This window comes from Micromonospora sp. NPDC047812 (assembly GCF_040704175.1).
Classification (GTDB): domain Bacteria; phylum Actinomycetota; class Actinomycetes; order Mycobacteriales; family Micromonosporaceae; genus Micromonospora.
In genome coordinates, this window is the sequence record NZ_JBEYRY010000001.1 from 229,134 (window position 1) to 286,224 (window position 57,091).

General features: G+C 74.8%; 53 protein-coding genes, 1 pseudogene and 1 riboswitch (1 of these 55 running past the window's edge). Of the genes and pseudogenes, 38 read left to right on the top strand and 16 right to left on the bottom strand.

The window, feature by feature from the left end; genetic code table 11:
• The 6 genes from AB0883_RS01020 to AB0883_RS01045 all read left to right on the top strand — a co-directional run.
• Positions 1-244, top strand: partial view of a DUF456 domain-containing protein gene (locus AB0883_RS01020; protein WP_366638425.1) — the 3' portion only. The gene continues 257 nt to the left of window position 1, outside the view; the window shows 244 of its 501 coding nt (coding positions 258-501); the start codon falls outside the window, past its left edge; its stop codon occupies positions 242-244.
• Between the two features lie 699 nt (positions 245-943).
• A complete protein-coding gene (locus tag AB0883_RS01025; RefSeq protein WP_366638427.1) occupies positions 944-2,305 on the top strand; it encodes a glutamine synthetase family protein in 1,362 nt (453 codons plus the stop codon).
• Between the two features lie 118 nt (positions 2,306-2,423).
• Complete coding sequence (locus AB0883_RS01030) at positions 2,424-3,785, top strand: aldehyde dehydrogenase family protein (RefSeq protein ID WP_366638429.1); 1,362 nt, start codon at positions 2,424-2,426, stop codon at positions 3,783-3,785.
• A gap of 4 nt (positions 3,786-3,789) precedes the next feature.
• Positions 3,790-4,557: a 3-oxoacyl-ACP reductase gene (locus AB0883_RS01035; protein WP_366638431.1), complete on the top strand. Its 768-nt coding sequence runs from the start codon at positions 3,790-3,792 to the stop codon at positions 4,555-4,557.
• Positions 4,554-5,267 (top strand): gamma-glutamyl-gamma-aminobutyrate hydrolase family protein, encoded by a 714-nt coding sequence (locus tag AB0883_RS01040; RefSeq protein ID WP_366638433.1) that lies wholly within the window; start codon positions 4,554-4,556, stop codon positions 5,265-5,267. The genes AB0883_RS01035 and AB0883_RS01040 overlap by 4 nt, the downstream gene beginning before the upstream one ends.
• A 318-nt stretch (positions 5,268-5,585) precedes the next feature.
• A complete protein-coding gene (locus AB0883_RS01045; protein ID WP_366638435.1) occupies positions 5,586-9,254 on the top strand; it encodes a SpoIIE family protein phosphatase in 3,669 nt (1,222 codons plus the stop codon).
• Positions 9,255-9,321: 67 nt separating this feature from the next.
• Here AB0883_RS01045 and AB0883_RS01050 read toward each other — a convergent pair whose 3' ends face one another.
• Complete coding sequence (locus tag AB0883_RS01050; protein ID WP_366638436.1) at positions 9,322-9,639, bottom strand: STAS domain-containing protein; 318 nt, start codon at positions 9,637-9,639, stop codon at positions 9,322-9,324.
• Between the two features lie 95 nt (positions 9,640-9,734).
• Between AB0883_RS01050 and map the strand changes: the two genes are divergently transcribed.
• Both map and AB0883_RS01060 read left to right on the top strand, forming a co-directional pair.
• Positions 9,735-10,592 (top strand): type I methionyl aminopeptidase, encoded by an 858-nt coding sequence (gene map / locus AB0883_RS01055; protein WP_121396056.1) that lies wholly within the window; start codon positions 9,735-9,737, stop codon positions 10,590-10,592.
• Entirely contained in the window at positions 10,589-11,305 is a 717-nt protein-coding gene (locus AB0883_RS01060; protein ID WP_366638438.1) for a VIT1/CCC1 transporter family protein, read from the top strand. The genes map and AB0883_RS01060 overlap by 4 nt, the downstream gene beginning before the upstream one ends.
• A 13-nt stretch (positions 11,306-11,318) precedes the next feature.
• On the opposite strand, the gene AB0883_RS01065 is transcribed toward AB0883_RS01060, so the two are convergent.
• From AB0883_RS01065 to AB0883_RS01095, 7 genes are all read right to left on the bottom strand, one after another.
• Positions 11,319-12,044, bottom strand: a complete 726-nt coding sequence (locus AB0883_RS01065) for a nucleotidyltransferase domain-containing protein (protein ID WP_366638440.1) — start codon at positions 12,042-12,044, stop codon at positions 11,319-11,321.
• 9 nt (positions 12,045-12,053) lie between these two features.
• On the bottom strand, positions 12,054-12,554 hold the full coding sequence (locus tag AB0883_RS01070; protein WP_366638442.1) for a nitroreductase/quinone reductase family protein: 501 nt from the start codon (positions 12,552-12,554) through the stop codon (positions 12,054-12,056).
• A 28-nt stretch (positions 12,555-12,582) separates the two neighbouring features.
• The gene (locus tag AB0883_RS01075; RefSeq protein WP_366638444.1) at positions 12,583-15,288 is read right to left on the bottom strand and encodes an FtsX-like permease family protein; all 2,706 of its coding nucleotides are present in this window, start codon (positions 15,286-15,288) and stop codon (positions 12,583-12,585) included.
• On the bottom strand, positions 15,285-16,043 hold the full coding sequence (locus AB0883_RS01080; protein ID WP_366638446.1) for an ABC transporter ATP-binding protein: 759 nt from the start codon (positions 16,041-16,043) through the stop codon (positions 15,285-15,287). The genes AB0883_RS01075 and AB0883_RS01080 overlap by 4 nt, the downstream gene beginning before the upstream one ends.
• Complete coding sequence (locus AB0883_RS01085) at positions 16,040-16,627, bottom strand: PadR family transcriptional regulator (RefSeq protein ID WP_366638448.1); 588 nt, start codon at positions 16,625-16,627, stop codon at positions 16,040-16,042. Before AB0883_RS01085 ends, AB0883_RS01080 begins: the two co-directional genes overlap by 4 nt.
• Before the next feature lie 66 nt (positions 16,628-16,693).
• Entirely contained in the window at positions 16,694-17,140 is a 447-nt protein-coding gene (locus AB0883_RS01090; protein ID WP_366638450.1) for a ferritin-like domain-containing protein, read from the bottom strand.
• On the bottom strand, positions 17,137-17,586 hold the full coding sequence (locus tag AB0883_RS01095) for a hypothetical protein (protein ID WP_366640205.1): 450 nt from the start codon (positions 17,584-17,586) through the stop codon (positions 17,137-17,139). Before AB0883_RS01095 ends, AB0883_RS01090 begins: the two co-directional genes overlap by 4 nt.
• 229 nt (positions 17,587-17,815) lie before the next feature.
• Between AB0883_RS01095 and rimP the strand changes: the two genes are divergently transcribed.
• From rimP to AB0883_RS01190, 19 genes are all read left to right on the top strand, one after another.
• On the top strand, positions 17,816-18,517 hold the full coding sequence (gene rimP, locus AB0883_RS01100; protein WP_366638452.1) for a ribosome maturation factor RimP: 702 nt from the start codon (positions 17,816-17,818) through the stop codon (positions 18,515-18,517).
• A complete protein-coding gene (nusA, locus tag AB0883_RS01105) occupies positions 18,514-19,557 on the top strand; it encodes a transcription termination factor NusA (protein WP_366638453.1) in 1,044 nt (347 codons plus the stop codon). Before rimP ends, nusA begins: the two co-directional genes overlap by 4 nt.
• Positions 19,558-19,573: 16 nt before the next feature.
• Complete coding sequence (locus AB0883_RS01110; protein WP_121396046.1) at positions 19,574-19,906, top strand: YlxR family protein; 333 nt, start codon at positions 19,574-19,576, stop codon at positions 19,904-19,906.
• 93 nt (positions 19,907-19,999) lie between these two features.
• Entirely contained in the window at positions 20,000-23,011 is a 3,012-nt protein-coding gene (gene infB / locus AB0883_RS01115) for a translation initiation factor IF-2 (protein ID WP_366638456.1), read from the top strand.
• A gap of 87 nt (positions 23,012-23,098) precedes the next feature.
• Positions 23,099-23,392, top strand: coding sequence for a DUF503 domain-containing protein (locus AB0883_RS01120; RefSeq protein WP_101414636.1), 294 nt, complete (start codon positions 23,099-23,101; stop codon positions 23,390-23,392).
• Positions 23,393-23,548: 156 nt separating this feature from the next.
• Positions 23,549-24,049, top strand: coding sequence for a 30S ribosome-binding factor RbfA (rbfA, locus tag AB0883_RS01125; protein ID WP_366638458.1), 501 nt, complete (start codon positions 23,549-23,551; stop codon positions 24,047-24,049).
• A gap of 101 nt (positions 24,050-24,150) precedes the next feature.
• A complete protein-coding gene (locus AB0883_RS01130) occupies positions 24,151-25,128 on the top strand; it encodes a bifunctional oligoribonuclease/PAP phosphatase NrnA (protein ID WP_366640206.1) in 978 nt (325 codons plus the stop codon).
• Between the two features lie 88 nt (positions 25,129-25,216).
• Entirely contained in the window at positions 25,217-25,624 is a 408-nt protein-coding gene (locus tag AB0883_RS01135) for a hypothetical protein (RefSeq protein ID WP_366638460.1), read from the top strand.
• Positions 25,624-25,833: a DUF6186 family protein gene (locus AB0883_RS01140; RefSeq protein WP_366640208.1), complete on the top strand. Its 210-nt coding sequence runs from the start codon at positions 25,624-25,626 to the stop codon at positions 25,831-25,833. The genes AB0883_RS01135 and AB0883_RS01140 overlap by 1 nt, the downstream gene beginning before the upstream one ends.
• A gap of 541 nt (positions 25,834-26,374) precedes the next feature.
• Positions 26,375-26,887 (top strand): adenylate kinase, encoded by a 513-nt coding sequence (locus AB0883_RS01145; RefSeq protein ID WP_366638462.1) that lies wholly within the window; start codon positions 26,375-26,377, stop codon positions 26,885-26,887.
• Between the two features lie 385 nt (positions 26,888-27,272).
• On the top strand, positions 27,273-28,229 hold the full coding sequence (locus AB0883_RS01150) for a DMT family transporter (RefSeq protein WP_366638463.1): 957 nt from the start codon (positions 27,273-27,275) through the stop codon (positions 28,227-28,229).
• Between the two features lie 46 nt (positions 28,230-28,275).
• A complete protein-coding gene (locus AB0883_RS01155) occupies positions 28,276-29,601 on the top strand; it encodes an MATE family efflux transporter (protein WP_366638465.1) in 1,326 nt (441 codons plus the stop codon).
• A 230-nt stretch (positions 29,602-29,831) separates the two neighbouring features.
• A complete protein-coding gene (gene truB, locus AB0883_RS01160) occupies positions 29,832-30,716 on the top strand; it encodes a tRNA pseudouridine(55) synthase TruB (RefSeq protein ID WP_366638467.1) in 885 nt (294 codons plus the stop codon).
• A gap of 57 nt (positions 30,717-30,773) precedes the next feature.
• On the top strand, positions 30,774-31,703 hold the full coding sequence (locus AB0883_RS01165) for a bifunctional riboflavin kinase/FAD synthetase (protein WP_366638469.1): 930 nt from the start codon (positions 30,774-30,776) through the stop codon (positions 31,701-31,703).
• 181 nt (positions 31,704-31,884) lie between these two features.
• Positions 31,885-32,154 carry a 30S ribosomal protein S15 gene (rpsO, locus tag AB0883_RS01170; protein ID WP_121396038.1) on the top strand — a complete coding sequence of 90 codons (270 nt, stop codon included), beginning with the start codon at positions 31,885-31,887 and terminating at the stop codon, positions 32,152-32,154.
• A 227-nt stretch (positions 32,155-32,381) separates the two neighbouring features.
• Positions 32,382-34,766, top strand: a complete 2,385-nt coding sequence (locus tag AB0883_RS01175) for a polyribonucleotide nucleotidyltransferase (RefSeq protein ID WP_366638470.1) — start codon at positions 32,382-32,384, stop codon at positions 34,764-34,766.
• A gap of 48 nt (positions 34,767-34,814) precedes the next feature.
• Positions 34,815-36,239: a pitrilysin family protein gene (locus AB0883_RS01180; RefSeq protein WP_366638471.1), complete on the top strand. Its 1,425-nt coding sequence runs from the start codon at positions 34,815-34,817 to the stop codon at positions 36,237-36,239.
• Positions 36,240-36,371: 132 nt separating this feature from the next.
• A complete protein-coding gene (dapB, locus tag AB0883_RS01185; RefSeq protein WP_121396036.1) occupies positions 36,372-37,145 on the top strand; it encodes a 4-hydroxy-tetrahydrodipicolinate reductase in 774 nt (257 codons plus the stop codon).
• 48 nt (positions 37,146-37,193) lie between these two features.
• Entirely contained in the window at positions 37,194-37,688 is a 495-nt protein-coding gene (locus AB0883_RS01190; RefSeq protein ID WP_366638473.1) for a GNAT family N-acetyltransferase, read from the top strand.
• Between the two features lie 5 nt (positions 37,689-37,693).
• On the opposite strand, the gene AB0883_RS01195 is transcribed toward AB0883_RS01190, so the two are convergent.
• Entirely contained in the window at positions 37,694-38,074 is a 381-nt protein-coding gene (locus tag AB0883_RS01195) for a VOC family protein (RefSeq protein WP_366638475.1), read from the bottom strand.
• A gap of 340 nt (positions 38,075-38,414) precedes the next feature.
• Positions 38,415-38,978, bottom strand: a pseudogene (locus tag AB0883_RS01200) (GNAT family N-acetyltransferase); the annotation flags it as partial.
• A 35-nt stretch (positions 38,979-39,013) separates the two neighbouring features.
• Between AB0883_RS01200 and AB0883_RS01205 the strand changes: the two are divergent.
• The gene (locus tag AB0883_RS01205; protein ID WP_366638477.1) at positions 39,014-40,321 is read left to right on the top strand and encodes a glycosyltransferase 87 family protein; all 1,308 of its coding nucleotides are present in this window, start codon (positions 39,014-39,016) and stop codon (positions 40,319-40,321) included.
• Here AB0883_RS01205 and AB0883_RS01210 read toward each other — a convergent pair.
• Entirely contained in the window at positions 40,220-40,771 is a 552-nt protein-coding gene (locus AB0883_RS01210) for a GNAT family N-acetyltransferase (RefSeq protein WP_366638478.1), read from the bottom strand. The genes AB0883_RS01205 and AB0883_RS01210 overlap by 102 nt on opposite strands.
• Before the next feature lie 78 nt (positions 40,772-40,849).
• On the opposite strand from AB0883_RS01210, the gene AB0883_RS01215 reads away from it, so the two are divergent.
• The 5 genes from AB0883_RS01215 to AB0883_RS01235 all read left to right on the top strand — a co-directional run bounded on the left by AB0883_RS01215 (position 40,850) and on the right by AB0883_RS01235 (position 46,432).
• On the top strand, positions 40,850-42,079 hold the full coding sequence (locus AB0883_RS01215) for a crosslink repair DNA glycosylase YcaQ family protein (protein WP_366638480.1): 1,230 nt from the start codon (positions 40,850-40,852) through the stop codon (positions 42,077-42,079).
• Complete coding sequence (locus AB0883_RS01220) at positions 42,076-42,729, top strand: DUF2752 domain-containing protein (protein ID WP_366638481.1); 654 nt, start codon at positions 42,076-42,078, stop codon at positions 42,727-42,729. The genes AB0883_RS01215 and AB0883_RS01220 overlap by 4 nt, the downstream gene beginning before the upstream one ends.
• A 245-nt stretch (positions 42,730-42,974) precedes the next feature.
• Entirely contained in the window at positions 42,975-43,718 is a 744-nt protein-coding gene (thyX, locus tag AB0883_RS01225) for an FAD-dependent thymidylate synthase (RefSeq protein WP_366640210.1), read from the top strand.
• Positions 43,719-43,764: 46 nt separating this feature from the next.
• Positions 43,765-44,691, top strand: a complete 927-nt coding sequence (gene dapA / locus AB0883_RS01230) for a 4-hydroxy-tetrahydrodipicolinate synthase (protein ID WP_366638483.1) — start codon at positions 43,765-43,767, stop codon at positions 44,689-44,691.
• Between the two features lie 52 nt (positions 44,692-44,743).
• Positions 44,744-46,432, top strand: coding sequence for a ribonuclease J (locus AB0883_RS01235; protein WP_132232860.1), 1,689 nt, complete (start codon positions 44,744-44,746; stop codon positions 46,430-46,432).
• Positions 46,433-46,519: 87 nt separating this feature from the next.
• Here AB0883_RS01235 and AB0883_RS01240 read toward each other — a convergent pair whose 3' ends face one another.
• The 3 genes from AB0883_RS01240 to AB0883_RS01250 all read right to left on the bottom strand — a co-directional run bounded on the left by AB0883_RS01240 (position 46,520) and on the right by AB0883_RS01250 (position 49,555).
• Positions 46,520-47,353: an isocitrate lyase/phosphoenolpyruvate mutase family protein gene (locus tag AB0883_RS01240; RefSeq protein ID WP_366638484.1), complete on the bottom strand. Its 834-nt coding sequence runs from the start codon at positions 47,351-47,353 to the stop codon at positions 46,520-46,522.
• 76 nt (positions 47,354-47,429) lie between these two features.
• Complete coding sequence (locus AB0883_RS01245) at positions 47,430-49,079, bottom strand: YbjN domain-containing protein (protein WP_366638486.1); 1,650 nt, start codon at positions 49,077-49,079, stop codon at positions 47,430-47,432.
• Entirely contained in the window at positions 49,076-49,555 is a 480-nt protein-coding gene (locus AB0883_RS01250) for a YbjN domain-containing protein (RefSeq protein ID WP_366638487.1), read from the bottom strand. Before AB0883_RS01250 ends, AB0883_RS01245 begins: the two co-directional genes overlap by 4 nt.
• Before the next feature lie 113 nt (positions 49,556-49,668).
• Between AB0883_RS01250 and AB0883_RS01255 the strand changes: the two genes are divergently transcribed.
• A complete protein-coding gene (locus AB0883_RS01255; RefSeq protein ID WP_366638489.1) occupies positions 49,669-52,116 on the top strand; it encodes a DNA translocase FtsK 4TM domain-containing protein in 2,448 nt (815 codons plus the stop codon).
• A gap of 141 nt (positions 52,117-52,257) precedes the next feature.
• Here the strand turns inward: AB0883_RS01255 and AB0883_RS01260 are convergent, their stop codons facing one another.
• On the bottom strand, positions 52,258-52,503 hold the full coding sequence (locus AB0883_RS01260) for a hypothetical protein (protein WP_121396024.1): 246 nt from the start codon (positions 52,501-52,503) through the stop codon (positions 52,258-52,260).
• A gap of 91 nt (positions 52,504-52,594) precedes the next feature.
• On the bottom strand, positions 52,595-52,909 hold the full coding sequence (locus AB0883_RS01265; RefSeq protein WP_121396023.1) for an SMR family transporter: 315 nt from the start codon (positions 52,907-52,909) through the stop codon (positions 52,595-52,597).
• A 64-nt stretch (positions 52,910-52,973) separates the two neighbouring features.
• Positions 52,974-53,038, bottom strand: a riboswitch (guanidine-III (ykkC-III) riboswitch).
• 93 nt (positions 53,039-53,131) lie between these two features.
• Here AB0883_RS01265 and AB0883_RS01270 point away from each other — a divergent pair.
• The 4 genes from AB0883_RS01270 (at position 53,132) to AB0883_RS01285 (ending at position 56,989) form a co-directional block, all read left to right on the top strand.
• The gene (locus AB0883_RS01270) at positions 53,132-54,055 is read left to right on the top strand and encodes an ornithine cyclodeaminase family protein (protein ID WP_366638491.1); all 924 of its coding nucleotides are present in this window, start codon (positions 53,132-53,134) and stop codon (positions 54,053-54,055) included.
• Between the two features lie 85 nt (positions 54,056-54,140).
• Positions 54,141-55,640 carry a 30S ribosomal protein S12 methylthiotransferase RimO gene (rimO, locus tag AB0883_RS01275; protein ID WP_366638493.1) on the top strand — a complete coding sequence of 500 codons (1,500 nt, stop codon included), beginning with the start codon at positions 54,141-54,143 and terminating at the stop codon, positions 55,638-55,640.
• 77 nt (positions 55,641-55,717) lie between these two features.
• The gene (pgsA, locus tag AB0883_RS01280; protein WP_366638494.1) at positions 55,718-56,311 is read left to right on the top strand and encodes a CDP-diacylglycerol--glycerol-3-phosphate 3-phosphatidyltransferase; all 594 of its coding nucleotides are present in this window, start codon (positions 55,718-55,720) and stop codon (positions 56,309-56,311) included.
• A 90-nt stretch (positions 56,312-56,401) separates the two neighbouring features.
• Positions 56,402-56,989 (top strand): CinA family protein, encoded by a 588-nt coding sequence (locus AB0883_RS01285; protein ID WP_366638496.1) that lies wholly within the window; start codon positions 56,402-56,404, stop codon positions 56,987-56,989.
• Positions 56,990-57,091: the final 102 nt, after the last annotated feature.

Consider the following 57,091-nt stretch of genomic DNA (forward strand, 5'->3'; position numbering starts at 1 on the left):
CTCGTCGCTGCTCGCCGGTGGCCTGCTGGGGCTGGTCGGCTTCTTCGTGATCCCGGTGATCGGGCTGCTGCTCGGCTTCGTCGGCGGGGTGTGGGCGGCCGAACGGCTGCGGCTGGGCGACTCCCGGCTGGCCTGGCCGGCGACGAAGCAGGCGGTCGCGGCGGCCGGCCTGTCCATGCTGGTCGAGTTCCTCGCCGGTCTGCTCGTCGCCGCGCTCTGGGTCGCCGGCCTGCTGCTCACCTGAGACGGCGCTGCCGGGCTGGGGCGGTGCGCTCGGGGCAGCGCGGGCCGGGGCGGCGCGGGCCGGGGCGGCGTGGCGTCGGGGCGGTGCGGGGCGCGGTGGTGCCGGTCGGTGCGGTGGGAGCGGCGGCGCAGGGCGTGCGTCGGGTACGGCAGCGCCGTACAGGTGAGAGAGAGGTGACGTGCCCCGCGCCGCCGCGTGCCGGGCGGTCCGAGCGCCCGGCGGTGGCCCGTCGCGATCGGGCCTGGTCACGGGCTCAAGCATGCGGCGCACGCGCAGGCACGGCAACGCAATTTGCCCGCTCGCCCGCTCGCCCGCTCGCTCGCCCGCTCGCCCGCCCGCTCGCCCGCCCGCTCGCCCGCCCGCTCGCCCGCCTGCTCGCCCGCCCGCCGGGTCGCCGGGCGGGCCGGTCGCGGGGCTGTGGCACCCGCCGACCGTCTGTCGAGCTGCCCCGTCGGGTGGGGCGCTCGGCTCGGCCCCGTGCGCGCTCCCCGCCGTGCCTGCTCGGTCCGGATCGGCCCGGTGTGCGGTTCCCGCCTCGGTCCGGTCCGGCTCGCACGGGTGGGCGCCGGTCTCACGGACGGGGCAGCTCGACAGGGCCTGTCCGCGACACCCGGCGCCCGGGGGCGGTTGCCGGGATGCCGGGCAGGGCATTGACGGTCAACCGGTTAGCCAGTAGACCTTGGTGATGGAGGCCCGCCGATGAGGAAAGCTCCGCTCACGTTGGAACAGTTGCGGGTCGCCGTCGCCGAGGGCGAGATCGACACCGTGGTGCTGGCCCTGGTCGACATGCAGGGCCGGTTGCAGGGCAAGCGGTTCCACGCGCCCTACTTCCTCGACGAGGTGGTCGCGCACGGCAGCGAGGGCTGCAACTACCTGCTGGCCGTCGACGTCGACATGAACACGGTCGACGGGTACGCGATGTCGAGCTGGGAACGCGGCTACGGCGACTTCGCCATGGTGCCGGACCTCGACACGCTGCGCCGGGTGCCCTGGCAGCCGGGCAGCGCGCTGCTCCTGGCCGACCTGGCCTGGCTGGACGGGGCCCCGGTGGTGGCCTCGCCCCGGCAGATCCTGCGCCGGCAGCTCGACCGGCTGGCCGCGCACGGGCTGACCGCGTACGCCGGCACCGAACTGGAGTTCGTGCTGTTCCGCGACTCGTACGAGGACGCCTGGCGGCGCGGTTACCGGGACCTGACCCCGGCCAACCAGTACAACGTGGACTACTCCCTGCTCGGCACCGCCCGGGTGGAGCCGCTGCTGCGCCGCATCCGGCGGGAGATGGCCGGCGCGGGGCTCACCCCGGAGAGCGCGAAGGGGGAGTGCAACCTCGGTCAGCACGAGATCGCCTTCCGCTACGACGAGGCGGTGGCCTGCGCCGACCACCACGTGATCTACAAGAACGGGGCGAAGGAGATCGCCGCCCAGGAGGGCGTGTCGATCACGTTCATGGCCAAGCCGAACGCGCGGGAGGGCAACTCCTGCCACATCCACTTCTCGCTGCGCGACGCCGACGGCCGCTCGGCGATGCTCGGCGACGGGCCGGCACACCTGTCGACGACCGGGCAGCGGGTGCTGGCCGGCCTGCTGGCCACGATGCGCGAGTTCAGCCTCCTGTTCGCCCCGAACATCAACTCGTACAAGCGCTACCAGCCCGGGTCGTTCGCACCCACCGCGCTGCGCTGGGGCACGGACAACCGCACCTGCGCGCTGCGGCTGGTCGGGCACGGGCAGGGCATGCGGGTGGAGAACCGGGTGCCGGGGGCGGACGTGAATCCGTACCTGGCGATCGCGGCACTCGTCGCGGGCGCGGTGCACGGCATCGAGCGGGAGCTGGAACTGGGCGAGGAGTGCACGGGCAACGCGTACGACGATCCGGCCGCCGAACGGGTCCCCGGCACGCTCCGCGACGCCCTGGCCCTCTGGGAGGGCTCGACGGTGGCCGCAGAGGCGTTCGGCGACGAGGTGACGGCCCACTACGCCAACCAGGCACGGATCGAGCTGACGGCCTTCGACGCCGCCGTGACGGACTGGGAACTGATCCGTGGCTTCGAACGCCTCTGACCCCCCGTCGATCATGGAGTTGTGGTGGGCGTTCGGCGGCGATCCGTGGCTTTCGTGAGACACCACGACTGCATGATCGACGCCGCGGGCGCCGCGGGGCGGCAGGGAGAGGGGAGGGGTGGGCTTGAGTGAGGTGGTGGATCCGGCTACCGGGGAGGTCGTGGGGTTCGTGCCCGCCACGTCGACCGGGGAGGTCGATGCGGCGATAGCGCGGGCGGACGCGGCCTTCCGGCGCTGGCGGGGGGTGGCGCCGGGGGAGCGGGCGCGGGTGCTGCGGCGGTTCGCGGCGGTGGTCGACGCACACCTGGAGGAGCTGGCGCGGCTGGAGGTGCGCAACTCCGGGCACACCATCGGCAACGCGCGGTGGGAGGCGGGCAACGTCCGCGACGTCCTCGACTACTACGCGGGCGCACCGGAGCGGCTGACCGGGCGGCAGATCCCGGTGCCGGGCGGCCTCGACGTGACGTTCCACGAGCCGCTCGGTGTGGTCGGGGTGATCGTGCCGTGGAACTTCCCGATGCCCATCGCCGCCTGGGGGTTCGCGCCGGCGCTCGCCGCCGGCAACACCGTGGTGCTCAAGCCCGCCGAGCTGACCCCGCTGACCGCGCTGCGCCTGGCCGAGCTGGCGCGCGAGGCGGGTGTGCCCGACGACGTGTTCACCGTGCTGCCGGGCGCCGGGTCCGTGGTGGGGGAGCGCTTCGTCACCCACCCCGCCGTCCGCAAGGTCTGCTTCACCGGCTCCACGGAGGTGGGCACCCGGATCATGGCCGGCTGCGCCGCGCAGGTGAAGCGGCTGACCCTGGAGCTGGGCGGCAAGAGCGCCAACCTCGTCTTCGCCGACGCCGACCTGGAGCGGGCGGCGGCCACCGCCCCGTACGCCGTCTTCGACAACGCCGGCCAGGACTGCTGCGCCCGGTCGCGGATCCTGGTGCAGCGGCCGGCGTACGACCGGTTCCTGGAGCTGCTCGAACCGGCGGTGCGCGCGCTGCGGGTGGAGGACCCGGCCCGGGAGACCGCCGAGATGGGCCCGCTGATCTCCGCCGCCCAGCGGGACCGGGTGGCCGGGTACGTCGACGGGTCGAACGTGGCCTTCACCGGCTCCCGCCCCGACGGCCCCGGCTTCTGGTACGCCCCGACGGTGCTGCTCGCCGACTCGCCCGCGGACCGGCACTGGCGCGAGGAGATCTTCGGCCCGGTCGTCTCGGTGCTGCCGTTCGACGACGAGGCCGACGCGATCCGGCTGGCCAACGACACCGAGTACGGCCTGTCCGGCTCGGTCTGGACGCGGGACGTGGGCCGGGCGGTGCGGGTGGCGCGGGCGGTGGAGGCGGGCAACCTCAGCGTCAACTCGCACTCCTCGGTGCGGTACTGGACGCCGTTCGGCGGGATGAAGCGCTCCGGGCTGGGCCGCGAGCTGGGCCCGGACGCGCTGCACGCCTTCACGGACGTCAAGAACGTGTTCATCGCGACGGAGGAGTGATCAGGTGCGGGGTCGTCTTGAGGGCCGGGTGGCCGTGGTCACCGGAGCGGGCAGCGGGATCGGGCTGGCCACCGTGCGGCGGTTCGCCGCCGAGGGGGCCCGGGTGGTCTGCGTGGACGTCGACCAGGAGGCGGGCGGGCGGGCCGCCGAGGAGGTCGGCGGCGAGTTCGTCGCCACGGACGTCGCCGACGAGGCGGCCGTACGGGACCTCTTCGACGGGGTGGCCGAGCGGCACGGGCGCATCGACGTGGCGTTCAACAACGCCGGCATCTCCCCGCCGGAGGACGACTCCATCCTGACCACCGGGCTGGACGCCTGGGAGCGCGTGCTGCGGGTCAACACCACGAGCGTCTACCTCTGCTGCAAGCACGTCATCCCGCACATGCGCCGGCAGGGCCGGGGTTCGATCATCAACACCGCGTCGTTCGTGGCCCTGATGGGGGCGGCCACCTCGCAGATCGCGTACACGGCGAGCAAGGGCGGGGTGCTGGCGATGACCCGGGAGCTGGGCGTGCAGTTCGCCCGGGAGGGCATCCGGGTCAACGCGCTCTGCCCCGGCCCGGTCGCCACCCCGTTGCTGCTGGAACTCTTCGCCGCCGACCCGGAGCGGGCCGCCCGCCGGCTGGTGCACGTGCCGATGGGGCGGTTCGGCAAGCCGGAGGAGATCGCCGCGGCGGTGGCATTCCTGGCCAGCGACGACTCGTCCTTCATGACCGCCGCGCAGTTCGTCGTGGACGGCGGCATCACCGGCGCGTACGTCACCCCGCTGTGAGCCGGCCACTGATCGGGGTCACCGCGTACGTCGAGCCGGTCGGCTGGGGGGTGTGGCGGGACGTGCCGGCGGTGCTGGTGCCCGAGGCGTACGTCCGGGCGGTCACCGCTGCCGGGGGTCGGGCGGTGGTGCTGCCCCCCGACGACCGTGACGCGGACGTGCTGGGGGTGCTCGACGGGCTGGTCCTGGCCGGCGGCGCGGACGTCGACCCGGCCCGGTACGGACAGCCTCCGGCGCCCCGCACCGAGAGTCGTCCGGAGCGCGACGCGGGCGAGTTGGCCCTGCTCACCGCCGCCCTCGACACGGACCTGCCGGTGCTCGGGGTCTGCCGGGGGATGCAGCTGCTCGCCGTGGCGGCCGGCGGGTCGCTGCACCAGCACCTGCCGGACCTGGTGGGGCACGACCTGCACCGCCCCGCCCCCGGCGTGTACGGCGGGCACGGCGTGCGGTTCGCCCCGGGCAGCCTGGCCGCGACGGTGATGGCCGGGGTGGGGCGGGTCAACTCCTACCACCACCAGGCGGTGGCCGACCCGGGCCGGCTGACGGCGACGGGCTGGTCCGACGACGGGGTGGTCGAGGCGGTCGAGGATCCGCACCGGCCCTTCCTGCTCGGCGTGCAGTGGCACCCGGAGAACGAGCCCGACCCGCGACCGGTCGCCGCACTGGTCCGGGCGGCCCGGGAAGGCCGGGCCGCCCCGGCGCGTCGGTGACACCCCTCCCCTGCCCCGCTCCGGCGGGCGGGGAGGTGTCGCAGATCACAGTCGCCCGGCGGGTGGCGCCTGACCGGGCGCCGCGTCGTCCCGTGCACGGGACTGAAATGCCGCGCTGGTCCGGATTCGGGTGACCGGCCGTCCCGTGTGGATCCCGCCTCGCGACGCCACTGCCGGGGAGCGGCGGCCGGGTGTGGCGGACATGAACAGCGCACGGCGGGCGGTATGCGTTACGTTGCTCGTCCGTCGGGGTACCAAGCGGGGCACGGCCGGTCGGATCACCGGGCCGAGGCGGTGATGGCCGGAGCGGGAGGAACTATGAGCTCGGCCCAGGGGGGCATGGACGAGGGTTGCCCGTCCGAGGGAGGGCAGAGCGTCGAGTTCCCCCCGATGCTGGCTGCCGCCTTCGCCGGCGGCGGCGAGATGGGCGAGCTGATGGGCCGCCTCGACTGGTCCGCCCATCCGCTCGGCACCCCCGACCGCTGGCCGGCGACGCTCTGCTCGGCGATCGGCCTGATGCTCGCCTCCAGCTCGCAGATTGTCATGTTCTGGGGCGAGGACGAACTCGCCTTCTACAACGACGCCTACCGCCCCACGATCGGTGACAAGCACCCGGACGTGCTGGGCCGACCGGCCCGCGAGCACTGGGCGGAGACCTGGAGCGTGCTCGGGCCGCTGCTGGAGGGCGTCCGGCGGGACAGCCGGTCGTACCACGCGCAGGACCACCCCTTCCCGCTCGACAGGCGCGGTTTCCTGGAGGAGACGTACTTCGACGTCTCCTACGACCCGATCCTGGGCGCCGACGGCGCCGTCGACGGTGTCTTCTGCATCGTCAACGAGACCACCGGCCGGGTGGTCGGGGAGCGCCGGCTGCGGCTGCTGGCCGAGCTGGGCACCGAGCTGGCCGAGGTGGACAGCAGGTCCGAGCTGGGTCGGACCGCCGCGGCGGTGCTCGACCGGCACCGGTCGGACGTGCCGTTCTCGCTGGTGTACCTGCGCGACGAGGCCGGTGACCTGGCCCTGACCGGGTGCGGCGGCGTCGGCCCCCGGGCGGTCCCCACGCCTCCGTCGGCGCGGCTCGCCGAGGTCACGGCCGCCGGCACCGCCGCCACCGTCGCCGTGACGGACCTGCTCACCGAGGCGCCGGCCGACGCGACCGGCGAGGCGCTGGTGCTGCCGGTCACCGCCGGGAACGAGACCGTGGGCACGCTGGCCGTCGGCGTCGCCCGCCGGCTGCCGCTCACCGACGAGTACCGCGACTTCTTCGACCTGGTCGCCGCGCAGATCTCCCGGGCCGTCGGGCGGCAGCAGGCGTACGAGCAGGAACGCACCCGCGCCGCCGAGCTGGCCGCCCTGGACCGGGCCAAGACCAACTTCTTCGCCAACGTCAGCCACGAGTTCCGCACCCCGCTGACCCTGGTGCTCGGCCCGCTGGAGGACCTGCTGGCCGACCCGGCGCTGCCCGAGGCGTACACCGACCGGCTCGTCACCATGCACCGCAACGCGCTGCGGCTGCTCAAGCTGGTCAACACGGTGCTCGACTTCTCCCGGCTGGAGTCCGGACGGCTGGCCGCCCGCTACCAGCCCACCGACCTCGCCGACTACACCGCCCGACTGGCCAGCACGTTCCGGTCGGCCACCCAGCGGACCGGGCTGCGCCTGGTCGTGGACTGCCCGCCGCTGCCGGCGCCGGTCTTCGTGGACCGGGACATGTGGGAGAAGGTCGTCCTCAACCTGGTCTCGAACGCGGTGAAGTTCACCTTCGACGGCGAGATCCGGGTGCGGATCCGGGCGGTCGACGGGGTCGCCCGGCTGGAGGTCACCGACACCGGCGTCGGCATCGTGCCGGAGGAGCTGCCGCAGATCTTCGAGCGCTTCCACCGGGTCCCCGGGGCGCGTTCGCGCAGCCACGAGGGGACCGGGATCGGCCTGGCGCTGGTCCGCGAGCTGGTCGAGATGCACGGCGGCGAGGTGGCCGTGCGCAGCCGCGTCGACGAGGGCAGCACGTTCACGGTGACCGTCCCGTTCGGCGCCGGGCACCTGCCGGCCGAGCGGGTCGTCGACGCCGGCCCCCCGGCGCAGGTCGAGCTGGCGCAGGCCGACCTCTACGTCGCGGAGGCGGCGCTCTGGACCGGCGCCGCCGGGCCGGCCGACGGTGCCGGCTCGACGCGGGGGAGCGGCGCCGCCGGCCGGATCCTGGTCGCCGACGACAACGCCGACCTGCGCGAGCACGTCACCCGGCTGCTCGCCCCGTCCTGGGAGGTGGTCGCGGTCACCGATGGCGTGGAGGCGCTGCGGCACGCCGTCGACGGCTCGTTCGACCTGGTGCTGACCGACGTGATGATGCCCCGGCTCGACGGGTTCGGGCTGGTCGCCGCGTTGCGCGCGGATCCGCGTACCCGGCACGTGCCGATCGTGCTGCTCTCCGCCCGGGCCGGCTCCGCCGAGGAGGTCGCCGGGCTCGCGGTCGGCGCCGACGACTACCTCACGAAGCCCTTCTCCGGCCAGGAGCTGACCGCCCGGGTACGGGCCAACGTCGAGCTGGGCCAGCTCCGCGGGCAGATCATCCGTGGGCTGCGGGCCCTGGCCGACGCGGCGGTCGCGGTCAACACCGCCCGCTCCACGGCCGAGGTGCTCCAGGTCGCCGCGCGGCACGCCCTGAGCCTCGCCGAGGCCGCCCGGGTGGTGGTCTCGGCCACCGGGATGCGCTTCGAGGCCGACGGCGGCGGGCTGGCCTCGATCGAGCCGTCCTTCGTGCTGCCGCTGACCGGCACCACCGGCGAACGGCTCGGCGAGCTGCGGGTCTGGCGCCCGGACGGTGACGGGACCCACACCGACGAGGCCGCGCTCACCCAGCTCGCCCGGCTGGTCGGCGTGCGGTTGGAGAACGCCCAGCTCTACGAGGCCGAGCACCGCATCGCCACCACGCTCCAGCACAGCCTGCTGCCCCGGTCGCTGCCGCAGCTGCCGGGCGCCCTGGTGGCCAGCCGCTACCTGCCGGGCAGCGCCGACGTGGAGGTCGGCGGGGACTGGTACGACGTCGTCGCGCTCGGCGACGACGAGCTGGTGCTGGCGATCGGCGATGTCGTCGGCAAGGGTGTGCGGGCGGCCGCCGCGATGGGCCAGCTCCGCAACGCGCTGCGGGCGTACGTCCTGGAGGGCTTCGATCCCGGCGAGTCGCTGACCCGGCTCAACCGGCTCGTCGGCACCAACGAGGGGCGCTCCTTCGCGACGGTGTTCTGCCTGTGGTTCAGCCCCCGTACCGGCCGGACGCGGTACGCCAGCGCCGGTCACCCGTCCCCCCTGCTGATCCGAGGAGACGACGTGGCGTTCCTGCACGACCGGGCGCTCGGACCGCCGATCGGGGCGATGCCCGACACCGCCTACCGGACGGTCGAGGGGGAGCTGGCCGCCGGGAGCCGGCTGCTGCTCTACACCGACGGGCTGATCGAGGACCGGCAGCTCGGCATCGACGCCGCGCTGGCCACGCTGCGGCAGGACGCGGCCACCCCCGGCGAGCACGTGACCGACCTGATCGACGCCGTGGTGGAGCGGGTCGCCGGGCGGCCGTTGCGCGACGACGTCGCGGTGCTCGCCCTGGAGGCGGCGGAACTCAACCGGTTCGCGCTGCGGCTGCCGGCCGATCCCACCCGGCTCAGCGTGCTGCGCAAGCGGCTGGAGGACTTCCTCGTCGCGCACGAGGTCAGCGAGACGGACCTGTTCGACCTGACGGTCGCCGTCTCCGAGGCCGCCGCCAACGCCATCGAGCACCCGGTCGAGCCGGTCGAGCCGACGATCAGCGTCGAGGTGACCATCTCCGACCGCACGGTGGTCGCCACGGTGCGCGACAGCGGCCGGTGGCGGGAGTCGACCGGGTCGGGCTTCCGGGGGCGGGGGCTGGCGCTGATCGAGGCGCTCGGGGAGCTGGCGGTGAACCGTACCGCCGAGGGGACCGAGGTGACGCTGCGCCGGCGACTGGCGGACTGAGCGCGCGGCCGGGCGGTGCTCCGGCGGCGCCACCCGCGGTGCGGCGGCGGGCCCGGGGCGGGAGGGCTCAGGCCGGGCGGAGCCAGGCCTGGTCGCCCAGGCCGGAGATGTCCAGCACCCGGTGGACCTGCCGCGACGGGAGCACGGTGAGCGCGCCGGGAAGGTGCTGGGCCAGCCGGACCACGGCGTGGATCGCCGCCGAGTCGAAGAAGGTGACCGCCCGGAGATCGAGCGTCACCCGCTCGGCCGACTCCCGCAGCGCGGTCTGGAACATGACGTCGGCGGTGGCCATGTCGACCTCGCCCGTGACCAGGACGCGGAGGTGGTCGCCGTCGACCTCCGCCTGGGCGGAGAAGACGGGAGACGTGTCACCCCCTTGATCCACGGAGCCACAATTGCACAGCGGACCGGGCACGGCAACAACCGCTCCGGGCGGGCGGTGGCGGGGGTCACCACTCCGCGCGGCGATAAACTCGCGTCATGACCGTCCGTGCGCCGCTGACCCCCGGCACGCTCACCCCGTTGCGGCCCGTGCCCGCCCACATCGTCCGCCCGGAGTACGTGGGCAAGAAGCGTCCCCAGGAGTGGCGCGGTTCGCACGTGCAGACGCCGGAGACCATTGAGAAGATGCGGGTCGCCGGTCGGCTCGCGGCGCAGGCCACCCAGCTCGCCGGCGAGCACTGCAAGCCCGGCGTGACCACCGACGAGATCGACCGGGTCGTGCACGAGTTCCTCTGCGACCACGGCGCGTACCCGTCGACGCTGGGCTACCGGGGCTTCCCGAAGTCGTGCTGCACCAGCCTCAACGAGGTGATCTGCCACGGCATCCCCGACTCCACCGTGCTCGCCGACGGCGACATCATCAACGTCGACGTGACCGCGTACCTCGACGGGGTGCACGGCGACACGGACGCCACCTTCTGCGTGGGCGAGGTCAGCGAGGAGGCCCGGCTGCTGGTGGAGCGGACCCACGAGGCGATGATGCGCGGCATCCGCGCCGTCGCCCCGGGCCGCCAGATCAACGTGATCGGTCGGGTCATCGAGTCGTACGCGAAACGCTTCGGCTACGGCGTCGTCCGCGACTTCACCGGCCACGGGATCGGCGAGGCGTTCCACAGCGGACTCTACGTGCCGCACTACGACAGCCCCCGCCCCACGGACGTGATGGAGCCGGGGATGACCTTCACCATCGAGCCGATGATCACCCTCGGCACCCACGAGTACGACATGTGGGACGACGGCTGGACCGTGGTGACGAAGGACCGCAGGTGGACGGCCCAGTTCGAGCACACCATCGTGGTGACCGAGGACGGGCACGAGATCCTCACGCTGCCGTGACGGACACCCCGGCGGCGCTGCGTGAGGCGCACCACGCGGACGTCTCCGGCGGCTGGCTGCGCCCCGCCGTCTTCGGTGCGATGGACGGGCTGGTCACCAACATCGCCCTGATCGCCGGGGTGGCGGGCGGCGGGGTCTCGCCCCGCAGCGTCGTGCTCACCGGCGTGGCCGGCCTGGTGGCCGGCGCCATCTCGATGGGATTGGGGGAGTACACCAGCGTCCGTTCGGCGAACGAACAGGTCGCCGCCGAGGTCGCCAAGGAGCGTCGCGAGCTGGAGCGGCACCCCGAGGCCGAGGCGCGCGAGCTGGCCGAGGCGTGGGTCGCCCGGGGACTGCCGCGCGACCTGGCCATGGAGGTCGCCCAGGCCGTCCGGCGCAACCCGCAGGAGGCGCTGCGGGTGCACGTACGGGAGGAGCTCGGCGTCGACCCCGACGAGCAGCCCAGCCCCTGGGCGGCCGCGATCTCGTCGTTCCTGTTCTTCTCGGTCGGGGCGCTGGTGCCGCTGCTGACGTACCTGTTCGGCGCGACGAGCCTGTGGCTGGCGCTCGCGGTCGGCGGGCTCGGGCTCTTCGTGGCCGGGGCGGTGGTGGCCCGGTTCACCGCCCGGTCCTGGTGGTCCGGCGGCCTGCGTCAGCTCCTGCTCGGCGCGGCGGCGGCCGGTGCCACGTACCTCGTGGGCACCCTCATCGGCGTGCAGGGCGGGCTCGGCTGAGCGCGGGGCCCGCTCAGCCGTCGAGCAGGTCGTCGACCGTGCCGTCGACGGGGCGGCCCCGGGCCGCCAGCTCGTCCGCCTGGCGGGCCAGGACGACGCCCACCTCGGTCATGTCCGCGCCCGCGAGTCCCGTCCGGCGCACCGCGTCGCCCGGGTCGCGGAAGTAGGTGCGGCTGAGCAGGCCGGCGACCGTGGCCGCCGCCAGCCGCGCCTCGCCGAGCATCAGCAGCGCCTGGTCGGTCTCGTACCACTCGGCCAGCCGGGCGGCCCGGGCGTGCGCCGCGCCGCCCCGGTACCAGGCCCGGCGGGCCGCCGTGCTGAACTCGGCCGGCCGGGACCGGGCCAGCCGGCCCAGGTGCTCGTCGCGCAGCGTGCGCAGCCAGCCGGTGGGGTCGTACAGCGCCCGGGTGCTGACGTAGCGGTCGGCGGTCAACGGCCAGAGCGGGGAGATCACCCGGGCCTGGCGCAGGTAGTCGTCCGCGCCGGCCACGGTCAGGTCGACCAGCACGCCGTCGACCCGCCGGGTCGCCGGGGACGGTCCGCCGCCGGGCCGGTACGTCACCACCAGCAGCCCGACCTCGCCGTCCCCGCCGCCGTCGTCGTCGCCGTGGGCTAGCGGCCCGTGCACCGCGACCGCCAGCACGTCGGCCGGGAACCGTCGGCGCACGGCGTCGGCGACCCGCTCGGCCACCGCCCACCGTGGATCGTCGGAGTGGGGTTCGCCGTCGGCGCCGGTCACCGCACCAGCCTATTCGCGCCCGGTCGGCCCGCCCGGCACGCCGCGCCCGGTGGGGACCAGCCGGAAGACGAGGATCTCCCGGCCGCCGGCCCGCTGGGCGTACGCCCGGTAGGCGGGCCACTCGGTGACCAGCAGCGCCCAGAGGCGGTCCCGTTCGGCGCCGGTGGCGACCTGGGCGCGCACCGGCACGCGGCGGCCCTTGACGGCCACCTCGGCGGCGGGATCGGCGCGCAGGTTCATCGCCCAGCCGGGCTGGTGGGTCTGGCCGAAGTTGGAGCCGACCACCACGTACGCGTCGCCGTCGGGCACGTAGAGCAGCGGATTGCTGCGCGGCTTGCCGGAGCGGCGGCCGGTGGTCGTGATGACCAGCGACGGGATGAGCCCGAGCGCGACCACCCGCCCCCGGGTGAGCCGCCCCACCATCCGGTCGGCGGGGACGAGCAGGCGGACGGCGGCGCCGAACCAGCGGTGGTGACCGACACGGCGGGTCAGGGCTCCCAGTACGGGCACGGCGACCAGTGTGCCCGCTCCCGGCCCGTCAGTCGAGACGTCGCTCGACCGGCAGCCGGGAGCGGGTGAAGAGGCCCGCGCCGAGCATCGCGACCAGCGGCACCACCACCAGGACGCCGAGCGTGGTCCAGGGAACGACCACCGGGTACGGCTCCGCGACCGGCCACAGGCCGGCGTACCGGCGGTTGAGGGCGGTCAGGATGATCGACGCGGAGCCGAGGCCGGCGACGATGCCGAGCGCGGAGCCCAGCACGGCGATGACCCCGGACTGGCAGAGCGACAGCAGCCGGCGCAGCCCCGGGCCGGCGCCGACCGCCGCGAGGGTGGACAGGTCCGCCCGTCCCTCGGCCGCGGCCAGCCCGGTGGCGATGCCGGCGGCGCCCACGGTGACCACCCCGGCCGCGGCGGCCAGCAGGAGCAGCAGCGGCCGTCCCGTGTCCGCCAGGGCACCCCGCTCGATCTCCACCTGCGCGCCGAGCGGGCGCACGGCGGCGAGGAACCGGTTCTGCCGGTCCTCGTCGGGCACGCCGTCGGCGGTGATCGCCCAGCCGAGCGGGCGGACGGTCAGCCCGAGCCGCTCGGCGGCGGGCCGGGAGAGCAGCAGCCGGTGCGCGCCCAGCCCGGTGGGCAGCGGGTACCCGGCGACGGTGGTGCTGGTCGGGTTGTCGGGCCGGACCTGCCCGGGGTGGGTCACCCTGACGTCGACCCGCCCGTCGCGCACGTAGCGCGGATCGGTCACCACCGCGCCGCCGGCCCGCAGCACGGCGGTGGCGGCGGCGACCTCGGCGGGGGCGGCGCCGGTGAGCACCGGCAGCGCCGTGCCGTCGTCCACCACCACGTGGAAGTACCCGCCGAGGTGCTCCTCCGGAACCGTGCAGCGGGCGTCCGCGCGGGCCCGGCGCTGCTGCGCCGGGCTCAGCCGGTCCCCGGGCGCCCACGGGCAGGCGCGCTCGGCCGGCAGCACCGGCGAAACCACGCACGGGTCGGTGTCGGGGCCGCCGCACCCGGGTTCCGCGAGCGGCGCCACGGCCCGCACCCCCAGGTGGGCGCGGGCCGCCTCGGCGACCCGGGGCAGGGCGGGCGGCTCGTTCGGGCCGTGGCTGGTCACCAGCACGGTGCCGGCCGGCAGGGCGGGCCGGTACATCGTGGCCGACCGGGCGTCGTCGCTGGCCAGGTACACGCCGATGGCGACGCTCCCGGCGACGGCCGCCATCACGGCGGAGATCGCCGGGGCGGTGGACGACCGGTTGCGGCTGGCGTCGCGCAGTGCGATCCGGGGCGCCAGCGGCAGCGACCGCCCGAGGCGGGCGAGCAGCCCGACCAGGGTCGGGGTGGCGAAGACCAGCCCCAGTTCGCCGAGGACCAGGCCGGCGAGGATCACCGCCGGCGCGGTCCGGGCCGCCCCGAACGCGGCCACCGCGGCCCCGCCGACGGCCAGGGCCACCCCGGCGGTCAGCCAGCGTCGCCGGTGCGCGGGTGGGGTGCGCCGGCCGGCAAGCCCCGCCACCACGTCCTGCCGGGCGGCCGTCCAGGCCGGGGCCAGCGCGGCCAGCACCCCGGCCAGCACCGCGACGGCCGCGATCGCCGCGAGGGCCTCCGGCCAGCAGCGGTACGCGCCGAAGCGCGCGCCATAGAGGTGCTGCTCCACCAGCGGGCGCCCGGCGAACGCGGCGGCGACGCCCAGCGCGACCCCGACGGCGGCGCCGAGGGCGCCCAGCACCACGCCGTCGGCCAGCACGATCCGGCGCAGGTGGGCGTCGTCCCCGCCGGCCACCGCCACCAGCGCGAGGTCCCGCCGTCGCCGCCGTACGCCGACCGCGAAGGCCGGCCCGACGAGCAGCACCACCTCCAGCAGCCCCAGCCCGCCGACGAGCACCGAGACGCTCATCCCCTCCACGTCCATCGGAAGTCGGGCGTCCGGTCCGAACGCGACGACGTCCGACGCGGGGGCGGGGGTGCGGGCGTGGACCAGGATGCCGTGCCCGTTGAGCCGGCGGAACAGTCCCTCGTCGGGGGGCCCGGGCAGGTCGACCAGCCAGCTCGTGTCCGGCTCGGTCTCCATCCGCCCTTCCGACGGGTGCAGCGTCACCACCGCGCCCAGGTCGTCGGGGTACTCGGCCACCCCGACCACCCGCCAGGAGCGGGCGCCGTCGCCGGAGGTGACGGCGCCGCCGAGGCGGGCGTCGAGGCGGCGCAGCGCCGCCGGGCTGACCACGATCTCGTCCGGCCCGGTCGGCGCCCGCCCCGAGCGGAACCGGACCAGCCCCCGCCCGAGCGGATCGGTGAGGTCGACGGCGCGTCCCACGATCGTGTCGTCGATCCGCTCGCCGACCCGGGCGTCGAACGATACCCAGCGGCGCAGCGGGACCACCCGGCTCCCGGCCGGCAGCAGGGCGGTGACCTGCTCTGCGGTGACGGCCCCGGTGGGGGGCGCGTCCTCCCGGTCGGCCTGCCAGGCGTCGCCCCAGGCGCTCTGCGCGATCGGCTGCCGCACCATCCACCTCAGCTCCGCGTCGGCCGCGCCGAGCTGGCGGTCGGTCCGCTCGGCGGGCGTCAGCTCGGACATCCGCCAGCTCACCGCGGTGAAGGTCAGCACCAGCACCGGAAGCGTGATCATCGCCAGCACCAGCGCCGTACGCCCCCGGGCCCGTCGGGCCTCCCGCCGGGCGATGCGCAGCGCGGCCCACCAGGAGCCGGCCGCCCGGGCGAGTCGGCCGCCCCGGCCCGGGCTCACCGACCGCTGCCGCTCAACAGCTGCTCCACGCTGCCCAGCGGGGCCGTCGTGTCGACCAGGACCCCGTCGCGGAGGAAGACCACCCGGTCGGCCCAGGCGGCGTGCCGCGCCTCGTGGGTGACCAGCACGGCGGCGGCCCCGGCGTCCACCCGCCGGCGCAGCAGGTGCAGCACCGCCTCACCGGTCTGCGAGTCCAGCGCGCCGGTCGGTTCGTCGGCGAGCACCAGCCGGCGCTCCCCGACGAGCGCGCGGGCGATGGCCACCCGCTGCTGCTGCCCGCCGGAGAGCTGGTCGGGGAACCGGTCGCCCAGCTCGGTCAGGCCCACCTCGGCCAGCGCGTCCAGCGCCAGGCGGCGGGCCCGCCGCACGCCCGTGCCGTCGAGTTCGAGGGGCAGGGCGACGTTCTCCACGGCGCTGAGGCTGCCGAGCAGGTTGAGATCCTGGAAGACGTAGCCGATCCGGCGGCGCCGCACCTGGGCCAGCCGCCGCCGGTCCAGGGCGCCGAGCGGCTCGCCCTCCACGTACACCTCGCCCGCGGTCGGGCCGTCCAGCCCGCCGGCCAGGGCCAGCAGGGTCGACTTCCCCGAGCCGGACGGTCCCATCACGGCGACGAGTTCCCCCGCGTGCACGGTGAGGCTCACCCCGCGCAGCGCGTGCACCGCCGCCGTGCCGGCGCCGTGGGTGCGGTGCACGTCACGCACGTCCAGCACGGGCGTGCGCGGGCTGCCGTCCGCCGGCCGGTTCCCCGTGCTCACCGTCGCGCCTCCTCGTCCGCCCGGTCCACCGCCTCGTCAGGCGTCGTCGGGACGCGGCCGGGCTCCGCCGGACGGTAGCGCACGAGGCTGGTCTCGCAGTGGTCCAGCCAGCGCACCTCGGCCTCGGCCTGGAAGACCATGGCGTCCAGCACCAGCCGCCACGGCAGGTCCTCGGGGCGGTCGCTGGCGTACTTCAACCGGGTCAACTCCTGCAACGTCCGCATGGTCGCGCTGCGCTGGGTCTGCACCACCGACCGGACGTCCACCCCGGGGGTGGTCAGCGCGAGGGCGAGCTTGATCGCCAGCTCGTCGCGGGGCCGGTCGGTGCGGCTGATCGGAGTGGCGAACCACAGGGCCAGGTCCGTCCGTCCGGTGTCGGTGATCTCGTACGGGCGCTGCCCCGTCTCGCTCTCGGGCAGCGACCGGACCAGCCCGTCCCGTTCCAGACGGGACAGGGTGGTGTAGACCTGCCCGATGTTCAGCGGCCAGGTCGAACCGGTCGACTCCTCGAACGCGGCGCGGAGCTGGTAGCCGTACATCTGGCCGCGTTCGAGCAGGGCGAGCAGCCCGTGACGGATGGACATGGCAACGGAGTATGCATACCTGGTATGCGACCCGCAACCGGAGCGGGCGCCGAGAGGGCCGGTCGGTCAGGCGGGTCGGCCCGGGAACGGCACCGTCAGCGGGGTGATCCCGGCCGTCCGCCGCCAGCGGGTGGCCCGCAGGGCGTACTCGACCAGGGCGGCCAGGGCCCTGTCCCGGTCCGCGCCGCTGGTGGCCGGCACCGCCGCCCGCCAGAACGCGGCCGTGCGCTCCTCCACCTCGACGGCCAGCCGCAGCGCGCTCGCCCGGTCGGTGACCGGGAACGGCAGCGTGTAGCCGGCCCGGTCCGGCGGGACGGTCCCGCCGCCGGCGCTCAACTGCACGATCAGGTCGTCGCGGCGGCGCCGGTGCGCGGCCTCCGCCTCCTTCGCGGCGTTGCGGGCGGCGCCGGTGAGGCGTACCCCGATGGGCCCGTACGCCCAGATCGCGGCGTATTCGGCGGAGAGCGCCGCGCCCAGCGCCCCGGCCGGCCCCGACGGTGTCGGCGTGGTCACCGCAACGCCTCCACGTGCGTGGCCCGGGCGGCGGCGATCGAGGCGAGCAGCGCGGCCCGCTCGGCCGGCGCCGCCGCGCAGGCCCTGGTCGCCGCCTCCCGGGCGGCGCGTTCGTCCTCGCGCAGCGCGGCCCGCGCCGCCGCCGGGTCGCCCGGCGTGGCGGGCGTGGCCGCGGCGGACGCCGAGGGCAGCGGTACGCCGATGACCCGGGCCAGTTCGGCCGCGTGCGCGCGGTGCGCCTCGGCGATCGGCGTGAGCAGGCCGGCGAGCGCGGGGTGGGCGGCGGCGGCGTCCCGGTGCCCGGCGGCGAGCCGGAGCGACTCGTCGAGCAGCGGGGTGAGCGGATCCGGCCCCGGGGTGGGCTCGTCGTCGCGGTCGAGGAGACCGCAGCCGGTCAGCGGCGCCGCCGCCCCGCCGAGCGCCAGGAGGGCCCCGGCGCGCAGCACCTCGCGCCGGGAATGCCCGGTCGTCCCGCCGCGTCGTGTCGTTCTGCCCGTCGCCACCGGACAAGTCAACACCATCACCGGCCGTACGTGGGCGACCGGCGTCGGTGCGCCGCCCGGCCCGGCACGCGGCGGGCGCGTTACGCTCTGCGCAGCCACCGGCGCGTCAGCTCCGGTGGCGTGCCGGCATGGCGGCCGACCGGGTGCCGTCGATCAGCAGGAGGGTGCGGAGATGACGCAGCGTGGCCGTGCCACGAGGTCGACGGGTCCGGCGGGGAGACCCCGACGCGCCGACGCCCCACGGGGCGGGGAGCGTGCCGGCGGCCCGCGCGGCGACCTCGCCGCCCGGCGGGCCCGGCTGCGTGAGGTGATCGAACCGGTGGTCGCCGGCGCCGGTTACGACCTGGAGGACCTCTCCGTGTCCCGCGCCGGCCGGCGGCACGTGGTGCGGGTGATCGTGGACGCCGACGGCGGGATCAACCTGGATGCCGTCGCCGTGGTCTCCCGGGCCGTCTCCGCGGCCCTCGACGCGGCCGAGGAGGCCGGGGGCGACATCGTCGCCGGGGAGTACCAGCTGGAGGTCAGCTCGCCCGGCGTGGACCGTCCGCTCACCCTGCCCCGGCACTGGCGGCGCAACGTCGGCCGGCTGGTGAAGGTGACCGCCCGCGGCGCGGGCGCTCCGCCCGGCCAGCGGGCCGAGCAGCCCGCCGGCGACCGGCAGGTCACCGGCCGGGTGGTCGAGGCCGACGACGAGCGCGTGGTGCTGGAGACCGACGCCGGCCGCGCCGCATGGACGTACGCAGAGCTCGGCCCCGGCCGGGTGCAGGTCGAGTTCCACCGCCTCGACGAGATCGAGGAGACGGACGAACCCGACGACATGGACGACACCGACGACTTCGACGACGAAGATGATGTGGAGGACGAGGAGAGGTGAACATCGACCTCGCGGCGCTGCGCGCACTCGAGCGCGAGCGGGAGATCCCGTTCGACACGATCCTCGCGGCGATCGAGACCGCGCTGCTGACCGCCTACCGGCACACCGAGGGGGCGGAGTCGCACGCCCGGGTGGAGATCGACCGCAAGTCCGGCGCGGCCCTGGTCTACGCGCAGGAGCTGGACGACGACGGCACCGTCGTACGGGAGTGGGACGACACCCCGCACGACTTCGGCCGGATCGCCGCCATGACCGCCAAGCAGGTGATCCTCCAGCGGCTGCGGGAGGCCACCGACGAGGTGCACTTCGGCGAGTACGTGGGCCGCGACGGTGACCTGGTCACCGGCGTGGTGCAGGCGCACGAGGCGCGCAGCGAGAAGGGCATCGTCAGCGTCGACCTCGGCAAGCTGGAGGGCGTCCTGCCCCAGTCCGAGCAGGTGCCCGGCGAGCGCTACGCGCACGGCGAGCGGATCCGCTGCGTGGTGGTGCACGTGGCCAAGGGGATGCGCGGGCCGCAGATCACCCTCTCCCGGTCGCACCCGGCGCTGGTCAAGAAGCTCTTCGCGCTCGAGGTGCCGGAGATCGCCGACGGCACGGTCGAGATCGGCGCGATCGCACGTGAGGCGGGTCACCGCACGAAGATCGCGGTCCGCTCCACCACCCAGGGCGTCAACGCCAAGGGCGCCTGCATCGGCCCGATGGGGCAGCGGGTGCGTGCCGTGATGAGCGAGCTGCACGGCGAGAAGATCGACATCATCGACTGGTCGGACGACCCGGCGACGTTCGTCGGCAACGCCCTGTCGCCGGCCAAGGCCCTGCGGGTCGAGGTGGTCGACCTGGCCACCCGCACCGCCCGGGTGACCGTGCCGGACTTCCAGCTCTCCCTCGCCATCGGCCGGGAGGGGCAGAACGCCCGACTTGCTGCCCGGTTGACCGGTTGGCGGATCGACATCCGGTCCGACGCCGAGCAGTCCGGTGCCCCCGGCCGGGGCGGAGCTGATCACGTCCCGGAGCCGGGCGGCGCGATCTCGGGCGCCTAGGGGTAGACTTTCTCCAGTGGTACGACGCGCGCTGCCGGAACGCACCTGTGTGGGTTGCCGACGACGCGCGCCGGCCAGCGAATTGCTGCGGATCGTCGCGGTCGGCGACGAGGCTGGTCACAGCCTTCGGCCCGATCCGGCCCGCAGGCTGCCGGGTCGGGGAGCGAACATGCACCCGGATCCGGCCTGCTTCGCGCAAGCGGTGCGGCGACGCGCTTTCGGGCGTGCGCTGCGCATCACCGGGGTCCCCGACCACGGTGAGCTTGCGGAGCACGTCGATGCGCCAACCACTACGTCCGGTCAGCCCGACCGGGCGAGGGTCGCTAGCAAGGTAGGACGACCGACATGAGCACACGATGAAGTCCCTGAAATGACCAGGCTTCAAGTGCACGAGTGAGGTCGCTGCGGGTGCTGCCCGCACGACCTCGGAGTGAGGAGTGCAGTGGCAGGTAAGGCCCGCGTACACGAGCTTGCAAAAGAGCTCGGGGTCGAAAGCAAGACCGTTCTCGCCAAGCTCAAGGAGATGGGCGAGTTCGTGAAGTCCGCGTCCAGCACCGTCGAGGCGCCCGTCGCCCGACGGCTGCGTAGCGCATTCGTCGCCTCCGCCGGATCTCCGGCACCGGCCGCCCCACCGGCGGCCGCCCCGGCGCCGACCCCGACCCCGACGCCCTCCCCGGCCCCCGGTGGGCCCCGGGTCTCGGCCAAGCCGATGCCGCCCCGGCGGCCGGCCGCGCCGACGCCCGGTCCCAAGCCCAAGGGCCCGGTGCCCGGTCCGCCGCAGCCCGCGGCCCCGGTCGCCAAGCCGGCGAGTGCCCACGACATCGAGGTGGCGGCCGCCGAGGCGCGTGCCGCCGCGCTGAAGGCCGAGCAGGAGGCGGCGGTCAAGGCCGCCCAGGCCGCCCGGCAGCAGCAGCGTGAGAACGTCCGCCGGGAGCCCCCGGCGGACGGTGGCAACCGTCCCGGTCCCCGACCGGGTCCGGGTGCCATGCCGCCCCGCCCGGGTTCCCCGGCCGCCGGTCGTCCCGGCGCGCCGGCGCCGGGCCCGGGTGGTCGTCCGGGCGGGCGTCCGCCGGCGCGCGGCGCCGGTAACAACCCGTTCGGCATCCAGGGCAGCCAGCAGCAGCAGCGGCCCCCGGCCGCCGGTGCGGGTGGTCCCCGGCCCAGCCCGGCCGGTATGCCTCCGCGCCCCAGCCCGGCCTCCATGCCGCCCCGTCCGAGCCCGGCCTCCATGCCGAGCCAGCGTCCCGCCACCGGTCGCCCCGGCCCCGGTGGTGCCGGTCGCGGCCCCGGTGGCGGCGCGGGTCGTCCCGGTGGTGGCGGCGGTGGCGGTGGCTTCCGCGGCGGTCCCGGTGGTGGCGGCGGTGGCGGTGGCTTCCGCGGCGGTCCCGGTGGTGGCGGCGGTGGCGGTGGCTACCGTGGCGGTCCCGGTGGTGGCGGCGGCGGTGCGCCGGGCGGCGGTTTCCGTCCGGGTGCTCCGGCCGGTGGCGGCGGCCGTCCGGGTGGTGGCGGTCGTGGCCGTGGCGGCGGCGCCGCGGGTGCCTTCGGGCGTCCGGGTGGCCGGCCGACGCGCGGTCGCAAGTCCAAGAAGCAGCGCAGACAGGAGTTCGACAACCTGTCGGCTCCGACCATGAGCTCGGGTGCCCCCCGGGGTCAGGGTCAGGTCGTCCGGCTCTCCCGTGGCGCCTCGCTGTCGGACTTCGCCGACAAGATCAACGCCAACCCGGGTTCGCTGGTCCAGGAGATGTTCAACCTGGGCGAGATGGTCACGGCGACCCAGTCGTGCTCCGACGACACCCTGCTCCTGCTGGGTGAGCACCTCGGCTTCAACGTGCAGATCGTCAGCCCGGAGGACGAGGACCGCGAGCTGCTCGCGCAGTTCAACATCGACCTCGACGCCGAGGTCGCGGAGGATCGCCTGGTCGACCGTGCGCCGGTGGTGACCGTCATGGGTCACGTCGACCACGGTAAGACCAAGCTGCTCGACGCGATCCGCAAGGCGAACGTCGTGGCCGGCGAGGCGGGTGGCATCACCCAGCACATCGGTGCCTACCAGGTCCACGTGCCGCACGAGGGCGAGGACCGCGCGGTGACCTTCATCGACACCCCGGGTCACGAGGCGTTCACCGCCATGCGTGCCCGTGGTGCCCAGGTCACCGACATCGTGGTGCTCGTCGTCGCGGCCGACGACGGTGTCATGCCGCAGACGATCGAGGCGTTGAACCACGCCAAGGCGGCCGACGTGCCGATCGTGGTGGCGGTCAACAAGGTCGACAAGCCGGAGGCGAACCCGGACAAGGTCCGCCAGCAGCTGACCGAGTACGGCTTGGTCGCCGAGGAGTACGGCGGCGACACCATGTTCGTCAACGTGGCGGCGAAGCCGGGCATCGGCATCGACGAGCTGCTCGAGGCGGTCCTGCTGACCGCCGACGCGTCGCTGGAGCTGACCGCTCCGATCGACGGGCCGGCGCAGGGTGTGGCCATCGAGGCGCACCTGGACAAGGGCCGCGGTGCGGTGGCGACGGTGCTGGTGCAGAAGGGCACCCTGCGGGCGGGCGACTCCATCGTCGCCGGTGGGGCGCACGGCCGGGTCCGGGCGATGCTCGACGAGAACGGCAACCAGGTCGCCGAGGCCGGTCCGGCCCGTCCGGTCCTGGTGCTCGGTCTGACCGCGGTGCCCGGTGCCGGCGACACGTTCCTGGCGGCCGAGGACGACCGCACGGTGCGCCAGATCGCCGAGCAGCGGCAGGCACGGCGGCGGGCGGCGTCCTTCGCCAACTCCCGCGGCCGGGCCACCCTCGAGACGCTCATGGAGCAGCTCAAGGAGGGCGAGAAGACCTCGCTCAACCTGGTGCTCAAGGGCGACGTCTCCGGTTCCGTGGAGGCCCTCGAGGACGCGCTGTTCAACCTCGACATCCCGGAGGAGGTCCAGCTCAGGATCATCCACCGGGGCGTGGGCGCGATCACCGAGAGCGACGTCATGCTCGCGAGCGCGTCGTCCGAGCCGGTCACGATCATCGGGTTCAACGTGCGGGCCGCCAACAAGGTCCGCGAGATCGCCGACCGCGAGGCTGTGGAGATCCGGTACTACACCGTGATCTACCAGGCCATCGAGGAGATCGAGGCAGCGCTCAAGGGCCTGCTCAAGCCGGAGTACGAGGAGGTCGAGCTGGGCACCGCGGAGATCCGCGACGTCTTCCGCTCGTCCAAGATCGGCAACATCTCCGGTTGCATCGTCCGGTCGGGCATCATCCGGCGCAACGCCAAGGCGCGCCTGCTGCGGGACGGGTCGGTGGTGGCGGACAACCTCACCGTCAGCTCGCTCAAGCGGTTCAAGGACGACGCCACGGAGGTGCGCGAGGGCTTCGAGTGTGGTCTGACCCTGGGCGGTTACAACAACGTCCAGGTCGGCGACATCATCGAGACCTTCGAGATGCGCGAGAAGGTTCGCGCCTGATCCGGTGAACCACTGATCAAGGGGTTTGCGCCGAAAGGCGTAAACCCCTTGATCATGTGGGGGGCTCTGCGGGTATCGTCCGGGGCGATGTTCACCGGAACCGCGGTCTTCGACCTGCTGCTGCCGGGCGACTCCCGGTCGCTCAAGGCCAAGAGATCATACGTACGGCCGATCGTGGCGGCGCTGCGCCGCTTCGAGGTCTCGGCCGCCGAAGTGGGAGCGCTCGACCTGCACGGTCGGGCCGAGATAGCCGTGGCCGTGGTGGCCGCCGAGGCGTCGCACGTCCGCGAGGTGCTGGACTCCTGCGAGCGCCTGGTGGCCGGCCGGCCGGAGACCGAGTTGCTCTCGGTGCGCCGGCGGCTGTACGGCGAAGAGGACTGACCCGGCGGCGCCTGTCCGTCGGGAGCCGGGACGGAGCCGGCGCCGCGCGGCGCGGGTGGCCGCGCGGGTAGTGTTCGGGTTGTTGGGCCGTCGGCTCCGGGGCGCTCCGCGTCGCCGGACGACGGCCGAGAGCGGGACGCCGTGGAGGTGGCGAAGATGTCGGATCCGGCCAAGGTACGCCGGCACGCGGAGCGGGTGCGTGAACTGGTCGCGTCGGTGGTGCGCAGCCAGATCAAGGACCCCCGGCTCGGCATGATCACCATCACCGACGCCCGGATCACCGCCGACCTGCGCGACGCGACCGTCTTCTACACGGTGCTCGGCGACGCGGCGGCCCAGGCGGGCACGGCGGCGGCGCTGGAGAGCGCCAAGGGCATGCTGCGCAGCACCGTCGGCAAGGCGCTCGGGCTGCGGCACTCGCCGACGCTGACCTTCGTCCTGGACGACGTGCAGGACCAGGTCAAGCACATCGACGACCTGCTCGCCCAGGCCCGCAACGCCGATGCCGAGGTGCAGCGCATCGCCGCCCGGGCCGAGTACGCGGGCGAGCCCCAGCCGTACCGGCTGGACGCCGAGGAGGACGCCGACGAGGCACGCGACGCCGACGAGGACGAGGACAAGGACGAGACCCCGCCCCGGGGCGGGGACCCCCGGTGACCGAGCCCTCCGGCGGCACGACCGGTGGCGCCCTCGCCGAGGCGCCGCCACCGGTCGACTCCGGCCCGACCGAGGCGGACTGGGCCGCCGGCGTCGCGGCTGTGCGGGACCTGCCGCCGGACGGGCGGGTGCTGCTGATCTGCCACGTCAACCCGGACGGGGACGCGCTGGGCAGCATGCTCGGCTTCGGGCTCGGGCTGCGTCGGCTGGGTGTGCGGCGGATGCAGGCGACCTTCCCCGGCCCGCCGGAGGTGCCGGAGCCGTTCCGTGGGCTGCCCGGTCTCGACCTGCTGGTGCCGGCGACCGAGGCGTACCCGGAGCCGGACCTGGTGATCTGCTTCGACGCGGCCAGCGAGTCGCGCCTCGGCGACCTGGTCGACCGGCTGGAGACCGCCGGCGAGGCGCTGGTGCTCGACCACCACGCGTCGAACACCAGCTTCGGCCGGATCAACCTGGTGGACCCGCACGCGGCGGCCACCTCGGTGGTCGCCGAGGGGCTGCTCGCCCGGCTCGGCGTCCCGCTGGACGCCGGGATCGCGGAGTGCCTCTACGTCGCCCTGAGCACCGACACCGGCTCGTTCCGGTTCGAGGCGACCACCCCGGCGGTGCACCAGCTGGCGGCCCGCCTGCTGGCGACCGGCATCCGGCCCGGTGACATCTCCCGCCGGATCTTCGACACCCGGCCGTTCGGCGCCGTCCGCCTCTTCGGCGAGGTGCTCGGCCGGGCCCGCCTGGAACCCGCCCGGGCCGCCGGGCACGGTCTGGTGTGGACGTACGCGACCCAGGACGACCTGGCCCGGCACGACCAGCGCCCGTACGTGCTGGAGGCGCTGATCGACTCGGTCCGGTGCACCGCCGAGGCCGACGTGAGCTGCGTGGTCAAGCAGACGCCGACCGGCGACTGGGCGGTGTCGATGCGCAGCAAGGGCGCGGTCGACGTCAGCCGGGTGGCGGTCGCGCTGGGCGGCGGCGGGCACCGCTTCGCCGCCGGCTTCACGGGTTCGGGGACTGTCGACGAGGTCGTCGACCGCATCCGCGCGGAACTCGACGGCGCGCTGACCGGCCCCGGCCGGCACTGATCCGGAAAGGGCCCGGCGCAGGAAGATCAGGGTGAGCTGGGGGAGTGTCCGTCTTCCCGGTTCGGGCGAGTACGGGGAGAATCGCGGGATGGAACAGCCCCACGACCTCACCGTCGAGGCGCCCCGCGCCTGGGACCGTCCCGCCGTCACCGTGCCGGTGCTCGTCTGCCTCTCGCTGGTCGGCGGCCGGTTCCCGTCCTTCTCGACCGAGGCGAATCTCTGGACCCTCGGCACCGGCGGGGTGCTGATCTGGCTGGGCCTGAGCAACCGGGTGCCCCGGCGGCCCGCGCCACGCCGGCTGGGCGCCCCGGCGGCCTGGTGGGCCCTGCCGGTGGTGGTCTTCGGGGTCTTCGAGGGGACCACGTTCGTGCTGGCGGCGGGGGACGACTTTCCCACCTTCTCGCGGCTGGCCGATCCGCTGCTGGAGGACCACCTGGTCCGCTCGGCGGTCTGGCTGGGATGGCTGTCGGCGTTCTGGGGGCTGGTGCGGCGATGATGCGGATGCTGGCCATCGGGGGCTTCCTGGCCTCCCTGGTGCTCTTCGCGGCCGTCGAGTGGGCGGCCCGCCGCGAGGGCTCGCGGATCCCCACGCTCGGCGAGGTCTGCGCCTACGTGATGCGCTACGAGGTGGGCCCGGTGCCGGTCGGCCGGATCGGCCTGTTCGGCTTCTGGTGGTGGCTGGGCTGGCACTTCCTGGCCCGCTGACCGCGTGCCCGCATTCTCCGGGGCCCTGTGCCGCGGCTCCGGCCGCGAACGCGAGTCCAAATCGCGGGAACCATGGGCAGTATGTGGACCTGAACGATAGCTTGGGAATCGGCCGGCGTCGTGTGGCGGCGCTGGCCGTGGGCGGTGCCGCCACACCCGGTGGCGCCTCCCTCCAGGGTCGGACCGACCCGGGCTTCCGCTGCCCACAGCCGCTCCGGTGACCCCGGGCCGCTGACGGGCGCTCAGCACGACCGCCCGTGCGGGCTGCCGTCCTTCGGCGGCCCACGCCCTGGAAGGGGACCACCATGCCGAGCAAGCCCAAGCCGCAGACCACCGACGAGGCCCGCGAGCAGATGCGCCGCGCGCTGCAGACGTCCATGGACACCCGTCAGTGACCGACGCCGACCGGCGGTGACGCCGCCGGCGTCCCGCGCCGACAGCGTCACCGCCCGCCCGGCCCCGGGCTCCGGTCGCGGGCGTCCGTCGCCCCCGGCCAGGAAAACGACTTATCGTCCGGGCCGGTGGACGTTACGGTTCCCGCATGCGCCGGATCCTCGTCGTCGGCAGCGCGGGCGCCGGTAAGAGCACCCTCTCGCGCGAGGTCGCCCGCCGGCTCGACCTTCCGCTGATCCACCTCGACAGGCACTACTGGCAGCCCGGCTGGGTGGCCCTGGGCGACGCCCGTTGGCGGGCCACGGTCGCCGAACTCGCCGACCGGCCGGCCTGGGTGATGGACGGCAACTACGGCGGCACGCTCGACCTCCGCCTGCCCCGCGCCGACCTGCTGGTCTTCTGCGACCTCGGCCGGCTGCTCTGTCTCGGCCGGGTGCTGCGCCGCCGCTGGGCGCACCGCGCCACGGGCCGTCCCGACCTCCCGCCCGGCTGCCCGGAGACGATCGACGTCGAGTTCCTCCGGTACGTGTGGCGCTATCCCCGCCGGTCCCGTCCCCGGCTGCTCACCGCGGTCGCCACGCACTCGCCGGCGCTCCCGGTGGTCCGGCTCCGCAGCCGCGCCGAGGTGCGCCGCTGGCTCGCCTCCCCGCCCCCGGCCTGAGCGTCCGCGTCTTCCCGGCCTGGGCGTTCACGTGTCCGCGCCCGGCCGGCGTCAGTCGCAGAGTTGCGCGCGCAGCGTGTCGTGGCCCACTGCTGCCAGCGTTCGGGGCGTCCATCCCCGCCGAGGCGTGCCGGCGCGGCTCTCCGCTAGGGTGCGGGCATGAGGTCGTTCCTGGGCGTTCTGCCCCCGCCGCGCTCCTGACCGGAGCGCCACGCCACCGGCCCGCCTCCCCCTGCGGGATGGCCGCCGGTCCACTCACCGGGCGGCCCGCCTGAACGGCGGCCCCCGCAGGACCCGGGTGGAAACGCCCACCGCCTGTCCGTCGTGTGTGCGCTCCGACTGACGCCAACCCTGTCAGCGGCCCGATCCTGCCTGGAGCGCACCCATGACCCGACCGTCTTCTCTGCCGTCGTCCACCTCCACGTCCACCCCGCGCCGCCCCCGTCCCGCGCCGAGCGTCGGCGCCCGCCGGGGGCTGCTCTACGTCACCGGCGCCGCCGTGCTCTGGGGCACCACCGGTGTCGCGGTGCAACTCGTCCGCGAGTCCACCACGCTCACCCCGACGGGCATCGGCTTCTACCGCCTCGCCATCGGCGCGCTGGTGCTGGTCGCCCTGGTGGCGCACCGGCTGGGCCCGGTGCTCGCGGCGTTGCGGTCGCAACCGGTGGCCCTCGTCGGGGTCGGGGTAGGGCTCGGGGGCTACCAGGCGCTGTACTTCCTCGCGGTCGCGGCGGGCGGTGTCGGGGTGGCCACCGTGGTCAGCCTGGGGCTCGCCCCCGTCCTCATCTTCGGGTGGGAGTCGCTGCGCGCGCGGCGGCTGCCCGGGCGGACCATGCTGGGCGCCCTGGTGACCGGCGTCGCCGGCCTCGTGCTGATCACGGTGTCGGTCGGGGAGCCGGGCGCGACCGCGCCGCGTCCGCTGCTCGGTCTGCTCGCGGCGTTCGGCTCGGGGGTGGGCTACGCCGCCAGCACCGTGCTGAGCCGGCACGCCGCGCGACGCGTCGCGACGATGACGCTCACCACCGTGTCCGCGGTGGTCGGCGCGTTGACGCTGGCCCCGGTCGCGCTGGCCGAGGGGATCGGCGTCCCGGCCCGGCTCGCGCCGATCGGCCTGCTCGTCCACCTCGGGGTGGTCACCACGGCGGTGGCGTACGCCCTGTTCTATGCCGGGCTGCGCGCCGTCACCGGCAGCGCCGCCGCGCTGGCCACCCTGGCGGAGCCGCTCACCGCCGTGCTGCTGGCGGGCTGGCTCGTCGGCGAGTCGCTCTCCGTGCCGGTGGTCGTCGGGGGAGTGCTCCTGCTCGGTGCCGTGAGCGTCGTCCAGCTGGCTCCCGGTAAGTGATCGGGTCGCTTGCGATCCTTACTCGTCCGTGCCAGGATCGGCGGCGATGAGCCAATCCGTCGCCTTCGGGCCCCGAGCGGTCGCGCCCCGCCGGATCGCCGCGCTGGCCCTGCCGGCGCTGGTGGTGCTGGCCGCCGAACCGATCTACGTGCTCGTGGACACGGCGGTGGTGGGGCACCTCGGCCGGGTGCCGCTGGCCGCCCTGGCCGTCGGCGGCACCGTGCTGACGCTCATCGCCTGGATCGGCACGGTGGTCGCGTACGGCACCACGGGGCGGTCGGCCCGGCGGTTCGGGGCGGGCGACCGGGCGTCCGCCGTCGCCGAGGGCGTCCAGTCGTCCTGGCTGGCCCTCGGGGTGGGGGTGCTGGTCGCGCTCGGCATGCAGGTCGGTGGCGGGGCGTTGGCGCGTATCCTCGTCGGAGGCCCCGGCGAGGTGACCGACGCCGCCGCGCAGTGGCTGCGGGTCGCGGCGCTCGGCGCGCCCGGCCTGCTGCTCGCCGCCGCCGGCAACGGCTGGCTGCGCGGCGTGCAGGACATGCGCCGCCCGCTGGTGTTCGTGCTCGGCCCGAACGTGCTCTCCGCCGTGCTCTGCCCGCTGCTGGTCTATCCGGTCGGGCTGGGCCTGGTCGGCTCCGCCGTGGCCAACGTCATCGCCCAGACCGTCTGTGGGGCGCTCTTCGCCGGGGCGCTGATCGCCGAACGGGTCCCGCTGCGGCCCCAGCCCCGGCTGATCGGGCAGCAGTTGGCGCTCAGCCGGGACCTGCTGATCCGGGGGGTCGCGTTCCAGGCCAGCTTCCTCTCCGCCACCGCCGTCGCCGCCCGCTTCGGGGCCGCCGCCGTGGGCGCGCACCAGATCGCCCTGCAACTGTGGTTCTTCACCGCCCTGGTGCTCGACGCGCTCGCCATCGCCGCCCAGTCCCTGATCGGTGCCGCGCTCGGGGCCGGCGAGGACGCCGCCGCCCGGGACCTGGCCCGCCGGATCGGGCTGCTCGGCGGCGTCTGCGGCGTGGCGTTCGCCGTGCTCGTCGCCGCCGGCGCCGGCGTGGTCCCCGGCTGGTTCAGCTCCGATCCGCAGGTACGCGAGCAGGCCATGCTCGCCTGGCCGTGGTTCGTGGCGATGCTGCCGCTGGCCGGTGTGGTGTTCGCCCTCGACGGCGTGCTGATCGGCGCGGGCGACGTCCGCTACCTGCGCAACCTCACCATCGTGGCCGCGCTCGGCGGCTTCCTGCCCGCGATCTGGCTGACCTACGGGCTCGACCTCGGCCTCGGCGGCATCTGGGCGGGGCTGACGCTGTTCGTGGTGGTCCGGCTGGTCGCCCTGCTGCTGCGGCTGCGCTCCGGGGACTGGGTCGTGACCGGCGCGGTGCGCTGAGCCTCGGTACCGCTGCCGCCACCGCTCAGCAGCTCTCGCCGTCAACGGGCCGCCAGCTCGGGCCGTGGACGTCGTCGCTCGGCGTGACCGTGGGGCGGGGCCCCTGCGCAGCGGCAGGAAGCCGACGATGTCGCTGTGCGGGGCGGCGAGGTGGACGCGGCGCCGGCCGTCCACCCGACCGGGTACGGCGGCGGCGGGGCGTCCGACCCGGTCTGGCAGGCTTGGGTGTCGTGAGCACAGACGGTCTGATCGTGGTCGACAAGCCCGGCGGCATGACGTCGCACGACGTGGTGGCGCGGATCCGCCGGTTGGCGCGGACCCGTCGGGTGGGGCACGGCGGCACCCTCGACCCGATGGCCACCGGCGTCCTGGTGATCGGGGTCGGGCGGGCCACCCGACTGCTCACGTACGTGATCGGCGCGCACAAGAGCTACACGGCCACCGTCCGGCTCGGCCAGGCCACCGTCACCGACGACGCCGAGGGCGACGTGATCGCCACCACCCCGGCCGGCCAGGTCACCGACGAGGCGATCCGGGCGGCCCTGGGCGCGCTGACCGGCGAGATCGACCAGGTGCCGAGCGCGGTCAGCGCCATCAAGGTCGACGGGCAGCGGGCGTACAAGCGGGTGCGCGAGGGGGAGAGCGTCGAGCTGCCCGCCCGTCGGGTCACCGTGTCCCGGCTGGAGCTGCTGGCGGTGCGCCGCGACGCGCCCGACGTCGTCGACGTGGACATCGACGTGACCTGCTCCTCGGGGACGTACATCCGGGCCATCGCCCGGGACGCGGGCCTGGCGCTCGGGGTGGGCGGGCACCTGACCGCGCTGCGTCGTACCGCCGTCGGGAACTTCCCCCTCGCGGAGGCCGCCACCCTCGACCAGCTGGAGGAGCGCGCCCCCGAGGTGGTGAACCTGCCGCTGGCGGCGGCGGCCGACCGGTTCTTCCCGCGCCGCGACGCCGGGGCCGACGAGGCGAAGGTCCTCTCCCACGGCGGGCCGCTCGACCCGGTGGGAATCGCCGGCCCCTATGCGGTCTTCGGCCCGGACGGCGGCCTGATCGCTATCGTCAGCGAGCGGGACGGCCGGGCCCGCGCGGAGATCGTGCTCGCCCCCGCCTGACGGGGGGCGAAGGACGGCGGCCGGTGCGGGCCGCCGGAGAGGCAGGGGAGGAGCGGCATGCAGCGGTGGCGGGGGTACGACGCGGCGCCCGGTGGCTGGGGGCGGTCGGTCGTCACCATCGGCGTCTTCGACGGCGTGCACAAGGGACACCAGGCGACCATCGGGCACGCCGTGTCCCGGGCTCGCGAGCTGGGCGTGCGGTCGGTGGTGGTGACCTTCGACCCGCACCCGGCCGAGGTGGTGCGCCCCGGCTCGCACCCGGCGGTGCTCACCGAGACCGCCCGCAAGGCCGAGCTGATCGAGGCGCTCGGCGTGGACGTGCTCTGCGTGGTGCCGTTCACCCCGGAGTTCTCCCGGCTGCCCGCCGAGGCGTTCGTGCACGACATCCTGGTCGAGCACCTGCACGCCGCGCTGGTCGTGGTGGGGGACAACTTCCGCTTCGGGCACCGGGCCGCCGGTGACGTGGCGCTGCTGGAGCGGCTCGGCCGCACCTTCGGCTTCGCCGTCGAGGGCGCCCCGCTGGTCGCGGAGGCGGGCACGGTCTACTCCTCCACGTACATCCGCTCCTGCGTCGACGCGGGGGACGTGACGGCGGCGGCCGCCGCGCTCGGCCGCCCGCACCGCGTGGAGGGCGTGGTGGTCCGCGGCGACCAGCGCGGCCGCGAGCTGGGCTTCCCCACCGCCAACCTGCTCTGCCACCGGTACGCGGCGGTGCCCGCCGACGGCGTCTACGCCGCCCGGCTGGTGCGCCGGGGCCACGCCGAGCCCCTGGCGGCGGCGGTGTCGGTCGGCACCAACCCGACCTTTTCCGGCCGGGAGCGGCGGGTGGAGGCGTACGTGCTCGACTTCACCGGCGACCTCTACGGCGAGCGGCTGGCGCTGGACTTCGTGGCGCACCTGCGCGGGCAGATCCGCTACGACGCGATCGAGCCGTTGATCGCCCAGATGAACCAGGACGTCGAGCGGACCCGGCGCGTGCTCGGCTGACCGCGTCGCGGCCCTTGACAGGCCGCCGTCCGGCAGGGCTGGTAGTCTGGCGGGGACGTCGGCTGACCGACGTGGGGCCTCGCGTGCCTGCACGACGCCGCGGGTGCGAGGTACCGGTCCGTTTCCGGTCCACTGACCGATCCGACGGACATCATCGAACAACCCACGAAACAGGGAGAACATGGCGCTCGACCAGGAAGCCAAGGCCAAGATCCGCGCGGAGTACGCGACCGCCGACGGCGACACCGGTTCGCCGGAGGTGCAGGTCGCGGTCCTCACCAAGCGGATCGCCGAGCTGACGGAGCACCTGAAGGTGCACAAGCACGACCACCACAGCCGCCGTGGGCTGCTGCTGCTGGTCGGCCGCCGCCGTCGGCTGCTCAACTACGTCCAGAAGAAGGACATCAACCGCTACCGGTCGCTCATCGAGCGGCTCGGTCTGCGCCGGTGACGTGACGGGGGAGCGGCCCGACCGGGCCGCTCCCCCGCTTCGCCACCACACGAAAACCGGGCCGCGCGACCACCCGAAAACGGGAGCCGGTCAGCGTACCGGTCTCCGGTAGTGGCCCCCGGGCACCCCGGCATTGCGCCGGCCACCCGGGCGCTTCGATCGAAGACCGGCCGTCTGAGCAGCTCCCCGCGTCGTGGGCCCCCGATGCGAAGGAGCACGACAGCACCATGACCGAGACCAACCTCGGCACCGAATCCCGCACCGCCGTGATCGACAACGGGTCCTTCGGCACCCGTGAGATCACCTTCTCCACCGGCCGCCTGGCCCGTCAGGCCGCCGGCTCCGTCGTCGCCCAGCTCGGCGAGACGGTCGTCCTCTCCGCCACCACCGCCGGCAAGCAGCCGAAGGAGCAGTTCGACTTCTTCCCGCTGACCGTCGACGTCGAGGAGCGGATGTACGCCGCGGGCCGCATCCCCGGCTCGTTCTTCCGCCGCGAGGGCCGCCCCAGCGAGGACGCGATCCTCACCTGCCGGCTGATCGACCGGCCGCTGCGCCCGTCGTTCGTCAAGGGCCTGCGCAACGAGGTCCAGGTCGTCGAGACCATCCTCGCGCTCGACCCGCAGCACCCCTACGACGTCGTGGCGATCAACGCCGCCTCGATGTCGACCAAGCTCTCCGGCCTGCCGTTCTCCGGCCCGATCGGGGCGACCCGGGTCGCGCACATCGACGGCCAGTGGGTCGCCTTCCCGACCCTGGAGGAGCTGGCCCGGGCCACCTTCGACATGGTCGTGGCCGGCCGCTCGCTGCCGGACGGCGACGTCGCGATCATGATGGTCGAGGCCGAGGCGACGCCGAACGCCGTGACCCTGATCGCGGGCGGCGCGACCGCCCCGACCGAGGAGATCGTGGCCAGCGGCCTGGAGGCCGCGAAGCCGGCGATCCGCGAGCTGTGCCGCGCGCAGGCCGAGCTGGCCGAGGTGGCCGCCAAGCCCGTCGCCGAGTTCCCGGTGTTCCTCGACTACCAGGACGACGTCTACGAGGCGGTGGCCGACCTGGCCCGCGCCGAGGTCGCCGAGGCCCTCCAGATCGCCGGCAAGGCCGACCGCGAGGAGGCCCTCGACCGGATCAAGGCCAAGGTCGCCGAGGAGCTCGGCGGTCGCTTCGAGGGCCGGGAGAAGGAGCTCAGCGCCGCCTTCCGGTCGCTCACCAAGTCCGAGGTGCGCAACCGGGTGCTGCGCGAGCAGGTCCGCATCGACGGCCGCGGCCCGCGCGACATCCGCCCGCTGACCGCCGAGGTCGGCGTGCTGCCCCGGGTGCACGGCTCGGCGCTGTTCGAGCGTGGCGAGACCCAGATCCTGGGCGTCACCACGCTGAACATGCTGCGCATGGAGCAGATGGTGGACACGCTGTCCCCGGAGAACCGCAAGCGCTACATGCACAACTACAACTTCCCGCCGTACTCGACCGGTGAGACCGGCCGGGTCGGCTCGCCGAAGCGGCGCGAGATCGGCCACGGCGCGCTCGCCGAGCGGGCGCTGATCCCGGTGCTGCCGTCGCGCGAGGAGTTCCCGTACGCCATCCGGCAGGTCTCCGAGGCGCTCGGCTCCAACGGCTCCACCTCGATGGGTTCGGTCTGCGCCTCGACGCTGGGCCTGCTCTCCGCCGGTGTGCCGCTGAAGGCGCCGGTGGCCGGCATCGCCATGGGGCTCATCTCGGACGAGGTGGACGGCAAGACCCAGTACGTGACGCTGACCGACATCCTCGGCGCCGAGGACGCGTTCGGTGACATGGACTTCAAGGTCGCCGGCACGCCGGAGTTCGTGACCGCGCTCCAGCTCGACACCAAGCTCAACGGCATCCCGTCGGACGTGCTGGCCGCCGCGCTGCAGCAGGCGTACGAGGCCCGGCAGACCATCCTCGGCGTGATGCAGGCGGCGATCGAGGGCCCGGCCGAGATGTCGGAGCACGCCCCGCGGGTCACCACCGTCAAGATCCCGGTCGACAAGATCGGCATGGTGATCGGCCCGAAGGGGCAGACCATCAACGCGATCCAGGACGAGACCGGCGCCGAGATCTCCATCGAGGACGACGGCACGATCTACGTCGGCGCCACCAACGGCCCGTCGGCCCAGGCGGCGGTGGACCGGATCAACGGGATCGCCAACCCGACGCTGCCGAAGGCCGGGGAGCGGTTCCTCGGCACGGTGGTCAAGACCGCCGCGTTCGGCGCGTTCATCTCGCTGCTGCCGGGCCGGGACGGCCTGCTGCACATCTCCAAGGTGGGCGACGGCAAGCGGGTCGAGCGGGTCGAGGACTTCCTCAACGTCGGCGACCGGGTCGAGGTCGAGATCGCGGACATCGACGCCCGCGGCAAGATCTACCTGGACAAGGTCCGCCCGGAGGGCGCCGAGGCGCCGGCCGCCGGCGAGGCCGCCGGTGGCGAGCGTCCGGCCGGCCGGGACCGGGACGACCGGGCTCCGCGTGACCGGGGCGACCGTGAGCGCGGCGGCGACCGGGGCGGTCGTGGCCCGGGCGGCGGCGAGCGCGGCGAGGGCGGCGGCGAGGGTGGCGAGGGCGGCGAGCGTCCGCGCCGCCGCACCCGGCGCAGCTGACGCACCGCACCATCGCATCACCCACCCCTCGTCGATCTGGAGCAACACGTGAGTCGGGCCGTCAGCGCGCCGTTTCCGCCGGGTCGACGGGGGGTGGCGTCCGTTCCGGGCCCCGCAGGGGCCTCCCACCGGAGCACCGCGGCGGCCCGCTCCGGCGGCGCCGCCCGGGCGGTGACCCGCACGATCAGCGACGACCCGCTGGGCGGCACGGTACGTCGTACCGTGCTGCCCAGCGGGCTGCGCGTGCTCACCGAGGCGATCCCGGCGATGCGCAGCGTCTCGTTCGGCGTCTGGGTCGCGGTCGGCTCGCGGGACGAGACCGGCCCGCAGGCCGGCGCGGCGCACTTCCTGGAGCACCTGCTCTTCAAGGGCACCAACAAGCGCAGCGCGTTGGACATCTCCTCGGAGATCGAGGCGGTGGGCGGCGAGACCAACGCCTTCACCACCAAGGAATACACCTGCTACTACGCCCGCGTGCTGGACGAGGACCTGCCGCTGGCCATCGACGTGATGTGCGACCTGGTCGCCGACTCGGTGCTGGAACCGGCCGACGTGGAGACCGAGCGGGGCGTGATCCTCGAGGAGATCGCCATGCACGACGACGAGCCCGGCGACGAGGTGCACGACCTCTTCGCCCGGGCCGTCTACGGCGACCATCCGCTGGGCCGGCTGATCTCCGGCACCGAGGAGACCGTCACCCCGATGACCCGGCGGCAGATCCAGGGCTTCTACCGCCGTCGCTACACCGCGCCGCAGATCGTCGTCGCCGCCGCCGGCAACCTGGACCACGCCACGGTGGTCAAGCTGGTCCGCCAGGCGCTGCGCGGCACCCCGCTGGACACCGACCCGGCGACGCCCGCGTCGCACCGGTCGGCCACCCCGGCCGTACGCACGAAGCCCGCCACCACCCTGGTGGAGCCGAAGGAGACCGAGCAGGCGCACGTCATCCTCGGCTGCCCCGGCATCGACCGGCTCGACGAGCGGCGCTTCGCCCTGGGCGTGCTCAACAACATCCTCGGCGGCGGCATGTCGAGCCGGCTGTTCCAGGAGATCCGCGAGCGGCGCGGCCTCGCCTACTCGGTCTACTCCTACGCCAGCCAGTACGCCGACAGCGGCCTCTTCGCCGTCTACGCCGGCTGCGCCCCGGGCAAGGTCGACGAGGTGCTGGAGCTGACCCGGGCCGAACTCGCCCGGGTGGCCGCCGACGGCCTGACCGAGGCCGAGGTGGCCCGCGGCAAGGGGATGAGCAAGGGCTCGTTCGTGCTGGGGCTGGAGGACACCGGCTCGCGGATGAGCCGGCTGGCCAAGGGGGAGCTGCTCTACGGCCACCTGATGCCGGTCGACGAGCTGCTCGGCCGGGTCGACGCGGTCACGGTGGCCGATGTCAACACCCTGGCCGCCGAGCTGCTGAGCCGGCCGATGTCGCTGGCCGTGGTCGGCCCGTTCGGCGCGGGCGACTTCTCCGCCCGCTGACCCGCCCCCGGCCGCCCGGCCTCGCCCGGCCCGGCCCGTCACGTCGCCGCCGGCGCTGCGGACTGTCCCGCACCTCCCCGCCGGTGCCGGTCCGCCCCGATGCGCGCGTCCCGATTGGGATAGGTTGTGCCCGTGACTGACGAGCAGGAGAAGAGCCCCGACGAGCTGATCCGGGTCGGCGTGCTGGGCGCCCGGGGACGCATGGGCATCGAGGTGTGCCGGGCCGTGGACGCCGCCGCCGACATGGAGCTGGTGGCCATGGTCGACCAGGGCGACGGCCTGTTCGCCGCGTCCGACGCCGGGGCCGAGGTGGTCGTCGACTTCACCACCCCGGACGTCGTCATGGACCATCTGCACTGGTGCATCGACCAGGGCATCAACGCGGTCGTCGGCACCACCGGCTTCACCGAGCAGCGGCTGGAGCGGGTGCGCGGCTGGCTGGCCCACAAGCCCGGGGTGGGCGTGGTGATCGCCCCCAACTTCGGCATCGGCGCGGTCCTGATGATGCAGTTCGCCGCCCGCGCCGCCCGGCACTTCGAGTCGGTCGAGATCGTCGAGCAGCACCATCCCCGCAAGCTGGACGCCCCCAGCGGCACCGCCACGCACACCGCGCGGCTGGTCGCGGCCGCCCGCGCCGAGGCGGGGCTCGGCCCGGCGCCGGACGCCACGAAGGACGAGGTCGCGGGCGCCCGGGGCGCCGACATCGACGGGGTACGCGTGCACGCCGTGCGCGCCACCGGCCTCGTCGCCCACCAGGAGGTGCTCTTCGGCACCGTGGGGGAGACGCTGACCATCCGGCACGACTCGTACGACCGGGTCTCGTTCATGCCCGGCGTGCTGCTGGCCGTCCGCGCGGTCCGCACCCGGCCCGGGCTGACCGTCGGTCTGGACGCCCTGCTGGACTGACGGGCAAACCCGTCGCGGCGGCACCCGGGCGGCCCCTAGGCTGCCCGGGTGATCGATTCTGGACTCTCCGACCGGGCCGGACGCCGGGTCACCCTGCGCCCGGTGGACGACGACAACTGGCGGGCGGTGGCCGACGTCGCCCCGCGCGACGACCAGCGCGGGTGGGTGGCGGCGCTGGCCGCCCGCTACCTGCTGCTGACCATGCGCTCCGACGTGTGGACCTCACTGGCGGTGTACGCGGACGAGACCGTCGCCGGGCACGTCATGTGGGGCGTCGACGACGACGGGTCCCGCTGGATCGGCGGCATGGTAATCGACGCGGCCGAACAGGACCGGGGCGTCGGGCGGGCGGCCGTGCGCACCCTGGCCGCGTGGTTGGGCGGCCAGGACGGCGGTCATCCCGTCCGGCTCTCCTACCACCCCGACAACGTCCAGGCCGCCCGCCTCTACACGAGCCTCGGCTTCGTGCCCACCGGGGCGATGGAGGACGACGAACTGGTCGTCGAACTCCTTCCGCCCGCCCAGGTCGCGCCCCGGCCCTGACGGGGTCAGCCCTCCTCGATCACCGACAGGATGTTGCCGGCCGGGTCGGTGAACCACGCGATCGTCGGCCCGTTGCCGCGCATGACGCCCTTGTCGTCCTGGGGCATCCCGGGATAGCGCGCGAACCGCACCCCGCGCGCGGTCAGCTCGTCGACGGCCCGGTCGACGTCGTCGACGGGGAAGTTGAGCACCGTGTAGGCCGCGGGGGTGTGGTCCGCCTTCGGGTAGACCATCACGTCCCGGCCCCCGGCGAGGTGCAGCGTCAGCAGGCCGCCCATGGCGTCGTCCCGCGACACCCGCAGGCCGAGCGTGTCGGCGTAGAACCGCTCGGCCCGGCCGGGGTCGTCCACCGAGAAACTGCTCCACGCCGTCGTGTCCGTGAACATGCCCGGTGCCTCCCTCTCGTGGACGCCGCCACCGCGACCATGAGGTCACCGTAGGCGACGCCCCCGACAGTGTCCGGCGGAACGCCGCCACCGGCGGGCCGGGGACCGAGGGGTCGGTGCCGGTGCGCTCCGGGCGCGGCACCCGCGCCCCCGCCAGCACCGGGTGCGGGTCGTCGCGGACGTCGGCATTGCCGGGGGAGCGACCGGCCCGGTCGCGCTCCGGGCGAGGGAGCGCCGCCGGGGACGGTCAGTCCCCGGGCGTCGCGGGCGCCGGCGACGACGCACCCGGCGTCAGGTCCGGCAGCGTCGCCTCGGCGGGCGTCGCGTCCGCCGGGTCCGCGTCCGCGGGCACCGCCACGTGCAGGCGCACCTGCGGGACGAGCATGTCCTCCACGTCCAGCGCGCGGGCCGCGCCGTCGGGTTCCCAGCCGGTGCTGGTGAGGAACTTCCGGGTCGCCGCGTCGCCGTCGAAGGCCCAGGCCAGGGCGCGGGTGAACCCGTCGGCACGCCACAGGTCGACGGTCGCGGCGAGCAGCCGGCTGCCGTGCCCCCGCCGGCCCCAGCGCGGCTCCACCAGCAGGTCCGTCACCGCGGCGACGTCCGGCCCGAGGGCCTCCGCCGGCTCACCCGGGGCGAGCGCCTCGGCGTCGGCCGGACCGGAGGCGGCGAACCCCACCAGATAGGATTGCTCGGCCTGTTCGACGGCGACCAGCACCCGGTGGGCGCCGGAGGGCGGCTCCTGCACGGCCGCGCTCCACCGCCTGGCGAGCCACGCCTCGTCCAGGTTGTCGAGCACGTGCCGGGGCAGGATCCGGCGATAGGCGACCCGCCAGGTCGCGAGTTGGATGCGTGCGATCTCGCCGGCGTCTTCCGGACGCGCCGGGCGGACGTACCCGAGAGCCATGGGACGGAAGCCTACGCAGGGCGAGGGAGGCGATGGTGGCGCAGGGTCCCCGACGGACGATCCAGCAGGTCGTCGGCGTCGTCGCGCTCGCCGTCGCGGTGACCGCCTTCCTGTCCGTCGCGGCCGTCCGGCACGGCTTCTTCGACCTCAAGGTCTACTACGGCGCGCTGACCTGGTGGGTGCACGACGGCGGGGAGATCTACGACTTCCTCAAGCCCGGCACCCAGTACGGCTTCACGTACCCGCCCTTCGCCGCCCTGGTCATGCTGCCGATGGCGTACCTGCCGTGGTGGGCGGCGATCGCGGTCAGCGTGGCCGCCAGCGTGGTGGTCACCGCCGTGCTGTTCTGGTGGCTGATCGACCCGGTCTCCCGCCGCTCCGGCTGGACCCGCTGGTTCGCCCTCGCCGTGGCGCTCTGCCTGGCCGCCGCGTACGAGCCGATGCGCGAGACGGTCAACTTCGGCCAGGTCAACATGCTGCTGCTCTTCCTGGTCGCGGTCGACCTGCTCCGGCTGCTGCCGGCCGGCAGCCGGTGGGCCGGCGTGGGCATCGGCCTGGCCACCGCGATCAAGCTGACCCCGGGCATCTTCATCGTCTACCTGCTGGTGACCCGCCGCTGGCGGGCCGCGGTCACCTCGATGGCCGCCGCGGCCGGCGCGACGCTGCTGGCCGCCGCGCTCTTCCCCGACGCCTCGCGGGAGTTCTGGACGGAGGCGCTGTGGAACACCGGCCGGGTGGGTGAACTGGCGTTCGTCTCCAACCAGTCGCTGCGCGGCGTGGTCGCCCGGCTGAACCCGGAACACCCGAGCACCCTGGCCTGGCTGGCGCTGGTGCTCGCCACGCTGGCGCTGTGGGCCTGGCGCTCCCGCGCCGCCGTGGCCGCCGGCGACGAGGCGACCGGCCTGGCGCTGACGGGCGCGGTGATGTGCCTGGTCAGCCCGGTCACCTGGGTGCACCACCTGGTCTGGCTGCTGCCCGCGCTGATCCTGCTGGTGGACAACGGGATGGCCGCGCCCGCCGGCAGCCGCCGGCGCCGCCTCCTGCTGGGCGCCGCGATCGTCGGCTACGGCTTCCTGATCAGCCGCATCGTCTGGGCCTGGGAGAAGGACTTCACCGGGCTCGACGGCTTCCTCGGCAGCAACACCTACGTCTGGATCAGCCTGGCGCTGCTGGCGTTCCTGCCCATCCGCAGCTGGGGCGACCCGGGCCGGAGCAACCGCCGTCGGGCGACGCCGGCCGGGTCAGCCGCCGAGGCGCCCGGCGTACCGCAGCTCGACCAGCCCGACCGGCGGGCGCCCGCCGGCCAGCGGCACCGGATAGGTCGACCGCTCACCGTCCGGTGACAGCCCGGCCCGCTCGTAGAACCGGCGGGCCCGGTGGTTGGCCTCCAGGACCCAGAGCCGGTAGTCCGACCAGCCCCGGGCGACCAGCCCCTCCCGCGCCGCGGCCAGCAGCGCCCGCGCCGTGCCGTCGCCCCAGCGGGTCGGCTCGACGTACATCGCCACGACCTCGCCGTGCGCGGCGTCGAGGTCGCCACGGTCCTGGTTGTTGCGGTACGGGCCGAACGTGGTGAACCCGGCCAGCACCCCGTCGACCTCGGCGAGCAGGGTGGTGAACGGGTGCTCCGGGTCGGCGGTGCCGAGGTCCCGGCGGCGCTGCGCCCAGGCCGTGACGTTGAGCCGCCGCAGCACCTCCTCGGGCATGATCCCGGCGTAGCCGGCCTGCCAGCCGTGGATGTGCACCCGGGCGACCGCCTCGGCGTCGTCGGGCTCCTCGCGGCGGATCGTGAGCATGCGTCCGTTCTATGCCCCGGCGGGTGATCGGTCCAGCGTCCGCACCGGTGTCGTACGGGTGGATTAGGGTGCCCGACGATGGCCGCACCGGAATCGCTCTCGCTCGCCCAGGCACGCCGGGTGGCGCTCGCCGCCCAGGGCTTCGCCGACCCCGCGCCCACCGGCGCGCCCACCCGCCGGCACCTGCGCCGGGTGCTCGACCGGGTCGGGCTGATCCAGATGGACTCGGTCAACGTGCTGCAACGGGCGCACTACCTGCCGCTCTACAGCCGCCTCGGGCCCTACCCGACCTCGCTGCTCGACGCCGCCGCCTACCGCCGCCCCCGCGAGCTGTTCGAATACTGGGGGCACGAGGCGTCGCTGGTGCCCGTCGGGCTGCACCCGGTGTTGCGCTGGCGGATGGCCCGGGCCCGCTCGGAGTCCTGGGGCGGGATGCGCCGCATCGCCCAGGAGCAGCCTGGCCTGGTGGCCTGGGTCCGCGACGAGGTGGCCGCCCGGGGGCCGCTCACGGCCGCCGAGATCGAACACGACGCGCCCCGGGAGACGGGCAACTGGGGGTGGAACTGGTCGGCGGTCAAGCGGGCGCTGGAGTTCCTGTTCTGGGCGGGGGAGGTGACGGCCGCCGACCGCACGACGTCGTTCGCCCGCCGCTACGACCTGCCGGAGCGGGTGCTGCCGGCCGCCGTGCTCGACGCGCCGACGCCGACCGACGCCGATGCCCACCGCACGCTGGTGGGCATCGCCGCGCGGTCGCTCGGGGTGGCCGCCGAGCCGGAGCTGCGCGACTACTTCCGGCTGCCGGTGGCCGGGGCCCGGCAGGCCATCGCCGAACTGGTCGAGGCGGGCGAGCTGCTGCCGGTCGACGTGCAGGGCTGGCGGCGGCCCGCCTGGCTGCACGCCGGGGCGCGGCTGCCCCGCTGGGTGCGCGGCAACACCCTGGTCAGCCCGTTCGACCCGGTGGTCTGGGAGCGGGCCCGCGCCGAGCGGCTCTTCGACTTCAGCTACCGCATCGAGATCTACGTGCCGGCGCCGCAGCGGGTGCACGGCTACTACGTGCTGCCGTTCCTGCAGGGGGAGCGCTTCACCGCCCGGGTCGACCTGAAGGCCGACCGGAAGGCCCGCGTGCTGCTGGTGCCGGCCGCCTGGGGCGAGCCGGGCGTCGACCGGGGCGAGACCGCGCTGGCGCTCGCCGCCGAGCTGCACCGCCTCGCCGGTTGGCTGGGCCTGGACGCGGTGGCCCCGCCGGCCGCCGGCGACCTGGCGGTCCCGCTGACCGCCGCGCTGGCGGGCGTGGCCGGTGTACGGTGAGCGACGTGACGAGCGTTGACGGACCGGCCTCCCCGTCGCATCCGCAGACGGGTGGGCTCGACGCCCCGCCGCAGGCGGGTCCGGCGGCGCCGGCCGGCGGATGGCCCACGGACCAGGCGTCGCCCCACCCGGGGTCGCCCTACCCCGGGGCGGCCCACCCCGGTTCGCCCTATCCGGGGGCGGCGGCCTACCCCGTCGCGGAGCCGGACCGGCTCACCCGCTTCGTCGTCCGCCTCTACGAGCGTTCCCCGCGCTGGGCGGTGCCCCTGGCCGCGCTCGGCTGCGTCGCCGCCGGCATCGGCTACGCGCTGATCAGCGACCCCACCCGCTCGGCGCCCGACGCCGCGCCCACCTGCCTGCTGAAGCTCACCACGGGGCTGGACTGCCCGGGCTGCGGCGGCACCCGCGCGCTCTGGTACGTGCTGCACGCCGACCTGCCGGCCGCCGCCCGGCACCACTTCCTCTTCGTCTTCGCGCTGCCCTTCCTGGCGTACCTCTTCGTCGCCTGGGCGGGCCGGCAGGCGTTCGGCTGGCGCCTGCCCGAGCTGCGGATCAGCTCCCGGGTGATCGGCGTCTTCCTGGCCTCCTGGCTGGCCTTCACGATCCTGCGCAACCTCCCCTGGGCACCGTTCACCTCCCTCTACGTCTGACCCTCGCCCCGCGCCGGGCCCGACGTCTGTGCCTGCCGCCGGCGGTGGCGCCTGGTCCGACGTCCGGGCCTCCGCCAGCCGGTCGCGCCTACGTACCTGCCGGCACCCCGTTCACCCGGCTCACGCCGCCGGGCGGCGCGATCCGGCCGCCGGTGCCGTCCGTCCGCCGGTGACCGACATTGCACCCGGCGAGCCTGGCTTGGGCGGGCAGGGGCGGCGCCACTACAGTCCCAGGAATGCCGGAGATGGTGCAGCCCCAGGTCAAGCTCGTCGCGTGGACCCACTTCGAGGCGCCCGACGATGTGCCGTGGTCGACCGACGCCGAGGGCGGCCAGGCCCTCGCGGAGTTCGCCGGCCGGGCCTGCTACCAGAGCTGGAAGAAGCCGAACCCGGCCACCGCCACCAACGCCGGCTACCTCGCGCACATCCTGGAGGTCGGCCACCTGAGCGTGCTGGAGCACGGCTCGGTCAGCTTCTACTTCAGCGGGGTGTCCCGCTCCTTCACCCACGAGCTGATCCGGCACCGGCACTTCTCGTACTCCCAGCTCTCCCAGCGGTACGTGCCGGAGCGCGACGCCGCCATGGTCGAGCCCTCGGTGATCGCCGACGACCCGGAGCTGCACAAGAGGTTCGTGGAGGCCGCCGAGGCGAGCGTGCGGGCGTACAACGAGCTGCTGGAGGGGTTGGAACGGCGCTTCGCCGAGGTGGAGAACGCCACGCTGCGGCGCAAGCAGGCCCGCCAGGCGGCCCGTGCGGTGCTGCCCAACGCCACCGAGACGCGCATCGTGGTCACCGGCAACTACCGGGCCTGGCGGCACTTCATCGCCATGCGCGCGACGGAGCACGCCGACGTGGAGATCCGCGAGCTGGCGGTGGAGTGCCTGCGGCAGCTCCAGGGTGTCGCCCCGAACGTCTTCGCCGACTTCGTCATCTCGGCCCTGCCCGACGGCACCGAGGTCGCGGCGAGCCCGCACGCCGAGCTGTCCTGAGGGCTTCCCCGGCGGGGCGCCGGTGGTCGTCCGCTAGGTTGGTGGCATGACGCACGACCACCCTGACACGCCCGCCCGGGCGGTGTCCCGCCCCTTCGGGCGAGTGCTCACGGCCATGGTGACCCCGTTCACCGCCGACGGCTCGCTCGACCTCGACGGCGCCGCGCGGCTCGCCAGCTACCTGGTCGACGAGCAGGGCAACGACGCGCTGGTGGTCAACGGCACCACCGGCGAGTCGCCGACCACCACCGAGGCCGAGAAGGAACGGCTGATCCGGGCCGTGGTGGAGGCCGTCGGTGACCGCGCCAAGGTCGTGGCCGGGGTCGGCACCAACGACACCCGGCACACCATCGAGCTCTCCACGGCCGCCGAGAAGGCGGGCGCGCACGGCCTGCTCGTGGTCACCCCCTACTACAACAAGCCGCCGCAGAGCGGCCTGCTGCGGCACTTCACCGCCGTCGCGGACGCCACCGGGCTGCCGGTGATGCTCTACGACATCCCGCACCGGGCGGGCGTGCCGATCGACACCGAGACGATGGTGCGGCTGGCCGAACACGCCCGGATCGTCGCGGTGAAGGACGCCAAGGGCGACCTGACCGCCACGAGCTGGGTCACCAGCCGGACGAACCTCGCCTTCTACAGCGGCGAGGACTCGCTCACCCTGCCCTCGCTGGCCGTGGGTGGCGTGGGCGTGGTCGGCACCTCGACCCACTTCACCGGCGCGCTCACCAGGCAGATGATCGAGGCGTACGACGCGGGGGACACCGCCACCGCGCTGAGCCTGCACCGGCGGCTGCTGCCGCTGTTCACCGGCATCTTCCGTACCCAGGGCGTGATCCTGGTGAAGGCGGGACTGGCGGTTGCCGGGCTGCCCGCCGGGCCGGTGCGTTCGCCGCTGGTCGACGCGACCGACGACGAGATCGCCCAGCTCCGCGCCGACAGCGCGGCGGCGGGCGTGGAACTTTCCGAATGACCGAACGACACGACGGACGCCGAGTGCCGGCGTCGCAGAATGAGGTGGACGCGTGACCGAGGCGCACTTCGAGACGGAACTGCCCCCGCCACTGCCGGAGGGTGGGCTGCGGATCATTCCGCTCGGCGGGCTCGGCGCCATCGGTCGCAACATGACCGTCTTCGAGTACGACGGCAAGCTGCTGGTGGTCGACTGCGGGGTCCTCTTCCCCGACGTGGAGCAGCCCGGGGTCGACCTGATCCTGCCCGACTTCGGTCCGATCCTGGACCGGCTCGACGACGTCCAGGCGATCGTGCTGACCCACGGCCACGAGGACCACATCGGCGCGGTGCCGTACCTGCTCGCGCACAAGCCCGACATCCCGCTGGTCGGCTCCCAGTTCACCCTCGCCCTGGTCGAGGCGAAGCTCGCCGAGCGGCGGATCCAGCCCTACACGCTGACCGTGCGGGAGGGCGGCCGGGAGCGGCTCGGCCCGTTCGAGTGCGAGTTCTTCGCGGTCAACCACTCGATCCCCGACGCGCTCGCGGTGGCCATCCGCACGCCGGCCGGCCTGGTGCTGCACACCGGCGACTTCAAGATGGACCAGCTTCCGCTGGACGGCCGGATCACCGACCTGGCCGGGTTCGCCCGGCTCGGCGCCGAGGGCGTGGACCTGCTGCTCTCGGACTCCACCAACGCGGAGATCCCCGGCTTCGTCACCCCCGAGCGGGAGATCGGGCCGGTGCTCGACTCGATCTTCGCGAAGGCCAAGGGGCGGATCATCGTCGCGTCGTTCGCCTCGCACGTGCACCGGGTGCAGCAGGTGTTCGACTCCGCCGCCGAGCACGGCCGCAAGGTCGCCCTCATCGGCCGGTCCATGGTCCGCAACATGGGCATCGCCCGCGACCTGGGGCTGCTCAACATCCCGTCCGGGCTGGTCGTCGGGCTGGAAGAGGCGACGAACATGCCGCCCGAGCAGATCGTGCTGATGTCCACCGGCTCGCAGGGCGAACCGATGAGCGCCCTGGGCCGGATGGCCAGCGGCGACCACCGGCACATCACCATCGCCCCCGGCGACACCGTGGTGCTCGCCTCGTCGCTGGTGCCCGGCAACGAGACCTCGGTCTACCGGGTGATCAACCGGCTGGCCCGGGCCGGCGCCGTGGTGGTGCACAAGGACGTGGCCAAGGTGCACGTCTCCGGTCACGCGCCCGCCGGCGAGCTGCTCTACCTGCTCAACGTGGTCCGGCCCAGCAACCTGATGCCGGTGCACGGCGAGTGGCGGCACCTGCGCGCGCACGCCCGGCTCGGCATCGAGTCCGGCGTCGCCCCCGACCGGGTGGTGCTCTGCGAGGACGGCGACGTCGTCGACCTCGTCGAGGGCCGGGCCAGCCTGGTCGGGCACGTGAAGAGCCGCTACGTCTACGTCGACGGCCTCGCCGTCGGCGACGTCAGCGAGTCGCTGCTCACCGAGCGCCGGATCCTCGGCGACGGCGGGTTCATCGCCACCACCGTGGTGGTCGACTCGGTGACCGGCAAGGTGGTGGGCGGCCCGACCCTGTCGGCGAAGGGCTTCTCGGAGGACCCGGAGGCGTTCAGCCCGGTGATCCCGCTGGTCACCGAGGCCCTGAACCGGGCGGCCTCCGACGGCATCACCGACCCGCACCAGCTCCAGCAGATCGTCCGGCGCACGGTGGGACGGTGGGTGAACGACGCGTACCGGCGTCGGCCCATGATCGTTCCCACCGTCGTCGAGGTCTGACCCCGCGCCGCCGCGACGCCCGCCCGCACCCCGTGTGCCGGCGGGCGTCGCCGCGTCCGGGCGGGCCCGCGCGCCGGCCGGCCCGCTTCAGGCCAGCAGCGCGTTCAACTCGCCGTAGCCCATCGCGCCGGCCAGCGAGTCGTACGACCCGGAGCGCAGCGCCTCCGTGGCGGCCCGGCGGACCAGCCCGTACGCGGCCTCGGCGAGCGCCGAGCCGAGGCTGACCCGGGCCACCCCCAGCCCCGCCAGCGTGGCGACGGGGAGCCCACCCGGCCCGGTGAGCACGTTGACCGGCCCGTCGATCCCGGCGACCAGCGCGCCGATGGTCCCGGCGTCGGCCACGCCCGGCACGAAGATCCCGTCCGCGCCCGCCGCCCGGTACGCGCCGGCGCGGCGCAGCGTCTCCGCCAGCCGGTCCGCCGGGTCGCCCACCGCCCGCAGGAACACGTCGGTGCGGGCGTTGACGAAGAGCCGTACCCCCGTCGCGTCGGCGGCCTCCCGGGCGGCCCGGATCCGGGTGCACTGCTCGTCGACCGGGCGCAGCGGGGACGTCCCGGCCGGCGCGGCGTCCTCGATGTTCACGCCGACCGCGCCGGCGGCCAGCACGCCGCTCACGGTGCGGGCGACCCCGGCCGGGTCGGCGCCGTACCCGCTCTCGATGTCGGCGGTGACCGGGACGGAGACGGCGGCGGCCACGCGGGCGACCACCGCCAGTGCGCGCTCCCGGTCCAGTTCGTCGCCGTCCGGGGCGCCCAGGCTCCACGAGACGCCGGCGCTGGTGGTGGCGACCGCCGCCGCGCCGCAGTCGGCCACGATCCGGGCGCTCGCCACGTCCCAGGCGTTGGGCAGGACGAGTGGGGAGCCGGGGCGGTGCAGGGAGTGCAGGAGCAGGGCGGCGTGGTGGTGGTGCGTCGTCGTCATGGACGCCAGTCCACCAGGGCGCGGGGAGATCGTCCGGCGGGTTTCGGACCTCACCGGCGGGTCGCCGCCCGGCCGGTCAGGGCAGGGCGGCCACCGCCTCGGCGTACGCGACGCCGGTCTGCACGGCCGCGTCGAGCAGCACCGTGAGCTGGGCCGGGGCCACCCCGTGCGCCAGGTCGGTGGCGACGTGCCCGGCCAGCAGCAACTCGCCCTCCCGCTCGTGCACGTACGCCTTCGGCAGCAGCCGGTCGTGGTTCCAGGCGTTGCAGAAGGCGTACGCCTCCGCGAGCCGGTCGGCCGGCAGCCGGCGGTTTGCCACGGACCGGGCCTGGAGGATCTCGCCGCGCTCGCCGGCGCGCCGGAACTGGATCAGCGCCTCGCCCCACCGGCCCGTCACGGCGCCACGGTCGTCGACGGCGTACCGGTCCCCGCGCCGGTCCAGCTCTGCGGTGATCATCGCCAGGCTCAGCGGGCGCGGTTCCCCGTCCGGCGGGTCCTCGTGGGGCGGGTCGTCGGCGCCGTCGTCCGGGTCTTCGTCGGGCGGCAGGGGCACCGGCGCGGCGGCCGGCCGTTCGGCCAACCAGGACGCGATCCGGCCGGACTGGTGGCCGGTGCCGTTGCGGGCGTCGAAGCTGCCGGCCAGCGCGGTGGCCACCCCGAGCAGGGTGGCGCCGAGCGTGGCCACGTCGAGCTCGGCGGCCGGACGCACCCCGTACGCCGGGCGGCGCACCGTCCGCCCGCCGAGTCCCGCCTCCACGGCGAGGGCGCAGACCAGCGCCCCGGCGGCGGCGAACTCCATCGCGGAGAGGTCGTCGTGCGGCCGGTCCAGCCGGGGCAGCTGCTCGGCGAGGACGTCGAGGCCCCGGGCGGGGTGCCCGGCCAGCGCACACCACCGCAGGTGCGCCGCGAGGAACCCGAAGGCGGCCTGCTCCCGCCGGTGCCGCCGGTACGCCCGGACGTGCGCCTCGGCCGCCCGCTCCGGCTCCCCGGCCCGCAGCCAGGACAGCAGCCCGGCGACAAGCGTCCGTTCCGGCTGCTCGGTGCAGTCGACGCCGCCGGGCGGGGAGTCCTCCAGAGCGGCCAGCGCGGCCCGGTGGTCGCCCCAGCCGGCGAGCAGTTCCGCCCGTCGGGCCGACGCGCAGTCCGGGCAGCCACCGACCGGTCCCGGATCGGCCGTCGCCCAGCGGTCGTACCACCGCCGGGCGGTGGGCTCGTCGCCGAGGTGGTCGGCGATGCGGCAGCGCAGCTCGGCGACCACCGCCGGATCGTCGGCGGCGCGCGCGGCGAGGTCGTCCAGCATGGAACGGGCCTGGTCCAGCCCGACCCGGGGCGAGCCGAGCAGGGCCTCGACGGCGTACCGCCGGTAGCGCCGCAGCAGCTCGGCCTGGTCCCCGGCCAGCAGGTCGGGACGGCGCTGGGCGGTGGCGAGGCAGCGGCGCACCGGCTCGACCAGCCGCCACCGCTGCCCGTGCAGGAGGTACGCCTCGATCAGCGCGAAGCGGGCCGCCAGCGCCGTCCGGTCGTCGCCCGTGGCGTCGGCGTGCGCGGCGATCCGTTCCAGCTCGGTGCTGCGGGCCTCGCCGTCGGGGGTGTCGCGGGCGTCGGCGAGCGCTCCGGCCAGCGCGGGGTCGGGCTGCCGGCCCCCGCGCCGCAGCCCGCTCCACCAGCCGGGCAGCCCGAACGGGTCGAGGCCGCGACCGGCCAGGTCCCCGCTGCGGCCCGTCACGCCACCACCCCGCCGGGCAGCCGGGCCACCTCGGTGGCGAGCTGGCAGCCGGTGGCGATGCCGCAGTCGAGCAGCTGGTCGAGCTGGTGCGCGGTGACGCCGCGTTCCAGGTCGGTGATGACCTCGCCGCAGATCCGGGCCCGCCCGTCGTCCTCGACGTGCACGAACGCCTTCGGCCAGAGCCGGTCGTGGTTCCACGCGTTGCAGAAGGCGTGCAGCGCCGGCACGTACTCGATGGGGAACGCCGGCGCGGTCAGGGTGCGCACCTGGAGCAGCTCGCCGTTGGCGCCGGGGCGCAGGAACCAGATGAGGCTGTCGTCCCAGCGGCCGACCAGGTCGCCGTCGGCGTCGGCCTGGACGTGGTATCCCCGGCTGGTCAGCACGACGGCGATCAGCTCGCCGGTCAGCGGCTCCAGCGCCCCCGGGTGCCCGGCCAGCGGGCCGTCCCGACCGTCCTCGGTTCCCGGCGACGCCATGGGGGCAACCCTTCTGAGGCAGATATCACGTGACGCGGCGGGCCCGCGCTGCGACACGCGGACACGACCCGGAAAGGCGGCGATCTGCCGGGTCACGCCATTAGGTTGATGCTATGGCGGGCCGTACCTCTCAGGCGAGCCGGCGACGCGGCGCGTCGCCGCGTGGCACCACGAACAGTCGCGCCCGTCAGCCGGCGAAGAAGGCCGGCCGGGCGGCGCCCCGGCGGCGGCCGGCGGCCCGGCCGGGCCGGGGCCCGATCGTCGGGCAGGCGGTCCGCGCACTGTGGATGGGGATGGCGCACGGCGTCGGCTGGGCGTTCCGGCAGGCCGGCTCCGCCCGGGGGCTCGACCCGGAGCAGCGCCGTGACGGCGCGGGCCTGCTGGTCTTCGGCCTCGCCCTGCTCAGCGCGGTGGCCCTCTGGTTCTCCGGCGCCGGCCCGGTCGGCGCCCGGCTGGCCGACACCTTCCGGCTCTTCCTCGGGGCGATCTCGGTCGTGGTGCCGGTGCTGCTGATGATCGGCGCCTGGCGGCTGATGCGCGAGCCCGTCGATCCCGAACACCGCGGCCGGGGGCTGGTCGGCTGGACCTCGATGCTGGTCGCCACCGCCGCGATGCTGCACATCGGACAGGACCCGGCCGACGCGGGCCAGCGCGACTTCGCCGGCGGCCTGGTCGGCGCCGGCGTCGGCAGCCTGATGGAGCGGGCGGTCACCGCCTGGGTGGCCGTGCCGCTGCTGATCCTGCTGTTGGTCTTCGGCCTGCTGGTGGTCACCGCGACCCCGGTCAACAAGGTTCCGGAGCGGCTCGGCCTGCTGTTCGGCACCCGGATCGCCCCGCCGGTCGTGGAGGAGGCGGACGAGGCGCCCGCCAGGCCGGCGCCCCGCAAGCGCCCCGCGAAGCGGGCGGCCCCGCCGCCGCCCGACCCGGGGGAGTTCGACGACGACCTCGACGGGGTGGACCTCCAGGAGACCCTGGTGCTGCCCCGTAAGCCCCCGGGCAGGGTGCCGGCCAGCCGCAAGCCGGCGGAGCCGCCGGAGCACTCGCCCGCCCCGACGCGCGCCGAGCAGCTCGCGCTGACCGGGCTGGCGGGCGACTACACGCTGCCGCCGGCGAACATCCTCGGCAGCGGCGCGGCCCCGAAGTCCCGGAGCAAGGCCAACGACGAGGTGATCGTCGCGCTCACCGGCGTCTTCGAGCAGTTCGGCGTGGACGCCGCCGTCACCGGGTTCACCCGCGGCCCGACCGTCACCCGCTACGAGGTCGAGCTGGGCCCGGGCGTCAAGGTCGAGCGCATCACCCAGCTGTCCCGCAACATCGCGTACGCCGTGAAGTCGCCGGACGTGCGGATCCTCAGCCCGATCCCGGGCAAGAGCGCGGTCGGGGTGGAGATCCCGAACACCGACCCGGAGAACGTGGCGCTCGGCGACGTGCTGCGGTCGCGGGCCGCCTCCAGCGACCACCATCCGATGGTGGTGGCGCTCGGCAAGGACATCGAGGGCGGCTACGTGGTGGCCAACCTCGCCAAGATGCCGCACATCCTGATCGCCGGCGCGACCGGCGCGGGCAAGTCGTCCTGCCTGAACTCGCTGCTGGTGTCCATCCTCACCCGGGCCACCCCGGACGAGGTGCGGCTGCTGCTGATCGACCCCAAGCGGGTCGAGATGACGGGCTACGAGGGCATCCCGCACCTGGTCACCCCGATCGTGACCAACGCCAAGAAGGCGGCCGACTCGCTGGAGTGGGTCGTCCGCGAGATGGACATGCGCTACGACGACCTCGCCGCCAACGGGGTCCGGCACATCGACGACTTCAACCGCAAGGTGCGCAACGGCGAGATCAAGGCGCCGCCGGGCAGCGAGCGGGAGATGCGCCCGTACCCGTACCTGCTGGTGATCGTGGACGAGCTGGCCGACCTGATGATGGTCGCCCCGCGCGACGTGGAGGACTCGGTCGTCCGGATCACCCAGCTCGCCCGCGCGGCCGGCATCCACCTGGTGCTGGCCACCCAGCGCCCGTCGGTCGACGTGGTCACCGGCCTGATCAAGGCCAACGTGCCGTCGCGCCTGGCGTTCGCCACCTCCTCGCTGGCCGACTCGCGGGTCATCCTCGACCAGCCGGGCGCGGAGAAGCTGCTGGGTCGCGGCGACGGCCTGTTCCTGCCGATGGGCGCCTCCAAGCCGATCCGGATCCAGGGCGCCTGGGTGACCGAGCGCGAGATCGCCGACGTGGTGAAGTTCTGCAAGGACCAGCGCGAGCCGGAGTTCCGCCCGGACGTGCTCGCCGCGCCGGACACCGGCAAGAAGAAGATCGACGAGGAGATCGGCGACGACCTCGACCTGCTGGTGCAGGCGGTCGAGCTGGTGGTCACCTCGCAGTTCGGCTCGACCTCGATGCTCCAGCGCAAGCTGCGGGTCGGCTTCGCCAAGGCGGGGCGGCTGATGGACCTCATGGAGACCCGGGGCGTGGTCGGCCCGTCGGAGGGGTCCAAGGCCCGTGACGTGCTGGTCAAGCCGGACGAGCTGGAGGAGGTCCTGGTCGGCCTGCGCGGCGGCGAGGACTAGGACCGGCCGGCCGCTGGTGGCGCGGGGGCGTTCCCGGTCGTCACCGGCGGGGGGCTGAGCCGGGCAACCGCCGACAGGGCGCACAGGCGACGGGCCCGCCGGCACGCCGGCGGGCCCGGTCTTCGCCCGGGGGAGCGGGGGTCAGTTGTTGACGAGCGCGTTGATGATCAGCAGGCTGATGACGATGGCGGCCACGTTGGCGGCGGCGGCGTACCAGCCGAGCGGCTTGTCGCCGAGCACGGCGCCGACGATGCCCAGGACCAGCCCGATCACGCCGAAGACGAGCGGGTTGAGCAGGAGCGCGAGGACCGCGAACACGAAGCCCAGGATCGTGCAGATGCGGGCGGCGTTGGTGCGCGGGCGGGCGGTCGAGTGCATGTTGGCCATTGTCTGCCTCCGTGGGTGAGAGCCTTTCCGGTGCCAGGCACAGCTCTACCCACTGTGGTCTTCCGTCACGCCTCGCCCCGGAAGACGTCGGTCAGTGGAAGACCTTCAGGCCGACGACGCCGGCCACCACCAGCAGCAGGCAGGCGATCCGGGGCAGGCTGGCCGGCTCGTTCAGCGCGAGCATCCCGACCAGGGCGGTGCCGACCGCCCCGATGCCGACCCAGACGACGTAGCCGGTGCCGACCGGGATCTCGCGCAGCGCGTACGCCAGGCCGGCCATGCTGAGCACCAGGGTCACCACGAAGACCAACGACGGGACGAGCCGGGTGAAGCCGGCGCTGCGGTCGAGGGCGATCGCCCACGCGGTCTCGAGAAGTCCGGAGATCACCAGAACGATCCAGGCCATGGAAGATTACCTCTGCGTAGGCGCCCGGACCATCGGGCCGGGAAGAGTGGGCTCGGTACACACACGCGGGGCGTCTTGGCCTGACCGGGTACGCCCACCACTCGTCCGGGGCGACCCTCGGGCCGCCACGACCGACGGTAGCACCGGACGGGCGGTGCCCGGGGTGAGCCGGGCCACCACGGGGTTGACGTGAACCTCGCTTCAACTTGCAGTATCGGGGGTATGCCGCTGCTCTTCTCCGATCCCGAGGTCGCCGCCGCGCTGGACGCCCCCACCACGGTGGCTGCGATGCGGGACGCCCTGCTCGCCGCGTACGCCGGCCGCCTGGTGGCCCCGCCCCGGGCCGCCGCGCCGCTGGGCGGGGGACGGATGGTGCTCACCGCCGGCCACCTCACCGGCGAGTGGTACGGCTACCGCTCGTACGACACGTTCGGGCACCCGGAGAGCGAGCAGGTGGTCGTCCTGCACGACGGGCGTACCGGGGCGGTCCGGGCGGTGGCGGTCGGGGAGGAGCTGGGCTCCCGGCGTACCGGCGGGCTCGGCGGGGTCGCCGTGGACGCCCTGGCCCGGCCGGACGCCGCCACCCTGGGCGTGGTCGGCTCCGGCGGGCAGGCGTGGACCCAGGTCTGGGCCGCCGCCGCCGTCCGCCCGCTGCGTGAGGTCACCGTGCACAGCCGCTCCGCCGCCCGGCGGGAGGCGTTCGCCGCCCGTGTCCGCGCCGAGCTGAAAGTGCCGGCGCGGGCGGTGGACTCGACGCGGGCCGCCGTCCGCGACCGCGACGTCGTGGTGCTCGCCACCACCGCCGTCGGCCCCGTGCTCGACGCCGCCGACCTGGCCCCCGGCACCCACGTCAACACGGTCGGCTTCAAGCAGGTCGACCGGCACGAGTTCGGCACCGACCTGCTGGACGCCGCCGACCTGCTGGTCACCGACTCGCCGGCGCAGGCGGCCGCGTACGACCCGCCGATGCTGGCGACGCTGCCCGCGTACGCCGGACGGTTGCGCGACCTGGGCGCGGTGCTGGCCGGCGCCGTCGCCGGCCGGACCGGCGCGGACCAGGTCTCGGTCTTCTGCTCGACCGGCCTGGCCGGCACGGAGGTCTTCCTGCTCGACCGGCTGGTCGGGGTCGGCGCGGCGGCGGTCTGAGCCGGTCGGGCGGCGGGGAGTGTGCGGCCGCCGGTGCGGGCGGCCCGCCGTTGACGGCCGCCGTCCACCCGCCCGGTACCCTCGGATGGTGTCTGCCACCTCCCCTTCCCCGACCGACGGCCGCCGTGTCGCCCTGCTGACCCTGGGCTGTGCCCGCAACGAGGTCGACTCGGAGGAGCTGGCCGCCCGGCTGCACGCCGACGGCTGGCAGGTCACCACCGACGGCGAGGGCGCCGACGTGGTGGTCGTCAACACGTGCGGCTTCGTGGAGAAGGCGAAGCAGGACTCCATCCAGACCCTGCTGGCCGCCGCCGACACCGGCGCCAAGGTGGTCGCCGCCGGCTGCATGGCCGAGCGGTACGGCCGCGAGTTGGCCGACAGCCTCCCCGAGGCGCAGGCGGTGCTGAGCTTCGACGACTACCCGGACATCGCCGCCCGGCTGGACGCGGTGGTGGCCGGCGAGCGGATCGGCGCGCACACCCCGCGCGACCGGCGCGAGCTGCTGCCCCTCACCCCCGTCTCCCGGCGCGACAGCGGGGTGTCGCTGCCCGGCCACGGCACCCCGGTGCGGGGCGTCACCGAGACCGACGAGCACACCCCGGCCCACCTGCGCCAGGTGCTGCGTCACCGGCTCGACACCGGCCCGGTCGCCTCGCTCAAGCTGGCCAGCGGCTGCGACCGGCGCTGCGCGTTCTGCGCCATCCCCGCCTTCCGCGGCGCCTTCGTCTCCCGTACGCCGGACGAGCTGCTCGCCGAGGCGGAGTGGCTGGCCAAGACCGGCGTACGCGAGCTGGTGCTGGTCAGCGAGAACTCCACCTCCTACGGCAAGGACCTGGGCGACCCCCGGGCGCTGGAGAAGCTGCTGCCCCAGCTCGCCGCGATCGACGGCATCGTCCGGGTGCGGGCGAGCTACCTCCAGCCGGCCGAGACCCGGCCCGGCCTGGTCGAGGCGATCGCCACCACGCCCGGCGTGGCGCCCTACTTCGACCTGTCGTTCCAGCACTCCAGCGAGCCGGTGCTGCGCCGGATGCGCCGCTTCGGCTCCACCGACCGCTTCCTGGAGCTGCTGGCGAGCGCCCGCGCGCTGGCCCCCGAGGCGGGCGCGCGGAGCAACTTCATCGTCGGCTTCCCCGGCGAGACCCGCGGCGACTACCAGGAGCTGGTCCGGTTCCTGACCGAGGCCCGGCTCGACGCGATCGGCGTGTTCGACTACAGCGACGAGGACGGCACCGAGGCCGCCGGCCTGCCCGGCAAGCTCTCCGCCGCCACGGTCAAGCGTCGCTACGACAAGCTCAGCGCGCTCGCCGACGAGCTCTGCTCGCAGCGCGCCGAGGAACGCCTGGGCTCCACGGTCGAGGTGCTCGTCGACTCGGTCGACGACGGCGTGGTCGAGGGCCGGGCGGCCCACCAGGCCCCCGAGGTCGACGGCTCGACCACCCTCGTCGCCCCGTCCGGCGGCGGGGTGGACCTGGCCGCGCTGCGCCCCGGCGACCTGGTGCGGGCGACGGTCACGGGCACCGAAGGGGTGGACCTGGTCGCGGTCCCGGATGAGATGATCTCGGCTGCGCCCGGCGCAACACGGTGACGGCGGGCCCGGACGGAGCGGGGGAGCCACGTGGTGGGGTGTCAGGTGCGCCACGGAGGCCGCGGCGGGGTGCGGCGGTGACCGGGGCGACGGACTCGACTCCCGCGCCGGTGGTGGCCGGCGTGCCCGTGCTGAACGCGGCCAACGCGCTCACCGCGCTGCGGCTGGCCCTGGTGCCGGTCTTCGCGGCGTCCGTGGTCGCCTCGGCGATGAGCCACGCCGGCTGGCGGATGGTCGCCTGTCTGATCTTCGCCGTCGCCTCCGCGACCGACCTGGTCGACGGCTGGATCGCCCGTCGGTTCGCCATGGTCACCTCGGTGGGCAAGGTCGCCGACCCGATCGCGGACAAGGCCCTCACCGGGGCGGCGCTGCTGCTGCTCTCCTGGTACGACCAGCTGCCGTGGTGGGTGACCGCCGTGATCCTCGTCCGCGAGCTGGGCATCACCGCGCTGCGCTTCTGGGTGATCCGGCACGGCGTGATCGCGGCCAGCCGGGGCGGCAAGATCAAGACTGCGCTCCAGATCCTGGCCATCACCTGGTACCTGTGGCCGATGCCGGACGCGCTCGCCGCCGTCGGTCCGTGGATCATGGCCGCCGCGGTCGGCGTCACGGTGATCACCGGCTTCGACTACGTCGCCCAGGCCCTCCGGCTCCGCCGCCCCGCCGCCTGACCGCCGCCCCGTCAGCTGACCCGGCGCCCGTCCGTCGGGCCGGTCGGAGAGGATGAGTAGGGCCGGCGGGGCGGGGAAAGGATCCGGGACATGGACAGTGACGTTGACGGAGCGCGGCCGGTCGGGAGTCCGGCGGCCGGCGTGGTGCACAGCCTCTCGGAACGGCACGAGACCCTCGCCACCGTCGAGTCGCTGACGGGCGGCCTGCTGGCCGCCTCGATCGTGGAGATCGCCGGGGTCAGCGGGATCTACCGGGGCGGCCTGGTGGTCTACGCCACCGAGCTCAAGTCGCAGCTCGCCGGCGTGCCGGAGGATCTGCTTGCCGACCGGGGGCCGGTCGACCCGGACGTGGCGGTGGCCCTCGCGGAGGGTGGGCGGCGCCGCTGCGGGGCCGACTGGGGCCTCGCCACCACCGGGGTGGCCGGCCCGGAACCGCAGGACGGCAAGCCCGTCGGGCTGGTCTACGTCGCCGTGGCCGGGCCGTCCGGCACCCACGTCCGGCAGCTCGACCTGGACGGCGGTCGCGACCACATCCGCTCCGCCGCGGTCGTCGAGGCGCTGCGGCTGCTCGCCGCGCGGATCCACGAGAAAGACGCTTCCGGGGCGGAGGAGGCCGGCACCCCGGCGGCCGGGACCGACGACGGGCGGGCCGACGCGGCTGGCGCGGGGCGCCGTTGACGCTCTCACCGCGATCCGAGGGGCGGGGTGGGATGTCGTGGGGGCCGGCAACGGGTACGGTTGCGGGAAGGCTTCGACGACCGGTCCGGCTCGACGTGCCGG

Coding starts and splice junctions, on each gene's coding strand:
- AB0883_RS01285 (WP_366638496.1), top strand. CDS start 56,402: ATGGACAGTGACGTTGACGGAGCGCGGCCGGTCGGGAGTCCGGCGGCC.
- AB0883_RS01025 (WP_366638427.1), top strand. CDS start 944: ATGAGGAAAGCTCCGCTCACGTTGGAACAGTTGCGGGTCGCCGTCGCC.
- rimO (WP_366638493.1), top strand. CDS start 54,141: ATGGTGTCTGCCACCTCCCCTTCCCCGACCGACGGCCGCCGTGTCGCC.
- AB0883_RS01250 (WP_366638487.1), bottom strand. CDS start 49,555: ATGGCGTCGCCGGGAACCGAGGACGGTCGGGACGGCCCGCTGGCCGGG.
- AB0883_RS01140 (WP_366640208.1), top strand. CDS start 25,624: ATGCGGATGCTGGCCATCGGGGGCTTCCTGGCCTCCCTGGTGCTCTTC.
- AB0883_RS01165 (WP_366638469.1), top strand. CDS start 30,774: ATGCAGCGGTGGCGGGGGTACGACGCGGCGCCCGGTGGCTGGGGGCGG.
- AB0883_RS01045 (WP_366638435.1), top strand. CDS start 5,586: ATGAGCTCGGCCCAGGGGGGCATGGACGAGGGTTGCCCGTCCGAGGGA.
- AB0883_RS01240 (WP_366638484.1), bottom strand. CDS start 47,353: ATGACGACGACGCACCACCACCACGCCGCCCTGCTCCTGCACTCCCTG.
- AB0883_RS01260 (WP_121396024.1), bottom strand. CDS start 52,503: ATGGCCAACATGCACTCGACCGCCCGCCCGCGCACCAACGCCGCCCGC.
- AB0883_RS01255 (WP_366638489.1), top strand. CDS start 49,669: ATGGCGGGCCGTACCTCTCAGGCGAGCCGGCGACGCGGCGCGTCGCCG.
- AB0883_RS01145 (WP_366638462.1), top strand. CDS start 26,375: ATGCGCCGGATCCTCGTCGTCGGCAGCGCGGGCGCCGGTAAGAGCACC.
- AB0883_RS01085 (WP_366638448.1), bottom strand. CDS start 16,627: ATGTCCATCCGTCACGGGCTGCTCGCCCTGCTCGAACGCGGCCAGATG.
- AB0883_RS01135 (WP_366638460.1), top strand. CDS start 25,217: ATGGAACAGCCCCACGACCTCACCGTCGAGGCGCCCCGCGCCTGGGAC.
- AB0883_RS01120 (WP_101414636.1), top strand. CDS start 23,099: ATGTTCACCGGAACCGCGGTCTTCGACCTGCTGCTGCCGGGCGACTCC.
- AB0883_RS01265 (WP_121396023.1), bottom strand. CDS start 52,909: ATGGCCTGGATCGTTCTGGTGATCTCCGGACTTCTCGAGACCGCGTGG.
- rpsO (WP_121396038.1), top strand. CDS start 31,885: ATGGCGCTCGACCAGGAAGCCAAGGCCAAGATCCGCGCGGAGTACGCG.
- AB0883_RS01150 (WP_366638463.1), top strand. CDS start 27,273: ATGACCCGACCGTCTTCTCTGCCGTCGTCCACCTCCACGTCCACCCCG.
- dapA (WP_366638483.1), top strand. CDS start 43,765: ATGACGCACGACCACCCTGACACGCCCGCCCGGGCGGTGTCCCGCCCC.
- rbfA (WP_366638458.1), top strand. CDS start 23,549: ATGTCGGATCCGGCCAAGGTACGCCGGCACGCGGAGCGGGTGCGTGAA.
- AB0883_RS01270 (WP_366638491.1), top strand. CDS start 53,132: ATGCCGCTGCTCTTCTCCGATCCCGAGGTCGCCGCCGCGCTGGACGCC.
- thyX (WP_366640210.1), top strand. CDS start 42,975: ATGGTGCAGCCCCAGGTCAAGCTCGTCGCGTGGACCCACTTCGAGGCG.
- AB0883_RS01215 (WP_366638480.1), top strand. CDS start 40,850: ATGGCCGCACCGGAATCGCTCTCGCTCGCCCAGGCACGCCGGGTGGCG.
- AB0883_RS01175 (WP_366638470.1), top strand. CDS start 32,382: ATGACCGAGACCAACCTCGGCACCGAATCCCGCACCGCCGTGATCGAC.
- AB0883_RS01195 (WP_366638475.1), bottom strand. CDS start 38,074: ATGTTCACGGACACGACGGCGTGGAGCAGTTTCTCGGTGGACGACCCC.
- rimP (WP_366638452.1), top strand. CDS start 17,816: ATGACGCAGCGTGGCCGTGCCACGAGGTCGACGGGTCCGGCGGGGAGA.
- map (WP_121396056.1), top strand. CDS start 9,735: ATGACCGTCCGTGCGCCGCTGACCCCCGGCACGCTCACCCCGTTGCGG.
- AB0883_RS01210 (WP_366638478.1), bottom strand. CDS start 40,771: ATGCTCACGATCCGCCGCGAGGAGCCCGACGACGCCGAGGCGGTCGCC.
- AB0883_RS01155 (WP_366638465.1), top strand. CDS start 28,276: ATGAGCCAATCCGTCGCCTTCGGGCCCCGAGCGGTCGCGCCCCGCCGG.